General features: G+C 67.3%; 52 protein-coding genes (2 of these 52 cut by a window edge). 21 read left to right on the top strand and 31 right to left on the bottom strand.

Going from position 1 to position 57,333, the window contains the following annotated elements; translation table 11 throughout:
- From FHU13_RS06170 to FHU13_RS06160, 3 genes are all read right to left on the bottom strand, one after another.
- Window positions 1–257, bottom strand: the 5' portion of a protein-coding gene (locus FHU13_RS06170) for a DUF485 domain-containing protein (protein ID WP_183434991.1). It extends 40 nt beyond the left edge of the window; the window shows 257 of its 297 coding nt (coding positions 1–257); it begins with the start codon at window positions 255–257; the stop codon falls past the left edge of the window.
- Window positions 258–362: 105 nt separating this feature from the next.
- Window positions 363–1,469 carry a carbon-nitrogen hydrolase family protein gene (locus tag FHU13_RS06165; protein ID WP_183434990.1) on the bottom strand — a complete coding sequence of 369 codons (1,107 nt, stop codon included), beginning with the start codon at window positions 1,467–1,469 and terminating at the stop codon, window positions 363–365.
- Between the two features lie 102 nt (window positions 1,470–1,571).
- Entirely contained in the window at window positions 1,572–2,468 is an 897-nt protein-coding gene (locus FHU13_RS06160) for a LysR family transcriptional regulator (RefSeq protein WP_183435114.1), read from the bottom strand.
- 410 nt (window positions 2,469–2,878) lie between these two features.
- Here FHU13_RS06160 and FHU13_RS06155 point away from each other — a divergent pair, with 410 nt between their 5' ends.
- Both FHU13_RS06155 and FHU13_RS06150 read left to right on the top strand, forming a co-directional pair.
- Complete coding sequence (locus FHU13_RS06155) at window positions 2,879–4,675, top strand: putative bifunctional diguanylate cyclase/phosphodiesterase (protein ID WP_183434989.1); 1,797 nt, start codon at window positions 2,879–2,881, stop codon at window positions 4,673–4,675.
- 751 nt (window positions 4,676–5,426) lie between these two features.
- Window positions 5,427–7,028 carry a methyl-accepting chemotaxis protein gene (locus tag FHU13_RS06150; RefSeq protein WP_246714499.1) on the top strand — a complete coding sequence of 534 codons (1,602 nt, stop codon included), beginning with the start codon at window positions 5,427–5,429 and terminating at the stop codon, window positions 7,026–7,028.
- A gap of 205 nt (window positions 7,029–7,233) precedes the next feature.
- On the opposite strand, the gene FHU13_RS06145 is transcribed toward FHU13_RS06150, so the two are convergent.
- Window positions 7,234–8,205, bottom strand: a complete 972-nt coding sequence (locus tag FHU13_RS06145; protein ID WP_183435112.1) for a LysR family transcriptional regulator — start codon at window positions 8,203–8,205, stop codon at window positions 7,234–7,236.
- Window positions 8,206–8,311: 106 nt separating this feature from the next.
- On the opposite strand from FHU13_RS06145, the gene FHU13_RS06140 reads away from it, so the two are divergent.
- Both FHU13_RS06140 and FHU13_RS06135 read left to right on the top strand, forming a co-directional pair.
- Entirely contained in the window at window positions 8,312–9,034 is a 723-nt protein-coding gene (locus FHU13_RS06140; RefSeq protein WP_312889553.1) for an SDR family oxidoreductase, read from the top strand.
- A gap of 207 nt (window positions 9,035–9,241) precedes the next feature.
- Window positions 9,242–9,643 (top strand): nuclear transport factor 2 family protein, encoded by a 402-nt coding sequence (locus tag FHU13_RS06135; protein WP_183434987.1) that lies wholly within the window; start codon window positions 9,242–9,244, stop codon window positions 9,641–9,643.
- 383 nt (window positions 9,644–10,026) lie between these two features.
- On the opposite strand, the gene FHU13_RS06130 is transcribed toward FHU13_RS06135, so the two are convergent.
- The gene (locus tag FHU13_RS06130) at window positions 10,027–10,311 is read right to left on the bottom strand and encodes a hypothetical protein (RefSeq protein ID WP_183434986.1); all 285 of its coding nucleotides are present in this window, start codon (window positions 10,309–10,311) and stop codon (window positions 10,027–10,029) included.
- A 263-nt stretch (window positions 10,312–10,574) separates the two neighbouring features.
- On the opposite strand from FHU13_RS06130, the gene FHU13_RS06125 reads away from it, so the two are divergent.
- From FHU13_RS06125 to FHU13_RS06090, 8 genes are all read left to right on the top strand, one after another.
- On the top strand, window positions 10,575–11,102 hold the full coding sequence (locus FHU13_RS06125; RefSeq protein WP_183434985.1) for an RNA polymerase sigma factor: 528 nt from the start codon (window positions 10,575–10,577) through the stop codon (window positions 11,100–11,102).
- A complete protein-coding gene (locus tag FHU13_RS06120) occupies window positions 11,099–11,872 on the top strand; it encodes an anti-sigma factor family protein (RefSeq protein WP_183434984.1) in 774 nt (257 codons plus the stop codon). Before FHU13_RS06125 ends, FHU13_RS06120 begins: the two co-directional genes overlap by 4 nt.
- Window positions 11,873–11,879: 7 nt before the next feature.
- On the top strand, window positions 11,880–12,992 hold the full coding sequence (locus tag FHU13_RS06115; protein WP_183434983.1) for a catalase family peroxidase: 1,113 nt from the start codon (window positions 11,880–11,882) through the stop codon (window positions 12,990–12,992).
- Window positions 12,989–13,555, top strand: a complete 567-nt coding sequence (locus FHU13_RS06110; RefSeq protein ID WP_183434982.1) for a cytochrome b — start codon at window positions 12,989–12,991, stop codon at window positions 13,553–13,555. Before FHU13_RS06115 ends, FHU13_RS06110 begins: the two co-directional genes overlap by 4 nt.
- 490 nt (window positions 13,556–14,045) lie before the next feature.
- Window positions 14,046–15,380 carry a leucine-rich repeat-containing protein kinase family protein gene (locus FHU13_RS06105; protein WP_183434981.1) on the top strand — a complete coding sequence of 445 codons (1,335 nt, stop codon included), beginning with the start codon at window positions 14,046–14,048 and terminating at the stop codon, window positions 15,378–15,380.
- Between the two features lie 99 nt (window positions 15,381–15,479).
- On the top strand, window positions 15,480–17,018 hold the full coding sequence (locus FHU13_RS06100; protein WP_183434980.1) for a CYTH and CHAD domain-containing protein: 1,539 nt from the start codon (window positions 15,480–15,482) through the stop codon (window positions 17,016–17,018).
- A 211-nt stretch (window positions 17,019–17,229) separates the two neighbouring features.
- On the top strand, window positions 17,230–17,739 hold the full coding sequence (locus FHU13_RS06095) for a CYTH domain-containing protein (RefSeq protein ID WP_183434979.1): 510 nt from the start codon (window positions 17,230–17,232) through the stop codon (window positions 17,737–17,739).
- Window positions 17,740–17,826: 87 nt separating this feature from the next.
- Window positions 17,827–19,554, top strand: coding sequence for an adenylate/guanylate cyclase domain-containing protein (locus tag FHU13_RS06090; RefSeq protein WP_183434978.1), 1,728 nt, complete (start codon window positions 17,827–17,829; stop codon window positions 19,552–19,554).
- A gap of 9 nt (window positions 19,555–19,563) precedes the next feature.
- Here FHU13_RS06090 and FHU13_RS06085 read toward each other — a convergent pair whose 3' ends face one another.
- Window positions 19,564–20,754, bottom strand: a complete 1,191-nt coding sequence (locus FHU13_RS06085) for an L-dopachrome tautomerase-related protein (RefSeq protein ID WP_183434977.1) — start codon at window positions 20,752–20,754, stop codon at window positions 19,564–19,566.
- A 663-nt stretch (window positions 20,755–21,417) separates the two neighbouring features.
- On the opposite strand from FHU13_RS06085, the gene FHU13_RS06080 reads away from it, so the two are divergent.
- Window positions 21,418–21,660, top strand: a complete 243-nt coding sequence (locus tag FHU13_RS06080; RefSeq protein WP_183434976.1) for a hypothetical protein — start codon at window positions 21,418–21,420, stop codon at window positions 21,658–21,660.
- Between the two features lie 84 nt (window positions 21,661–21,744).
- On the opposite strand, the gene FHU13_RS06075 is transcribed toward FHU13_RS06080, so the two are convergent.
- The 8 genes from FHU13_RS06075 to FHU13_RS06040 form a co-directional block, all read right to left on the bottom strand.
- Window positions 21,745–23,877, bottom strand: coding sequence for a sodium-translocating pyrophosphatase (locus tag FHU13_RS06075; RefSeq protein WP_183434975.1), 2,133 nt, complete (start codon window positions 23,875–23,877; stop codon window positions 21,745–21,747).
- Between the two features lie 321 nt (window positions 23,878–24,198).
- A complete protein-coding gene (locus FHU13_RS06070; RefSeq protein WP_183434974.1) occupies window positions 24,199–24,741 on the bottom strand; it encodes a hypothetical protein in 543 nt (180 codons plus the stop codon).
- Window positions 24,728–26,326, bottom strand: a complete 1,599-nt coding sequence (locus FHU13_RS06065) for a glycosyltransferase family 2 protein (RefSeq protein WP_183434973.1) — start codon at window positions 26,324–26,326, stop codon at window positions 24,728–24,730. Before FHU13_RS06065 ends, FHU13_RS06070 begins: the two co-directional genes overlap by 14 nt.
- A gap of 2 nt (window positions 26,327–26,328) precedes the next feature.
- Entirely contained in the window at window positions 26,329–26,781 is a 453-nt protein-coding gene (locus FHU13_RS06060; RefSeq protein ID WP_183434972.1) for a hypothetical protein, read from the bottom strand.
- A gap of 890 nt (window positions 26,782–27,671) precedes the next feature.
- Entirely contained in the window at window positions 27,672–28,019 is a 348-nt protein-coding gene (locus tag FHU13_RS06055) for a hypothetical protein (RefSeq protein ID WP_183434971.1), read from the bottom strand.
- A 185-nt stretch (window positions 28,020–28,204) separates the two neighbouring features.
- On the bottom strand, window positions 28,205–28,420 hold the full coding sequence (locus FHU13_RS06050) for a hypothetical protein (protein ID WP_183434970.1): 216 nt from the start codon (window positions 28,418–28,420) through the stop codon (window positions 28,205–28,207).
- Window positions 28,421–28,610: 190 nt separating this feature from the next.
- Entirely contained in the window at window positions 28,611–29,831 is a 1,221-nt protein-coding gene (locus FHU13_RS06045) for an LL-diaminopimelate aminotransferase (RefSeq protein WP_183434969.1), read from the bottom strand.
- 139 nt (window positions 29,832–29,970) lie between these two features.
- Complete coding sequence (locus tag FHU13_RS06040) at window positions 29,971–30,336, bottom strand: hypothetical protein (protein WP_183434968.1); 366 nt, start codon at window positions 30,334–30,336, stop codon at window positions 29,971–29,973.
- A 126-nt stretch (window positions 30,337–30,462) separates the two neighbouring features.
- Between FHU13_RS06040 and FHU13_RS06035 the strand changes: the two genes are divergently transcribed.
- A complete protein-coding gene (locus FHU13_RS06035; protein ID WP_183434967.1) occupies window positions 30,463–32,280 on the top strand; it encodes a PHA/PHB synthase family protein in 1,818 nt (605 codons plus the stop codon).
- Window positions 32,281–32,386: 106 nt separating this feature from the next.
- Window positions 32,387–34,204, top strand: coding sequence for a YbaL family putative K(+) efflux transporter (gene ybaL, locus FHU13_RS06030; RefSeq protein WP_183434966.1), 1,818 nt, complete (start codon window positions 32,387–32,389; stop codon window positions 34,202–34,204).
- A 75-nt stretch (window positions 34,205–34,279) separates the two neighbouring features.
- Here the strand turns inward: ybaL and FHU13_RS06025 are convergent, their stop codons facing one another.
- From FHU13_RS06025 to FHU13_RS28185, 6 genes are all read right to left on the bottom strand, one after another.
- Entirely contained in the window at window positions 34,280–35,407 is a 1,128-nt protein-coding gene (locus FHU13_RS06025) for a helix-turn-helix transcriptional regulator (protein ID WP_183434965.1), read from the bottom strand.
- 362 nt (window positions 35,408–35,769) lie between these two features.
- Entirely contained in the window at window positions 35,770–37,860 is a 2,091-nt protein-coding gene (gene glyS / locus FHU13_RS06020) for a glycine--tRNA ligase subunit beta (RefSeq protein ID WP_183434964.1), read from the bottom strand.
- A 177-nt stretch (window positions 37,861–38,037) separates the two neighbouring features.
- Complete coding sequence (locus FHU13_RS06015) at window positions 38,038–39,924, bottom strand: PhoX family protein (RefSeq protein WP_183434963.1); 1,887 nt, start codon at window positions 39,922–39,924, stop codon at window positions 38,038–38,040.
- 92 nt (window positions 39,925–40,016) lie between these two features.
- Window positions 40,017–40,472 carry a DUF3828 domain-containing protein gene (locus FHU13_RS06010; protein WP_183434962.1) on the bottom strand — a complete coding sequence of 152 codons (456 nt, stop codon included), beginning with the start codon at window positions 40,470–40,472 and terminating at the stop codon, window positions 40,017–40,019.
- Between the two features lie 3 nt (window positions 40,473–40,475).
- Window positions 40,476–41,426, bottom strand: a complete 951-nt coding sequence (locus FHU13_RS06005) for a glycine--tRNA ligase subunit alpha (RefSeq protein WP_183434961.1) — start codon at window positions 41,424–41,426, stop codon at window positions 40,476–40,478.
- 94 nt (window positions 41,427–41,520) lie between these two features.
- Entirely contained in the window at window positions 41,521–41,643 is a 123-nt protein-coding gene (locus tag FHU13_RS28185; protein ID WP_281411589.1) for a hypothetical protein, read from the bottom strand.
- Between the two features lie 286 nt (window positions 41,644–41,929).
- Between FHU13_RS28185 and FHU13_RS06000 the strand changes: the two genes are divergently transcribed.
- Entirely contained in the window at window positions 41,930–42,172 is a 243-nt protein-coding gene (locus FHU13_RS06000) for a hypothetical protein (RefSeq protein WP_183434960.1), read from the top strand.
- Here FHU13_RS06000 and FHU13_RS05995 read toward each other — a convergent pair.
- From FHU13_RS05995 to FHU13_RS05975, 5 genes are all read right to left on the bottom strand, one after another.
- Window positions 42,142–42,747 (bottom strand): TetR/AcrR family transcriptional regulator, encoded by a 606-nt coding sequence (locus FHU13_RS05995; RefSeq protein ID WP_183434959.1) that lies wholly within the window; start codon window positions 42,745–42,747, stop codon window positions 42,142–42,144. The genes FHU13_RS06000 and FHU13_RS05995 overlap by 31 nt on opposite strands.
- Before the next feature lie 3 nt (window positions 42,748–42,750).
- Window positions 42,751–43,215, bottom strand: a complete 465-nt coding sequence (locus FHU13_RS05990) for a DUF1348 family protein (RefSeq protein ID WP_183434958.1) — start codon at window positions 43,213–43,215, stop codon at window positions 42,751–42,753.
- 215 nt (window positions 43,216–43,430) lie between these two features.
- Entirely contained in the window at window positions 43,431–44,291 is an 861-nt protein-coding gene (locus tag FHU13_RS05985) for a S49 family peptidase (protein WP_183434957.1), read from the bottom strand.
- A gap of 126 nt (window positions 44,292–44,417) precedes the next feature.
- The gene (locus tag FHU13_RS05980) at window positions 44,418–45,167 is read right to left on the bottom strand and encodes a methyltransferase (protein WP_183434956.1); all 750 of its coding nucleotides are present in this window, start codon (window positions 45,165–45,167) and stop codon (window positions 44,418–44,420) included.
- Complete coding sequence (locus FHU13_RS05975; protein ID WP_183434955.1) at window positions 45,168–45,395, bottom strand: DUF2007 domain-containing protein; 228 nt, start codon at window positions 45,393–45,395, stop codon at window positions 45,168–45,170.
- 190 nt (window positions 45,396–45,585) lie between these two features.
- Here FHU13_RS05975 and FHU13_RS05970 point away from each other — a divergent pair, with 190 nt between their 5' ends.
- Complete coding sequence (locus tag FHU13_RS05970) at window positions 45,586–46,620, top strand: polyprenyl synthetase family protein (protein WP_183434954.1); 1,035 nt, start codon at window positions 45,586–45,588, stop codon at window positions 46,618–46,620.
- 21 nt (window positions 46,621–46,641) lie between these two features.
- Here FHU13_RS05970 and FHU13_RS05965 read toward each other — a convergent pair whose 3' ends face one another.
- The 4 genes from FHU13_RS05965 to FHU13_RS05950 form a co-directional block, all read right to left on the bottom strand.
- Window positions 46,642–47,517, bottom strand: coding sequence for a 4-(cytidine 5'-diphospho)-2-C-methyl-D-erythritol kinase (locus FHU13_RS05965; protein WP_183434953.1), 876 nt, complete (start codon window positions 47,515–47,517; stop codon window positions 46,642–46,644).
- 181 nt (window positions 47,518–47,698) lie between these two features.
- Window positions 47,699–49,594, bottom strand: a complete 1,896-nt coding sequence (locus tag FHU13_RS05960) for a tetratricopeptide repeat protein (protein ID WP_183435111.1) — start codon at window positions 49,592–49,594, stop codon at window positions 47,699–47,701.
- A 145-nt stretch (window positions 49,595–49,739) separates the two neighbouring features.
- Window positions 49,740–50,036, bottom strand: a complete 297-nt coding sequence (locus FHU13_RS05955) for a hypothetical protein (protein ID WP_183434952.1) — start codon at window positions 50,034–50,036, stop codon at window positions 49,740–49,742.
- Window positions 50,037–50,045: 9 nt separating this feature from the next.
- The gene (locus tag FHU13_RS05950) at window positions 50,046–50,258 is read right to left on the bottom strand and encodes a hypothetical protein (protein ID WP_183434951.1); all 213 of its coding nucleotides are present in this window, start codon (window positions 50,256–50,258) and stop codon (window positions 50,046–50,048) included.
- A gap of 478 nt (window positions 50,259–50,736) precedes the next feature.
- On the opposite strand from FHU13_RS05950, the gene FHU13_RS05945 reads away from it, so the two are divergent.
- Window positions 50,737–50,979: a hypothetical protein gene (locus tag FHU13_RS05945; protein WP_183434950.1), complete on the top strand. Its 243-nt coding sequence runs from the start codon at window positions 50,737–50,739 to the stop codon at window positions 50,977–50,979.
- 156 nt (window positions 50,980–51,135) lie between these two features.
- Entirely contained in the window at window positions 51,136–51,459 is a 324-nt protein-coding gene (locus FHU13_RS05940; protein WP_183434949.1) for a hypothetical protein, read from the top strand.
- A 48-nt stretch (window positions 51,460–51,507) separates the two neighbouring features.
- On the opposite strand, the gene FHU13_RS05935 is transcribed toward FHU13_RS05940, so the two are convergent.
- Window positions 51,508–52,842, bottom strand: a complete 1,335-nt coding sequence (locus tag FHU13_RS05935) for an LLM class flavin-dependent oxidoreductase (protein ID WP_246714498.1) — start codon at window positions 52,840–52,842, stop codon at window positions 51,508–51,510.
- Window positions 52,843–53,010: 168 nt separating this feature from the next.
- Between FHU13_RS05935 and FHU13_RS05930 the strand changes: the two genes are divergently transcribed.
- Both FHU13_RS05930 and FHU13_RS05925 read left to right on the top strand, forming a co-directional pair.
- A complete protein-coding gene (locus tag FHU13_RS05930; RefSeq protein ID WP_183434948.1) occupies window positions 53,011–53,979 on the top strand; it encodes an SPFH domain-containing protein in 969 nt (322 codons plus the stop codon).
- A 211-nt stretch (window positions 53,980–54,190) separates the two neighbouring features.
- Window positions 54,191–55,867, top strand: coding sequence for a cyclic peptide export ABC transporter (locus tag FHU13_RS05925; protein WP_183434947.1), 1,677 nt, complete (start codon window positions 54,191–54,193; stop codon window positions 55,865–55,867).
- Window positions 55,868–55,932: 65 nt separating this feature from the next.
- On the opposite strand, the gene parE is transcribed toward FHU13_RS05925, so the two are convergent.
- Window positions 55,933–57,333, bottom strand: the 3' portion of a protein-coding gene (gene parE / locus FHU13_RS05920; RefSeq protein WP_183434946.1) for a DNA topoisomerase IV subunit B. 657 nt of this gene lie beyond the right edge of the window; 1,401 of the gene's 2,058 nt are visible here — the last part of the coding sequence; its start codon lies off the right edge, out of view — the gene reads right to left on this strand; its stop codon occupies window positions 55,933–55,935.

Genomic DNA, 57,333 nt, shown 5'->3' with positions numbered 1-57,333 from the left:
TTTGCCCAGACGACGTAGACGAGACAGAGGGCGAACGACCCGAGGATCACGCCTGCACCCAGCAGGATGCAGAGCGACAATCCGGGCGCTAGAATCGTCCCCATCATGGGCTTCGCGAACGCGAACATCGTCATGAAGCCGAAATACATTGCGATCATCACGGTGCTCAGAAGGATCGCGACGTGAGATCTCCTTCTCGAGATCTTTGCAAACTCCGCACCCTCATCGTGAAGGTCTATTCTGTTCGGTGAAAGCACGCTGCGCCTCCGTCGATTGGGGGGTGGTCTGGCGAAACATCTCCGTGAGACCGGAAGCCTCCGAAGCCGGCGCGGCGCGTGTCGGAACGTGCCGCGCTCGATCCCTCAGTGGCCGCCGCGGCGCGGCGGTTCGGCCGTCACCTCTCCGAGACCGGGATGCGCCGTGCCGGCTCCCGGGCCGAAGGCGTCGGGACCATCGCTGCGGTCGGCGGCGTACCCCGAGGGCGGGACGGCCGCGTCGAAGCTGACGGGCTCCCGCGGCGTGCGGTCGACGCTGAGGTGGAAGATGTCGAAGCGGTTGTAGTAGCCGACCACGTCGTGGAATTGCTTTGGCTCCACGCAGGTCGCGACGTCGATATCGGCGTAAAGGATCCCCTCGTCCCCCTGGTGGGGCTCCACGACATGCGAGCCCGTGGGATCGAGGACCATGGACACGCCTGCCGGGGTCCGCTCGACGATATCGGCGAGGGACGCCTCTCCACCGCAGAGGATCTCCTTCGCGGCCCCATCAAGGACAGCGGAGCAGACGATGTTGAACGCCTTGGCCTCGAAGGCATGGCCCCCGGCGCGGATCTCGATGGCCCGCTTCAGGTCATACGCCGCGCTCTCTCCCGGCGGGCGGGTCGGCCAAGCCGGCGGATAAGTCGAGATGTGGACCTGCTCGCCCTGCGCCATCAGCGCGTACCGGGCCAAGGGATTGGTGTTCTCGCCGCAGATGAGCATGCCGACCCGGCCGATTTCGGTGGGGGTCACGCGCAGGCCCCGGGCGTCGCCGTTCGCCCAGACGAGCTTCTCGTAGAAGGTGGGCACGAGTTTGCGGTGGTGGTTGAGGATGGCGCCGTTCCGCCCGATCAGGACGTTCGAGTTCCACAGGCAACCGACGCTGGCCTCGGTGCTCTCGCTGAAGCCGAGCGAGACGAACACGCCGTGTCGCCGCGCTGCGGCGCGCACTGCGCCGATCTCAGGTCCGTCGAGGCGGACGGATTGGGACGCGAGGCGCTTGAACAGATCGTGGTTGTGGATCGGGGCACGGAGAGCCACCCAGAGGGGGAAGCCCGGCATGTAGCCCTCGGGGAAAACCACGAGACCGGCCCCTGCACGAGCCGCCTCGCCGATCAGGGCCGCCGCCTTCTCGGCCGTGGCGGCGCTGTCCAGGAAGACCGGAGCAACGTGGCAGGCGGCAGCCTTGAACTGCGGATAGGGTACGGACATCGGCGCGGCTCCAAGATCGGGATACCGCATTTGCAACAGAGGCCGCCGATGCCGCGAAGGCGGAAAATCCGCAATGGCCGCTGCAATCGTGCCGCCACATGCTCAGAATTCGTTCAAGTAATCTGCCTCTTGCGTGAACAGGTCGGTCAGGAAACGGGTGACCGTGCGGACACGCCCGACATACTCAATGTCTTCGTGGACACCGAGATAGAGCTCGCGGCGTACGACGATATCCTCGGGCAGGACAGGTACGAGGGCGGGGTTCGTCTTTGCGGAGAAAAGCGGCAACAGGGCGATTCCCGCACCCGCCGCGGCCGCGGTCTGCTGGGCCGCCATGCTGGTCGAACGGAAAACCACGTTGTTCGGCTTCAGGACCTCGAGAAGCCAGTGCACCGGTTCGATGGCGACGAGATCGTCGACATAGTCCACGAAGTCGTGATCCTGCAGCTCGGCGCGCGCGCGCGGCCGGCCGCGTCGGGTTAGATAGGCTTCCGACGAGAACAGGGCCAAGCGGAACTCGCCGACCCGCCGAACCTTGAGTCGCGGTCCCTGGGGCGGCACGAACGACACCGAGATGTCGGCCTCACGCTTCGTCAGATTGATCAGGTGCCGCTCGGTGACGAGCTCGATGACGAGACCGGGGACGGTCGCGGCAAACTCGGCAAACTTGGCCGCCAGGTAGAACGCGGCGATGCCTTCCATGCTGGCGACCCGCACGCGTCCGACCGGCTGCGTGCCATCCTGCAGGCCAAGCGCCTCCGGCACGCAGAGCATCTTCTGCTCGATAGCCTCCGCTATGACGAACAGCTTGTGGCCGCACTCTGTCAGCAGGAAACCGTCGGAGCAGCGCTGGAAGAGCTTCGTGTCGAGGCTCCTCTCCAACTCGGCGATGCGGCGGCTGACCGTGGTGTTGTCGACCTTGAGCCGGCGGGCGGCCGGCATTAGCCGACCGTGCCGGGCAAGCTCAAGGAAGAAGGTGAGATCGTTCCAATCGAACATACGGTCGGTGCTCTGAGGTAAAGCACGGCGGAAGCCTAGCCGCTGCCTCCCCTCTTTGGAAGCGGTCGCATAGCAGCGGCCCAACGGCAGACCACCAAGCGCTTCCGCCGCTGGGACACAGTCCGGAGGTTTGCCGAGAGCGGGCTATCGACAGCTCGCAGGTGAAGGTCCGCTGCTAGCGCAGAGCGGTCCAAACGGCGTACGAACTCTGCATAGCAGCCGCTCCACCGTCAGCGGTGTGCGAAGGTCAGCTCCTAAAACCAGCTAAGATTACTTAACGCTGTTGAGCGGACGTTCGGATCTGATCACGGATTAGCAAGTTTTGTTCGGCCACGTGAGTGACGGCGAACGAAAATTTTGACCGGGTGGAATGCCCTACAGCTTCGCCACACGAGGCTCGCAGTCGCTTAATGTCGGAAACCTCACGCCACGAGCGCTTCGAGGAAGAGCGCCTGAGCGCACTTCAGCAGCTCAACCTCCTCGACACACCGCCGAGCGAGAGCTTCGACCGTATCACACGGATGGCCAGCCAGATCTTCAACGTGCCAATCTCCGCGGTTTCGCTGACCGATCGTGATCGGCAGTGGTTCAAATCGCGCGTCGGCGTCGACCACTGCTCTATCCCCCGAGAGAAGGCGCCGTGCGGACAGGTGGCCGAAACCGCCGATGTCCTGGTGATCTCGGATTTTGCGCGAGATGCCTGCTACGCCGACAGCCTGCTCGGTCGCAGCGGCATCCGCTTCTATGCCGGCGCGCCCCTGGTCACTCGCGAGGGTTACAGTCTCGGCGCCTTGTGCGTGTTGGGAACGGAGCCGCGCTCGGTTGCCGAGTCCGAGGTGGCTGCTCTCAAGGATCTGGCTGCCATGGTCATGGCTCAGATCGAGTTACAACACGCTTTCGGCCGGATAGACTCGCTAAGTGGCCTGCCCAACCGGAACCAGTTTTTAGATGACTTAGCGGATCTCGCCGTCGAGCGCCCGAACGAGGACAGGCTTGTCATACTCGTCGATCTCGCCCGCCCCGAACAGATCAGCGCCTATGCACGCGTCATGGGACCGGCCCGCGTCGATGATCTGGTGCGGGATGCCGCCCGGGAATTGCGACGACTCGTCGGTCAGGAGCGCACGCTCTATCACACGGCGGCCACGCAGTTCGTGTTCCTAGCGCCCCAGGACGTCCAGCAGGACGACTACGTCCGCCGCCTCATGGAGGGGCACCAGGGGGCGCGGCAACGCTCCATGACCGGCATGCTCCTGACCAGCGCCATCGGCGTCACCGTCTTCACGCCTCACGAAACGGGGCCGCAGGATGTGCTGCGCGCCCTCTACAGCGCGGTTCAGGACGCACGTACATCGCCCGATCTCGTCAGCGTCTACTCGTCCGTCGCCGATGAAGCCTATCAGCGTCGATACCGGCTGCTCCAGGACTTCGGCCCGGCGCTGCTCGCCGACGACCAGTTGCGGCTCGTGTTCCAGCCGCGCATCGATCTGCCCACGGGACGATGCATCGGCGCAGAGGCGCTGCTGCGCTGGAACCATCCGGTCCTGGGGGCCGTGTCCCCCGGCGAGTTCGTTCCCGTCATCGAGCATTCGCCCCACGCGCAAGCCATGACGGCATTCGTTCTGGAAACGGCGCTTGTGCAGGCGCGTCGCTGGCAGGAAGCAGGGCGCCGGCTCGTGGTATCGGTCAACGTCTCGGCCGCCAATCTGCACGAGACGAGCTTCGGCAACTCGGTCCAGGCCGTCCTTCAGCGACACGGCCTCGCACCGGAGCACCTGGAGCTGGAGGTGACCGAGAGTTCGGTCATGCAGGACGCCGACGAAGGGCGGCGTCAACTGGACGCGCTCGCCGCAGCCGGTATCCGCCTTGCCATAGACGATTTCGGAACCGGCTACAGCAGCCTTGCCTATCTCCAAGACCTGCCAGTTCATGTCGTCAAGATCGACCAGAGTTTTGTACGAAAACTCGCCGATGGCGAGCGGGAGCACTCACTCCTTCGCTCGATGATCGGGCTGTCGCATGATCTCGGTTACCGCGTGGTGGCGGAGGGCGTCGAGACCGGCGAGGTCGCCGAACTGCTGAAGGCCATGAATTGTGACGAGGTGCAGGGCTACTTCTTTGCACGTCCGCTGGAGGTCAGCCAGTTCGCAGCTTGGCCTCAGGAATACGAACGGAGCGATCGCTGCGAGCAGCAATCCGGAGTCTGAGACACGGTCGAGAAGCGAACGTCCGCTGCCTCAGCAGGGTGCGCTCATACTCGAGCGAAACGTTTGGCTCCAATCCGGCCGAAATATCCGGGCTTGTTGGTTCGCGAAGCGATCCATGCTGGGATCCAACCGGGCCGGCCAGCTCTGATGTGCATCTGAACGCTCAGATCGTAAGATTTACTTCAGCGTTACCGTCCAAGATGTGGGAGACGGCGGTTGATCGGACCCCGTTTGTTAGCGGGATACGTTTGCCGTGGTGCCCTTTTCGCCGAAGATCGGAACGACCCTACAGGTTCTCTTTGGGTCCATGACCGCTCTTGTCGTGGTCGCCGTGGGCACTCCGATCTACCGCGAAGCGCAGAAGCTCCGAGAAAGCGCAGCCGTTACGCAGGTGGCTGAGGCGGGCTACGAAGTCTTCACCGCCCTTCAGAATACACGTACCCAGCGTGGTCCCGTCCGGGTGGCGCTTGAGTCGAAGGCGCTCGCCTCCGACGCCTTCCGCGGCACGCTTCTGACAGCGCGTCAGAAGGCAGACCCGGCCACCGCCCGGGTCATCACACTTTGCACGATCGTAGATTGCACCAGCGGCCGACCTGAGGTCGCGGCAGGCCTACCTGCAAGTGTCGAGCGCTTCGCCGTCCTGCAGAAGGAGGCAGATGCGGCCCTCGCGCTGCCCCTGGAGCAGCGCCGGGTGGGTCTGAGCCGCGAGTACAACGCCGCCGCCACGGAGGTGATCGACAGGTTGGAGAAGATGTCGGTCGCGCTCGGCGAGGCGATCCGGATGGTCGACACCACGACGGCTGAGTTGATGGCCGTCAAGCAGGCCGCTTGGCTCGCACGCGACGGAGTCGGGCTGGAGCGCACGATCCTGGCGGAGGTACGCAGCAAAGGCGAGATCTCACCAGAAGCAGATCGCAAGATGGCTGATCTGCGTGGTCGAGCCCTCGTGAGCTGGTCCGTGCTCAATGAGCTTCTTGCACGGCCCGATGCTCCGGGCGAACTGGTGGCGCTAGCCAAGACGGCGAAGGCCGTCACCTTCGGAAGTTACGAGCGCGTCCGCGCCGCAGCCTACGAGGACGCCGTAGCCAAGCGGACTCCAACCATCGGCAATGACGAGCTCGACCGACTCGGCAACGAGGGGCTGGACGCGCTCTCAGCGATTCCGAATGCCGTGATGACCATGGCACGCACTCACGCCGAAACCCGGCAGAGCGCGGCCGTGGACCGACTGACCCGCGAAATCGGCCTGCTCACGATCGCTCTCATCCTGGCTGTGGTTGGCTTCGTCATCGTACGGTGGCGCATCACCGGCCCGATCACCGGCATGACCGGCATGATGCGCCAGCTCGCGAGCGGCAATCTTGACGTGGATGTGGTCGGTGCAAAGCGCCGGGACGAGGTCGGCGAAATGGCCAAGGCCGTGGAGGTGTTCAAGGATGGACTGATCCGAATGAAGGCGCTGGAGGCGGAAACGGCGCTCGCACGCGCTTCGGCGGAAGAGCAACGCAAGGCAACGTTGCGTGATATGGCTGGCCGCTTGGAGCAGGCGGTGGGCGGAATCGTCGGCATGGTCTCGTCCTCCGCCACCGAGCTTCAGGCCACCGCCCAGCAGATGACGGCAACCGCTTCGCAGACCGCTGCCCAGTCGGCGACGGTTGCGGCGGCCGCCGAGGAGGCGGCGAGTAACGTCAACACCGTCGCAGCGGCGGCCGAGGAGCTCGGCGCCTCGGTGCGGGAGATCAGCCGGCAGGTCGATGGCTCGACCAGCCTCGCGCATGTTGCAGTGGGCGAAGCCAGCCGGTCGGCGGCTCTGGTACAGGAACTCAGCGGTGCGGTGGCTCGGATCGGAGACGTGGTGACGTTGATCTCGACGATTGCCAGCCAAACAAACCTGCTGGCCCTGAATGCCACCATTGAGGCCGCCCGAGCCGGCGAGGCTGGCCGCGGCTTCGCGGTCGTCGCTGCCGAGGTGAAGGAGTTGGCAAACCAGACGGCACGGGCCACGGACGAGATCGGCCGACAGATCGGCCATATCCAAGGCTCGACCGAACAGGCCGTGCAGGCCATTGGCGGGATCTCGACGCGGATCCGTGAGATCGCCGAGGTCGCAACCTCCATCGCCGCGGCGGTGGAGGAGCAGGGTGCGGCCACGCAGGAGATCGTGCGTAACGTTGCCCAAGCGGCCGCAGGAACGGGCGAGGTCACGGGCAACATTGCCGGTGTGGCGAGTGCCGCCGAGGAAACGGGCGCGGCGGCTAGTCAGGTGCTGGGTGCGGCCTCCGAACTGTCGCTGCAATCGGAGCAGCTGAATGCGGAGGTTGACCGGTTTCTCTCGATGGTTCGGGCGGCTTGACGTAGGCCAGGCTGGTCCAGATGCATCCCCTCTCGTTGCCAGAGCACCATCCGAGGGCAGTTCGTGCGTGTAACGGAGGATGCGTTATGCGAACTGCTGCCCCTTCCGGTCCTCTCACATGCTGGTCCGGATATCTGCTCGGAAGGAAGAAGCAAAACTGAGGGCAGCGGCCACGACACCAGCACGGGATGCCCCGATGGGGCGGTTAGGCGCCGGATGGAGCGTCCTCCTTGCCTCCGAGCGCTGAGGTGACCAACGTGTCCCAAGGTGCCGGTGAGGGAAATACCTCACCGAGGAAAGCCAGGAATGCCTTAACGTTCGGGTTACCGCGCCGGCTCTCTGGCCACAGCGCCGTCATGACGGATCGCTCGACCGCAAACTCTTGCAGCACCGGTGCCAGCATACCTCGCTCGACATACGGCGCGGCGATGTAGGTCGGTGAGATGCCAATCCCGCCGCCAGCCACCAGCACCGCCGCGACGGCATCGCTGAAGTCCGTGACGATGCCGGCGTTCGGCGTGAGTTCGACCGTGCGGACGCCCACGCGGAATGGCCAGCGCAGGGCTTGGCCCGTGCTCTGGAAGCGGAAGTTCACGCATTCGTGGTGGATGAGGTCGTCCGGATGCCGCGGAGTGCCACGCTTCTCCAGGTAGGTCGGCGACGCGAAGGCACAGAGCCTGTGCGGCGCGAGGCGGCGGGAGATAAGGCGTGAGTCCGAGAGCTCGCCGACCCGGATCGCGACGTCGATGCCCTCTTCGATGAGGTCCGCGAAGCGGTCGCTGAGGCGCAAGTCGACCGACAGCCTCGGATAGCGCTCGCGGAACCGCGGCAGCGCCGGGGCGAGCAGGTGAACGCCGACCGGAAACGGCGCCGTGACCTTCAGGGTGCCGGCCGGCTCGGAGCGCGCTGCGACCGCGGCCTGCTCGATCGCTTCTGCCTCGTGCAGAAGGCGCAGCGCTCTTTCGTGCAGGTCGCGGCCCTCCGGAGTTAGCGTCAGTGAGCGCGTGGTGCGGGTGAACAGGCTCAGGCCCAGCCGCTCCTCCAGCCGCTGCACGCTCTTGCTCACCGCCGAGGGCGAGATGCCGAGCGAATGCGCGGCGGCCGTGTAGCTGCCGAGCGAGGCGGAACGGGCGAAGGCAATGATGCCGGTGAGGCGGTCGAGGCCGATCTGTTCCATGACGGCATGAGTGAAACGAACTACGGCCAGATTATCAAGATGCAGGACAAGAGCCATCCTCCCTCTCATCGGCGCGGCATCAGCGCCAATGAGAAGGATCATCATCGTGAGCAGCACTCTTCAGGATCGCACTGTGGTCATCTTCGGCGGCACCTCGGGCATCGGTCTCGCGGCTGCCCAGCAGGCCAAGGCCGCCGGCGCCAGGGTCATCGTGGTCGGCTTCAACGCCGAGGGCGCCGAGCGGGTCGCGGCCGAGAACCGCTTCGCTGGGTGGCGCGCTGCAGATGTCAACCGTTCCGAGACCATCGTCGCGGCGCTCGCCGACCTACCGCGGGTCGACCACCTCGTCCTGCTCGCCGGCACCTTCGTGGCCGGCAAGATCCTGGAGGCTGAGGTCGACTACCTGAAGCGCGCCTTCGACGAGCGGATCTGGGCTGCGGTGCACACGCTGCGCACCCTCGGCGACCGGCTCGCGCTGGACGGCTCCGTTACCTTCATCTCCGGCGCCTTGGCGGATCGCCCCAACGCCCAAGGCACCGCCGTGCTGGCTGCCGCTTCCGCTGCGATGGAGGCGTTCGCGCGCGGCCTCGCGCTCGAGTTGGCGCCGGTGCGGGTGAACTCGCTCTCGCCCGGCACCACCGACACTCCGCTCCTTGCACGCACTCTCGGCGCCCGCCGCGATGAGTATGTCGCCGCGCTCACTGAGAAGCTGCCGCAGCGGCGCCTCGGTACGGCCGAAGAGGCCGGCGCGGCAGTCGTCTTCCTGATGAGCAACGGATTCATGAACGGCGAGACCCTGCACGTCGATGGCGGCGCTCGCCTCATCTGATCGCCGTCATCACCCCGCTCATCGCCCTTGGCCGGATGGGTCAGAGCACGGAAATCGCAGCGCTCGTGGCCTTCCTGAGCGGACCGGAAGCCGGGTTCATCTCTCGGGGGCGGCGCTGACCGCCAATGACGGGTCCTTGGCTTGACCATTCGGTTCGGAAGGCCGCGCACCTTCCCCTACGTTCCAGTCAAACAGGGAGATACCCCGATGTCTAAGACCACAAACGTCGGTCACCTGGCGCCAGAACCCGACTATGACCGGCTGCTGCGAGCCAACCTGGAGCGCGTCTTCAACGAACGCGACGCCGGCAAACGTGCGGCAGCCCTGGACGAGCTCTTCGTGGCCGAGCCGGTCATGTACGAGCCGACCAACATCGTCGAGGGACGGTCCGACCTCGCTACGGTTGCCGGAAATCTACTAGAGCAATTCGGGCCGACGTTCCGGTTCAAGCCCGTCGGCATAGCCGTCGGACACCATGGCCTGGGTTCACTACAGTGGCAGGCTGGCCCGGAAGGCGGGCCAGTCGCGGTCACCGGCACGGACGTGGCCGAGGTCGTCGACGGCAGGATCGCACGCCTCTGGGTGCTCCTCAACCCACTTGAGGCTTGAGAGCGCTACCGTATAAAACCCACGAGTTCACTAACACGCAGGCGTTCCACGAAATATTAGATTACGTCGTCCTAAGAACAGGTCACCTAAAGCATCCGGGACGAAGGCGGACATTGTGACAGCTCCTCAACCGGGCAGAAGAGGGGTGCTGTCTGCTATACCCGCCAGATTACGTTTGACTGAGATCGCCCTGAGAGCGTCCTCTCAGAGCGCTTCCATCGGATGATTCTGCGCCATCGTTTCGGGCGAGGATCAGGTCTCTCCCTGAGGGCGATCACATCACCAAGAGGTGACCGCCCCCTTTTGGGCAAGCTCACGTTATGCGAGCGGCGCGAACGACTCGCGGCGAGGCTGATAACAGTAAGTCGCAATCACACCAGGGATCAGTTGGAGATCAGCTCTCGTGCGGGACCGCCCGTCTCCTGGCCTCGACCGCGAGCATAGGGCGGCAGAGCCGGGTTCTTGGCATTTGCATAGTCCGCATCAGTCTCGAAGTCCTCGCTACGCGGCACCACGCCCACCGGCAAAGGTGAGGACAACGAGGATATGCAGAGCGCTGAACAGGGTTGCGCAGGTGCGATGACCTTTGCGCTTGCACCTATGTCGGCTGCGGCAAGTGTACCGGCTGCGGTGAGCAGGACAACAACGCTGTGCTTGATGCTGAGCATGTCATGTTCCTCGGCTTTCCGGTCGAACACTTTGCTCGGTCCGGTTACGGCCTGACAGACGCGGCATTTCACATTTTATTCCGAACTGGGCGGAAAAACTTCTGCGATATCGCTCGGTGCACTTCTCGGCATCCGGTCGAAAAAATTCGGCGAGCTCCGGAATAAACGTCGAGAAACGGCGTCTCTGTCCCCGAAAGGCCACCAAGCGCTCCCGCCGCGAGTGGCTGAGTCAAACGAAGTCCGCGTCTGTCAGGAGACTGGCCGTGAGCGATATGATCCGCCTCATCGAGCCGCTTATCCCGGCTCTTCGCCGCTATGCCCGCGCCCTCCTGCACAACCCGACCGATGCCGACGACCTTGTCCAGGACTGTCTGGAGCGCGCCATCAGCCGGTGGCATCAGCGCCGCACCGACGGTGATGTGCGCACATGGCTTTACGCCATTCTTCACAACCTCGCCGTCAGCCAGATGCGCCAGCGCGCCCGTCGCGGCTCGTACATGCCCGTTGATGATGCGCCGGAGGCAACCCTCGCGGTTGCTCCGAGCCAGGATGATGGCCTGCTTCAGCGTGACCTGACGGCGGCCCTCGCTGCTCTGCCTGAGGAGCAGCGGAGCGTGCTCCTGCTCGTGAGCGTGGAGGGGCTCTCCTACGCCGAGACCGCGCAGGTTCTCGCCATACCGATCGGCACCGTGATGTCGCGCCTGGCGCGTGCGCGCGACCGGATGATCCATCTCATGGACGGAGAGAACGTGGCTCCCGTCAAGCGTCCGCTGCTCAGGAGGGTGAAGTGACCGTACGCCCGATCACCGAGGACGATCTCCAGGCATTCGTCGACGAGCGCTTGGAAGCAACGCGCAGGACCGAGGTCGAAGCCTACCTCGCCTGCCACCCCGATGTCAGTCGGCGCGTCGAGCGCATGCGCGCACTCGGTAACGACTTGCGAGGGGTCTTCGCGCCGGTGGCAGTCGAACCGGTCCCGGCGCAACTCAACCTCGCCCATCTCGTCGAAGCGCGACGGCGCCCGCGTCTGCCCGCTTGGCAGGCTGCGGCTGCGGCCGTGCTGCTCGCGCTCGGTGGCCTCGGCGGCTGGGGCCTTCGCGGAACGTTGTCCCCGCCGATGATCGGGGTCGATGCCTTGGCCCAGGAGGCGAGTGCGAACTACTCGGTCTATGCGCCCGATCACATGCGCCCAGTCGAGCTCGCAGCCAGCGAGAGCGACGAACTCGCGCGCTGGTTCTCCGCCCGGCTTGAGCGCCGTGTCGGTGTGCCGGACCTGAGTTCCTCCGGCTATCGCCTGATGGGCGGGCGCCTCGTGGCCACACCGCACGGTCCGGCAGGCCTGCTGATGTACGACGATCACCACGGCACGCGCCTCGTCATGCTGATGCGGCCCATGGCGCAACCGGGCGATGTGCCCATGCGCGAGCACCGGTCCGGGTCGGCCGCCGGTTACGCCTGGGCCCAGGACGGGCTGGGTTACAGCCTCGTGGGGGCGAGCGATCCGGTCGGCCTGCACACTCTCGCCAACGAGATCCGCCGCACGACCGCGACGAACACCTGAGGCATCCATGACCCTGCTGCACCATCTGACCGGGGCTCCTCCCGGAATGACGACGCGCGCCCTGATGCTGCGCCTCTCCACCATCGGAACCGTGCTCGCCGGGGCCGCCGGAAGCCTCGCCTATGCGGGCGGCTGGCTGTCGCCGGGTGCCTTGACCCCAGCCCTGGTCATCGACCGGTTCGAGCAGGTGAACGGTCCGCATCTCGGCTTTCGGCGCAACCACGCCAAGGGCCTGTGCGTGGCTGGCAGCTTCGCCAGCAACGGAACAGGAGCCCGCCTCTCGAAGGCGAGCGTGTTCTCGGCGGGGCGCGTGACGCGGGTCGCAGGACGAGTCGCACTGGCAGGCGGGCAGCCGTACGCGGCCGATGCCGGGACGACCGTGCGCAGCCTCGCCCTGCGCTTCCCGCTGCCTGATGGTGAGGAGTGGCGCACGGGCATGAACAACATTCCGGTCTTTCCGGTGCGCACACCCGAAGCGTTCTACGAGCAGTTGCTCGCCGCCAAGCCGGATCCGGCTACCGGCAAGCCCGATCCCGAGCGCATGAAGGCGTTCTTCGCGGCCCATCCGGAAAGCGTAAAGGCCACTGGCCTGATCAAGGCGCGCACGATCACCTCGGGTTTCGCCGACAGCACCTTCTGGAGCCTGAACGCCTTCCGGTTCACGGCGGCCGATGGCCATGTGACACCGGTGCGCTGGGCCTTCGTACCGGAGCTGCAGGCGACGCAAGAGACCGCCGCGCAGGCATCGCAGACGGACAAGAACTACTTGTTCGACGACTTCGTCGCGCAGCTTCAGCGGGAACCGTTGCGCTGGCATCTCATCGTGACGCTGGGTCAGACGAGTGATGCAACCGCCGACGCGACACTGCCTTGGCCCGCAGACCGCGAGCGCGTGGATGTGGGCACCCTGACCCTCACCGACGCGGCACCGGAGGAAGCCGGCAATTGCCGGGACATCAACTTCGATCCGCTCGTCCTGCCGGAGGGCATCGCACCGTCCGGCGATCCGCTGCTGAGCGCCCGCTCGGCCGCCTATTTCCGCTCCTCCACTCGCCGAGCTGGCGAGGAGAAGAGCGCCAGCGCCGTGCCTGCAACGACCACTCGAGGACCTGGCCTGTGACGGATCCCATCGGCTTCAACCCGCCGGCACGCCTGCTCCACTGGAGCATGGCGGCACTGATTCTGGCCATGCTGCTCATCGGCGTCGCGATGGTGACCTCGCTCGCCGACTACCACGCCTTGGTCGCGCTTCACCGACCACTCGGCCTCCTGATCCTGCTCCTTGCAGTCCTGCGGCTCGCGAACCGCTGGCGCTGTCCGCCGCCGCCCCTACCGTCGGATCTGCCCGCGTGGCAGCGGCGGGCCGCGCATGCTTCACACATCATGCTCTACGGGCTGATGCTGGCCATGCCGCTCGTCGGTTGGGCGATGCTGTCGGCGGCGCGCTACCCCGTTGCGCTGGCCGGGCCGCTCGTGCTGCCACCGATCCTGCCGCAGAGCCCGATGCTGTACGCTTGGCTACGCGAGCTCCACACCGTGCTGGCCTACACGCTGTTCGGCATCATCCTGACTCATCTCGGGGCGGCGCTGCTGCACGTGCTGATCCGCCAGGACGGTGTGTTCGCCAGCATGGCACCTTGGCGTTCGCGACGCCCGGCTACGACGCGCCGGGCAGACGCATGATCGGAGGCGCAAACGCCGAATGTGAGCACGGACCGGGAGGGGCTCCATGCCGTGGCATTCGTCCCAGGAAACCGGGCCGGGGTCTGCGCCAGCTTGCCACCCAGGCGCGGGAACGGCGCGTTTGACTGAGTTTGAACTGTCACTCAGAAGAGTGGAACGTCATGCCCGTACCAAGCAGCCTTCAAGACGGCTGCCTCGAACTTACGGATGACCGATCAGCCAACGATCAGATGCCTCGCACCGTTCAACAGCTGAGCGAAAACGCGAGCAACGACAAGCCCAAATAGATGTTGCAGGGACCTCTCGAGGACATCGACAAGCACACTCGTATAATCAAAGGCCGCATCAAGCCGGTCGGCGGCGAGGTCGACCTGACCGGTATTTCGAACCCGATCAAGTGAAATTCTAGTGCATGATGGTGGCCAGGTGGAGAGGCTTGATCGCTGAGCGCTAGATCGTCATCCCGGCGTGAGTGACGCACGAGATCTCGATGAACAGCCCACCGCCGCCTCCGCTGCACGCCCTCCGTCGCGGCGAACTCGCCGGGGCGCGGGAGCTGCGCCTGAGCGGACAGCTGAGCGAGTTTCCGCCCGAAATCTTCGGCCTCGCCGACACATTGGAGTTGCTCGATCTCAGCGGCTGCGGCCTCTCCGAACTTCCGGACGACATCGGCCGACTCAAGCGGCTGAGCGTCCTGTTCTGCTCCGGCAATCACTTCGAGCGGCTTCCGCCCGCGCTCGGGGATTGCCCGGCGCTGAGCCAGATCGGTTTCCGCGCCACCGGATTGCGCGAGGTTCCGGCCGAGGCCTTGCCCCCGGCCCTGCGCTGGCTCACGCTGACCGACAACCGGATCGAGCATCTGCCCGACGCCCTCGGTCGGCGCCCGCACTTGCAGAAGCTGATGCTGTCGGGAAACCGGCTGCAGGCGCTGCCGTCCTCGCTTGAGGGCGTGCAAAACCTCGAATTGATGCGCCTCTCGGCCAACCGCTTCGAGGCGTTGCCCGCTTGGCTGACGGAGATGCCGCGGCTCGCCTGGATCGCCTGGGCCGGCAATCCTCTCGACGATGAGGCAAGGCCGGCGCTTGTGCCGCGCGTACCCTGGGATGCGCTCGATCTCGGCCCGTGCCTCGGCGAAGGTGCGTCGGGACGGATTCACCAGGCACTGTGGCGTCGATCCGGCGGAGTGGAGGCGGTCGCGGTGAAGCTGTTCAAGGGCCGGATGACCAGCGACGGGCTGCCCGAGCGCGAGATGGAGGCCTGCCTCGCCGCCGGCCGGCACCCCCATCTAACCGGTGCCCTCGGCCGGATCGAGGGCCACCCAGATGGGGTGCAGGGGCTCCTGATGCCGCTGATCCCGGACGATTGGCGGGTCCTGGCCGGACCGCCGAGCCTGGAGAGCTGCAGCCGCGACGTCTACGCGGCCGACCTCGCTTTGCCGCCGCAGACGGCATTGCGCATCGCGGGCGGCGCGGCCCGGGCCGCCGCCCATCTCCACGATTGCGGCGTGCTCCACGGCGATCTCTACGCGCACAACACACTCTGGGACGGGCGCGTCGGCGAGACGGTGCTCAGCGATTTCGGGGCTGCTTCACTGCTGCCGCGCGGCGAGGCCGGCGCTTCGTGGCTGCGCATCGAGACCCGCGCCTGGGGCATCCTGCTCGGCGAACTGCTCGACCGCTGCGCTGAGGAACCCGAGGGGATCGCCGCGTTGCGCGCGCTGGAGCGAGCCTGCTGCCAGGCCGACACGCGGGCCCGCCCCTCGATAGCCGAGGTGGTGGACATCCTGTTCCCACTTCTGTCGCCGGAACGTCGCGCTCCTGCGTGATCCATGACCCGCTGAGCCGCGTTGTGTTTGTCTCGGACAATGCGGCAGGATGCAGACTCGCATCCGCCACAACCCCTACGAGGAGCAGGACGAAACCGCATGAGCGACCCGCGCGAGATCGAGCTGAAGCTGGAATGCGAGCCTTCCGACATCGCCAGCCTGCAGGATCATCCGCTCCTGCGGGATGCGGCGGTGCAAGGGGAAGCGGAACTCGCCTCCGTCTACTTCGATACGTCCGACCGGCAGCTGCTGGCAGCCAAGTTCGGGCTGCGGGTGCGCGAGAGCGGCGGTCGCTTCGTCCAGACCCTCAAGGCCGAGGGTGACGGTCTGTTCGACCGGCCGGAATGGGAGCATCCGGTCGAGCGCTCCGAACCCGACCGGGCGGTCCTCGCCGACACACCGTTCGCGCGCCACGTCGATGCCGGCGCGGCGCTGGAGCCGCTCTTCATCACCCGTGTGACTCGGCGGACCTACCTCATCGAGCAGGGCGAGTCGCGCATCGAGGTTGCCCTCGATACGGGCCGGATCGAGGCACCCGCCGCGGGTGACCGCATCCTGCCGATCTGCGAGGTCGAGCTCGAACTGAAGGATGGGACGGCGAGCGACCTGTTCGCCCTCGCGCAGGCCGTCGCGAACCTCGTACCGGTGCGCCTCGGCGTGCGCAGCAAGGCCGAGCGCGGCTATGCCCTGGCCACGGGCAAGCTCGAGAAGGTGCGCAAGGCCGAGCCCGTGCCACTGCGCGAGGACATGAGCGCGGCCGATGCCTTCCGGGCCGTGGCGCACGCCTGCCTGCGCCAGATGCGCATCAACGAGGACATCCTGCTCAAGGGCCGCGACGTCGATGCCCTGCACCAGATGCGCGTCGCGATCCGACGCCTGCGCTCGGCCTTCTCCCTGTTCGGCGACCTCGTGGACGATCCGCTCGGCGTGCGCATCCGGACTGAGTTGAAGGAAGTCACGGAGCCGTTAGGGCGGGCGCGCAACCTCGACGTTTTCCTCGCCACCATCCTGCCGGCCGAGCGCGAGCGGCATCCGGACGAGACCGGCCTGCTCGGCCTGGAGCGCCAGCTCGAGGACGAGCGCTCGAAAGCCTATCGCGACATCGCCGCGCTCCTCGGCTCGGATGCGTGGCGGATGCTGCTGCTCGACCTCGTCGGCTGGATCAATGCCGGCCCGTGGCTGCGCGACAAGAGCCCCGGACGCGCCGCCCTGCGCGAGGAGCCGGCCCGCGTCTTCGCCGCCCGCGAACTCGACCGGCGGCGGCGGCAGGTGAAGCGGCGCGGACGCCATCTCGACGAACTCGATCCCGAGGAGCGCCACCGAGTCCGCATCGCCGCGAAGAAGCTGCGCTACGGCGCCGAGTTCTTCGCCGCGCTCTTCCCCGGTAAGAAGGCCGCCAAGCGCCACTCCGCCTTCGGCAAGGCACTCTCCGACCTTCAGGACCATCTCGGCGCGCTCAACGACATCGCCACAGGCGACGAGCTGATGCGGGATCTGACGGCCGAGTCGGTCGGCGCCTCGACTCTGTTCGCCGCTGGAATGACCGCAGCCGACATCGAGGCGCGCACCCGCACGCTCTTGGAGGCTGCGGCGGAGGCGCACGAGGAACTCGTCGATACCAAACCCTTCTGGCGCTGAGGCGAATCCAGTCACGACGGGAGCCGGGCACTTGCGGAAGAAGGGTCGAAGCGAACCTGGCTCCCGTGTCAATCGATCTAAGCAGGTTCTAAGTCCGCTCAGGTTGCGGCCGTGTCCTGCGCGATGCCCGATTGCCCGCAACCAAACTCTGCCGTAACGCGGCCGGGTTGAAGGCGCGGGAACGTTTCCGCCGCCAGAGTTTTTCGCGGTAATGCGTTTCGAGGTCGAGCGAAAATTCCTCGTGGCCGATGACGGCTGGCAGGCCGGTGTCACCTCTCGCCGTCACCTCACGGATGGCTTGGTCGGGCAGTTCTCAACTGGGAACAAAGTGCGGGTGCGGCTCGACGAGGACCGGGCGTGGCTGACAGTCAAGGGCGAGCGCGTCGGCCTTGGAAGGCCAGAATTCGAGTACGAGATCCCACGCACCGACGCGGAATCGATGCTGAGCCTCGTCTGCGACACCTGCTTCATCGAGAAGACGCGCCACTGCGTGCCCCATGCCGGACTGGTCTGGGAAGTCGATGTCTACGGTGGGACGCTGACCGGTATGATCCTGGCCGAGGTGGAACTTGAGCATGAAGAACAAGCCTTCGAGCGTCCACCCTGGCTCGGCCGTGAGGTGACGGGGGATCTGCGCTTCCGCCAGTCGGCCTTGCTGCGCCGCTTCAGCGAAGCGGGGCGGGTCGTCACCGTGGAAGAGGTTCTGACCGCGCCGCCTTGATCGACCGGCGGTCGCACGGCTTCGTCGTCGCATCCGCTCGCGCTATGAAGGCTCGGGAGTAGTCTTTCGAACGAGGGAGCGGGGACGGTGGAGCAGGCGGCGCGTCCGGGCGATGGCCGCCCCTCCCGCCTGCGCCGGCTCGTCCGCCCGAGCGTGCGACGGCTTCGCCTCTGCAGCGGCCTCGTGCTGTTCGCCTACGTGCTCACGCACCTGCTCTGCCACGCACTCGGCAACATCTCCCTCGACGCGCTGGAAACCGGGCTCGTCGTGAAGGTCGCGCTCTGGCGCACGCTGCCGGCCCTGGTGCTTCTCTACGGCGCGCTGGCGATCCACCTCGTTCTCGGGCTTTACGCCTTCTACGAGCGGCGCTTCTACCGGGTGCGGCCGGCCGAGACCGCGCAGCTCCTGCTCGGCCTCGCGGTCCCGGTGCTGCTCCTCAGTCACGTCGTCGGCACCCGTCTCGCCTGGAGCCTTGAGGGGCTGGACCGAGGTTATCCCCAGGTTCTCTACGCGACCTGGGTCGCCGCTCCGGGCCAAGGCATGATGCAGGCGGTCGGTCTCGTCGTGGCGTGGCTGCACGGCTGCTTCGGCCTCGCTTTCTGGCTCCGGCTGAAGCGCGGTTTTCCCCGCGTCGCGCCCTGGCTGCTCGCGGGGTCGGTGCTCGTGCCAACCCTGGCGCTCCTCGGTATCGTCCAGGGCGGACGCAGCGTGGCGGCGCTCGCTGCCGATCCCGCCTGGCGTGCGCAGGAGCTGGGAGCAAACCATTTCGGCCTGCCGGCGCAGAGCGAGCGGCTGGGCCAGATCCGCCGCGGGTTGTTCTCGGCCTACATGGCGGCGCTCGCCCTCGTCGTGCTGGCCCGCGGCGCCCGCACCTTTGCCGAGGCACGGGGTGGCTTCGTGCGCATCGGCTATCCCGACGGGCGCACCGTCCGCGTGCCACGGGGCAGCAGCGTTCTCGAAGCGAGCCGGCGCGGCCGCATCCCGCATGCGAGCGTGTGCGGCGGGCGGGGCCGCTGCTCGACCTGCCGCATCCGTGTGGTCGACCCGGAGCGCCGCCGCCACCTACCGGAGCCGGAGCAGGCGGAGCGCCTCGTCTTGGAGCGCATCGGCGCGAGCCCCGGCATCCGGCTCGCCTGCCAGCTCCGGCCGACGGCCGACCTCACCGTCGCGCCCCTGTTCACACCGCAGACCCGCACTACGACCGGGCCCGATTCGGAACGGGCCGCGACCGGCGAGGAGCGGTTCGTCGTCGTGCTGTTCGCCGACCTGCGCGGCTCGACCCGGTTCGCCGAGGAGCACCTGCCCTACGACACTGTGTTCGTCATCGGCCGCTTCCTCGGCGCCGTCGGCCGGGCGGTGCGCGAGGCGGGCGGTTCGGTGAACCAGCATCTCGGCGACGGGCTGATGGCGATCTTCGGCCTCGATCGTGATCCGAAGCACGCGGCCCGCGACGCCCTGAAAGCGGTCGACGGCATTGCGCGCCACGTGGAGCAGCTCAATCGCATGCTTTCTGCCGATCTCGGTGAGCGCCTGCGCTACGGCATCGGCTTACATGCGGGCATGGCTATCGTCGGCGAACTCGGAGACGAGACAGAATCACGGTTCACGGTGCTCGGCGACACGGTCAACGTCGCCGCCCGGTTGGAGGGCCTGACCGGGCCGATGCGGCAGGTCGCGATCGTCTCGGAAGCCGTCTACGAGGCCGCCGGCCTCGCCCCCGGCACGCTTCAGGAGCTGACGCTGACGGGGCGAGCCCAGCCACTCCGGGCGCGCCTGATCGGTGCCGACGTTCCAGCGGCGCTTCAGGACGGATGATCGGTCCGGTCAGCGGCCCGTCGCGCGCCCACCCCCGTTCGAGCCGATGGCATCGGCCGGCGACGGCTTGATGGACCAGAGTTCCGTCGGCAGGCTGATCGGCGCGCCGGGCTTGTAATCGGCTGAATCCTGGATGTGCGAAGTGGTGACGTAGATAGTCCCGTCCGGCCCCTCGCCGAAGGTGTCCGGCCAGCGCAAGGACGGGTCCTGCACCAGCGTCGTCAGCCCATCCCTGCCGCCGGAGAGGTCGCGCACCTTCACCGCGTTGTCCTGGGGCGAGGTCACGTACATCCGCCCATCGCGGCGGGCGATCAGCAGGCCGTCCGCGACCCCGTTCTCGCCGACCTTCGCGATCTTGCCGGAAAGACTCTTGTCGGTGAGCGTGTCGGGCACCAGCGAGGCGGTCGCCCAGCCGGTCAGCGCGTCGGTCGGCAGGCTGTAGAGCGTCTTGCCCTTGATCGCCTGCCAGTAGAGTGTCTTGCCATCGTTCGCGAGGGCGATGCCGTCGGCGGCGAACTCCACACCGCGCCCGTCGGGCCGACGCAGCGGCTTGCCATCGTAGCTCACGGTCACCGACTTGTCGGGCATGGTCGAGGGATCGCCCGAGAGGATACGCTTGGCCGAGCCGCTGTCGAGATCAACGACGATCAGCGCACCCTCGGCGCCGGAATCGGTGAGGTAGGCGGTCTTGCCATCCGGCGAGATCCGCACGTCGTTGAGGTAGGAGGCCTGGAGTACAGTGCTGGTGTCGAAGGGGATCGTCTTGACCACCTTGTTGGTCTTCAAGTCGATCCCGACCAGCTTCGGCCCGTCCTTGATCACGTGGGCCATGGCGGGGGCCGCGGCGTCTACGACCCAGAGCCGGTCCTGTCCGTCGGCGACCACGCTCTGCACGCAGACGAAATGATCCTTCGGCGAGAGTTCGTCGGCTCGCGCGTTGCGCCACGCGTTCCACTGATCGTCGGGGTAGGGGACGGGCTTACCGTCCTTCAACTCGGCCACCGAGACCGGGGCATCCTCGCTCCAGCGCGGGAAGTTGACGAAGATGCGTCCGTCGCGGGCGACCGTGATGCCGGTCACCTGATGCTCGAAGCTCGCGATCTTGGTGAGCGCAGCCTTTTCCTGTGCCTGGGCGGGGAGGGGACTTGCCATCGTCCCGGTGAGCAGCACCGCGGCGAGGGCGGTGAAGGTTCTGGTCATGGTCGGGCTACCTCGGGCGAGAGGACGGAGCGCAATTGACCGTCGGAACCCCGGCCCGGCCAGCCGGGGTCCTTCACGAAACCGTTGCCCCGGGAGCGTCGTCCTGGAGGAGGACCGGACGGTGGCCAGGACGAAGTCCTGGGTCGGTGCCTCGTGGCCGGGCAGCTTGTCGCCCTCGACGCCGAGCACCTTGATTGCGATGCCGCGTTGGGCGGAAATCCGATCTTCAGGAGTTCGCCGGGGCCCTGCGCCCGTTCCGGCGGCAAATCCGGAAGGATCTCCAGCTCACCCATGGCGGCGCCGCTGATTTTGGCATGGGAGGCGCGCACCACGTGCCGGAATCGGTCCGCTGTGATCTCGCTCTCGTGGGTCATCGAGGCGATGATCCGGTCGACGGTCTCATTCTCGCCGGCGGCCGGGGTTTCGATACCGTCATGGTAGCGAATCGGTTCAGCAGGCGGGGAGAGGCTCGCGTCTCAGCGGATCTGAGAGAGCGAACTGGGAAAAACGCGTGGAAGTTCGGACCGACGCGCGGTTTGCAACTTCTCATCCTGGATCTTCGGTCGACCGGCTGGCGATGCGAAATCTGACCTGAAGTTTGCTGGAACGGTTCAGGTTCGCCCGCCGTTACAGGCGCAGATTGATCCCAATCGGAGGATTTTCATGCGCAAATCCCTTTTCGCTGCCGCCGCGGTCCTGACGCTCGCCGGGGCCTCGGGCGCCCTTGCCCAGACCACCGTGATCGAGCGCGACGCTCCGGATCGCGTCGTGGTGGATCGCGCGCCCAGCAACTCCTCGACCACCGTCGAGCGGCGGGAGCATTCGGACGGCTGCTCCAGCAAGACCGTGACGAAGGAAAACGACATGGGCGACCGTAAGACGGTCACCAAGGAGAACTGCGACTGATCCTTAGGGACCCGAGTCACAGGACGTGAAAGAGCCCGCTGCGGAGGATCGCAGCGGGCTCTTTCTTTGCGGTTGCCTCTCGGTTCAGGCGTGCGCGAGCACGGCGAGCAGGAGCAGAGCGATGATGTTGGTGATCTTGATTGCCGGGTTCACGGCGGGGCCCGCCGTGTCCTTGTAGGGGTCGCCGACGGTGTCGCCGGTCACGGCCGCCTTGTGCGCGTCCGAGCCCTTGCCGCCGTGGTGGCCGTCCTCGATGTACTTCTTGGCGTTGTCCCAGGCGCCGCCACCCGAGGTCATCGAGATCGCGACGTAGAGGCCCGTCAGGATCACGCCGAGCAGCGAGGCGCCGACGGTGGCGAAGGCCTGCGACTTGCCCGCGATCGACTGGATCACGAAGAAGATCACGATCGGCGACAGCACCGGCAGGAGCGAGGGGACGATCATCTCCTTGATCGCCGCCCGGGTCAGCATGTCCACCGCGCGGCCGTAATCCGGCCGGTCGGTACCCTGCATGATGCCGGGCTTGGCCCGGAACTGGCGCCGCACCTCCTCGACCACCGCGCCAGCCGCGCGGCCCACTGCCGTCATGGCGATGCCCGCGAACAGGAACGGGATCAGGCCGCCGAGCAGGAGGCCGACGACGACGTAGGGGTTGGAGAGCGAGAAATCGACGCTCACCCCTTGGAAGAAGCGGTACTGCGTGGGGCTGGCATTGGCGATGAAGTAGTTCAGGTCCGAGGTGTAGGCAGCGAACAGCACCAGGGCGCCGAGGCCGGCCGAGCCGATGGCGTAACCCTTGGTGACGGCCTTGGTGGTGTTACCGACCGCATCGAGCGCGTCGGTCGCCTTGCGCACATCCGGGGGCAGACCCGCCATCTCGGCGATGCCGCCCGCGTTGTCGGTGACGGGGCCGAAGGCGTCCAGCGCCACGATGAAGCCCGCAAGCGCCAGCATCGCCGTGACCGCGATAGCGATGCCGAACAGGCCGGCGAGCGCGTAGGTCGCGATGATGCCCGCCACGATGACGAGGGCCGGCAGCGCGGTCGATTCGAGCGAGATCGCGAGCCCCTGGATCACGTTGGTGCCGTGGCCGGTGACGGAGGCCGTGGCGATCGACTTCACCGGGCGGAAGTTCGTGCCGGTGTAGTACTCGGTGATGACGACGATCAGCGCGGTGATGACGAGGCCGAGCACCGCGCATCCGAACAGGGCGCCCGAGGAGAAGGTCAGGCCGGTATTCGTGGTGAAGGTGGTCGAGAAGCCGCCGAACATGGCGAGGTTCACGCCGGCGATGGCCACGATCGAGAGCACGCCGGCCGCGATCAGGCCCTTGTAGAGCGCGCCCATGATCGACTGGTTGGCGCCGAGCTTCACCGCGTAGGTGCCGATGATCGAGGTGACGATGCAGGCCGCTCCGATGGCCAGCGGATAGATCATCATCGCTTCGAGCACGGGCGCGTTGCCCGCGAAGAAGATCGCGGCGAGCACCATGGTGGCGACAACCGTCACCGCGTAGGTCTCGAACAGGTCCGCGGCCATGCCGGCGCAATCGCCGACATTGTCGCCGACGTTGTCGGCGATGGTGGCGGGATTGCGCGGATCATCCTCGGGAATGCCGGCCTCGACCTTGCCGACGAGGTCGCCGCCGACATCGGCACCCTTGGTGAAGATGCCGCCGCCGAGGCGGGCGAAGATCGAGATCAGGGAGGCGCCGAAGCCCAATGCCACGAGAGCGTCGATGACCTCTCGGCTTCCCGGCGCTAGGCCGGCACCGCGGGTGAGGAACAGATAGTAGAGAGCGACGCCGAGCAGCGCGAGGCCCGCCACCAGCATGCCGGTGACCGCGCCGGACTTGAAGGCGACCTCCAGGCCCCCACCGAGCGACTGCGTGGCGGCCTGCGCGGTGCGGACGTTGGCACGGACCGAGACGTTCATTCCGATGAAGCCGGCCGCGCCCGAGAGCACCGCGCCGATCAGGAAGCCGATGGCGACCTTGATGCCGAGGAAGTAGGCCAGAAGGACGAAGAGGACGAGGCCGACGATGCCGATGGTCGCATATTGGCGCCTCAAATAGGCCTGCGCCCCCTCGGCGATGGCGCCTGCAATCTCCTGCATACGCTGCGTGCCCGCATCCCTTCGCATCACGTCACGGATCGTCACAACACCGTAGGCAACGGCGCAGAGCCCGCCCACGATGATCAGCAAAAGTGCGGTCATGCGTGCGTCCTTGGATTTTGATTGTGGTTTACCGAGCTTGGCCGGGATGGCCATGGACGTTGCTCGGTTTGAGGCGCCCTCCCTGGAGAAGCGGAACTTGATTGCCAAACTTCGGCGTTCAGCGCAAATGCCTCGTGCCGTTGAGAACCTTTCGAAACGGCCAAGATGCAAGATAATGACAGGATTTAGATTGCTGCAGTGCAATCGCTGCGCTGCAAGATGAGGCTCTGACGGCCCATTCATCCGCACCGGACGTTTGCGGCTTGGATTGTCCCGCTAATCGTGAAGGCTTGGGAGATGCCGGACACATCCCCGAGACCGTCAGACCGCAGCCGATCTCTCGCCATCGTCTGCTTCGACGGCGACTGAGGCAGTTCGTTCCGTCAACCGGCGGCGCAAGCGCTGATTCTCTTCCTCGAGATGCTGGCGAGCATCCTCATGGTCGCGCAACGTCGACAAGAGCTGGTCGTTCAGAATCATCGTCCGCTGCTGGTCGGCGATGGCAATCGACCTTTCACCGACAGCGATCGACAGCCGGACCTCGACAGCCTCCCGTTCAGCGACGAGTTGCTCACGATCCTGAAGAAATTGACGAATGGCTCGCGCGGCCGTGCGGTTGCTGCTCCCAAGGATCGCGATCCGCTGGTCGGCCACCGCAAGTCGGCGCTGCGTCTCGATCAACAGCGTTCGGGTCGTATTGTACTCAGCCTCAGTCACGGCGAGTTGACGCTGGGCGTCGGTCAACAGCGCTTGGCTGGCGTCGTACTCGGCAGCGGGCACCATCGGGACGCTTGCGGCCTCATCCTCCGGCGGGGATCCGGTGAGGGCGATACGGAGCCGCTGAAGCAAATCATGCAGCGGCATCGGTGCCTCCTGCCGGCACTTGCGCCGTCACCGATGCACCGTCGTCCGCTCCCTCTCCAGACCTTCTCGATGGTAAGGAACCGGCGAGCCGCATCTCCAGGCGATGGAGCGGCGCAGTGTGATGGCGATACTCCGCCGATGCGCGCAGCCATGTCAGCAGCGGCTCCGCCTCCCGCTGCGCCCACGGCGCTTCGATGTCGGACAACGGCTCCTCCAGACCAAGCACTTCGTGCCGGGCAGCAACCTCAATCCAGCTCGAAGCAAGAGGGGCATCGTCGTTCATGAACAGGAGACCGGAGAGGAACAGGACCCGCTGGATCATCACGGTCGAGATCTCGATGTAGCAATCCCCGAGGATCTCCGGGTGGACGCGCCCACCGAAGCTGCCAGTCGCGACCGCCTCACCCCCGCTGCGATAGGAGCTGTGCGAGAAGACGCAACCTTGGGCCGACATGCGTGCAACCTGTGCCGCGATCTTCTCGGGGACGAAAAGATCCGGACTGATCAGGAAGGCGACGTAATCTCCGCGGGAAGCCAGCAGTCCGAGACGAAGGCGTGCTGGGAGCCGCCGCTCCGGCGTCGGTCGCAGCCTCCTCGTGCAAGCCCCATCCGGGCCAAGGGCTTCGAGGATTGCGTGGTCTCCGACGAGGATCACCTCATCCGGCCGTCGTGTCTGAGCCTCGACGCTGGCAATCGCCCGGCGGGCGGCCACCGCATCGGATCCGACATCGATGACCACCGAGACCGATGTCTCTGCCGCGCTCGTCCGCGCCATCTGGTCCGCCCGGTCGGCGACACGTCGATTTGGGCTGCGATAGCGCAGGAACTCGCCGGTCCGCCGTAGGAAGCGTTCCCGGCTTCCGTCCACCAGTGCGGCCTCCAGCACGCTCGTTTCGTCGAGCACATCGTCCCAAAAGGCACTGTTCTCAGCCAGAGCGACGCTGCGGTGAGAGCCCTGATCCGGATGGAGGCGTGAGCGCAGCAGGCAGCGCGGAACGTGGACGAAATTCGCCTCGCGCGCGAGCCTCCACCACATCCGGTAATCCTGGGTGTGCGGATAGCGCGCGTCGAAGCCGCCGACGCGCAGAAGAAGCTCGCGGGTAGTGAGAATCGTACAGCCGTTGATCAGTCCCTCGTAGAAGGCGAGGCGCGGGTTATGCGCCAGCACGGTTTGATCGAGCCGCTGCTCACCCATGATGCGGCCCGCCGCATCGATCCACGACAAATCAGAGAAGAGACAGACATCGTCCCGGTTGACCGCTTCCAGAATCTGCACCTGAATTTCGGTCTTGCCAGGCTCGAACAGGTCGTCGTGCGACAGCCACGAGAACAGGCGGCCGGATGCGTTCGCAAGGGCAGTGTTGAGCGCGACCGCCACCCCGCTCTGGGATTGGTGCAGATAGCGGATCCGATCACCGAACGCGCTCGCGATGGCGAAGGTCTCGCCGTCGTCGTCCGAGCCGTCATCGACGACGATGATTTCCGTCTCCGCGTGCCGCTGCCGGAGGGCGCTCTCGATCGCCTCGCCGAGATAGTTCGCGCCGTTATGGACCGGAATCGCGATGGTGACGCTGCGATCGCCCAAACTTATCCCTCTGTCGTCGAAGCTTGCATCGGGACTTGGATCGAGTCCTGCGCCGAGCGCGTTCGGTCGAAGGTGCTGGTGAGTTCGCCCCCGAGTTCGACCGCCTCCATAAGCAAGGCCGGGACGTCGATTACGGCACTCTCGTTGAAGCCGAAGTCGGTAAAGCTCTCAAAGGTCGGGATGTGGTATTTCCACACCGGCGTCCGACCCGTGACAAGGAAGATCGCGTGGGAGCCGGTCGGACGGACGAGGCAGGTGCCATCGTTCAATTCCGGGCCCATCATGATCGCCGGAATATCCTCGCTGAAGACGAGATCGTCCGCACCCGCGAAGAGAGCTTGATAGACGGCCGGGCTCGCGACCCTATGCCGACGGCCTCCGAACACCAGCCAGACATCGGGGCTATCCGGCGATGCCAGACGCAGACCATCCAGATCATGACGCAGCGTGTACAAAACGCACCTCGCAAGCCTCGCGCAACGCCGCTCGAATTGACGCCCGCTGCAGATGGACCAGGGCCGCGGAGCGAAGTCGGACTCGGTTTCGAGACATGGCTCGATCGGAGCGGATGGGGGTGCTCACGCTCGATCGAACGACTGGTGCGCAACTCATGGCCGAATGGGACGGAATTGAAAATCGTTTCATCGCTGCTCGAAAGGCATCACCCCATCAAAGGTGCTCACGTTCGCGTGATAGCTGAGTCAAGCTGGTGCATCAAGTTTCAGGCGCAGCAACAGAGCGCCACTGGAAGAGTTGCGTTCGAACACTCAAGCTCGAAGCGAATAAAATCTTTAAATCCAAGCGTCGGCCATCATATTGATGATTGCGCCCGTTCTACAATCCTGCCAAGCAGGACGCATGAAGAGCTTCATCATCGAGCCGCAAATACAGGACTTTTCTTTCGTGAAAACGCTCGCTGTCGGCGACCTGTGGTCGTCGTCTCGCGTAGGGAATGAGTGAGAGGAGCGTGCTGAGGCGGCCGAGGAAGGCGTAGGCTGCAAGCAACCCTCGGACACCCATTGCCGCGTTCAGAGCCCTGCAGAAGCCGATCAAGACTGCGCGGCTGTTGATGTGTATTCCAATTCGACACCGTCACGCCCTCGCGAACCGTACCGGCATCGCTTTCGGCGGAACACGCCTTCAATGATACCTCCGATTCTGCTTCGGAGGCACTGGGATCAGGCGTGCGATCGAACGGGGCTGGGGTCGGCACGTCCTGCCGAGACGGCGCGATACGTGATCGGGAGGGTGCCACGAATCGGAAACCGACTGTGATCCAGGATCAGGCGCATCGCCGTATCGCCCAGCCGATCACACCGGCCAGGCTCGTCGTCCGATGCGCGTTTCAGCGCAGCGGTGGGGATTTGTAGGCAGGAGCCAGGACGTAGCCGTCCGAGGCGCGGCGCGGTCCCTGAGGCGTCGCGATGAGCATGTTGCCGAAATAATCGTTGCCGGTCGGGCCGAAACTGCCGCCGTTCATGACGGTCGGCACCGGCACGGCACCGATGGAGCGAAGATCCTGCCCGTCGGTGCCGATCGGCGGTCCCCGGAACCGGCCGCTCTCAGGATCGACTTGATGCACCACGGGTCCGCGCGCCTCGCCGTAGGGTCGATCCTGCAGGCTCTGGGCGGTGGCCCCCTGGGCGGAGAGCCCGAGAAGCGAGGCGGCAAGGAGGAGGCGGGCACGGGCCACAGGCTTGCTCCGTCATTAGAGGCTCACATACCGAGGGCAATCCTGCCTCGAAACGAGAGCGCATCGACACTGGAAATGAGCCGATACCGCTCACAGCGCAATCGGACCGGCTCGGGCTGGCGTCTCGAAGGCGCGATCAAACCCCGGGACGTGACAAGGAAGAGTTGACGGGCGCGCCGTCAGCCTCAGCCCTTCGAACGCAGGACCGCGCGCGGCTCGCGCACCGTGGGCGTGCAATCCGACTTGTAGGCGTTCAGCGGCAGCGGTGTCGAACTACAGGAATAGGCCTCTTCCGGCGAAGGAGCAGGCACGGGATCGCGCGCCACGATCGGGTGGGGGGCGCAGGCTCCGGCGGCGGCGCCGGCGAGCGCCAGGGCGGCGAAGAGCTTCAAGCGGCGCATGCGGGTCCTCGAAACACGTCGGCCCGCCGGGACGGCCCGGCGGCGAAACGGGAGAAGACCCTGCGTACGCGGACGCCCACTGACAAGCTTTCCACCCCCGATGCGCGGGCGAACAGGGCCGATTGCCCGGCCCTGTCGCCCCACCGCAACAACCGTCAGCGGGGATGGCTCGCCGATCGCTCGCGCTGGCTCAGACCGCCTTCTGCATCGGCACGACGTTGTGGAGCGTGCGGTCGGCGTTGTCGAAGAAGCGGCGAACGTTGCGCGCCGCCTGCCGGATGCGCTGCTCGTTCTCGACGAGCGCGATCCGGACGTAATCGTCGCCGTGCTCGCCGAAGCCGATCCCCGGCGCCACCGCGACGTCGGACTTCTCCAACAGCAGCTTGGAGAATTCGAGGCTGCCGAGTTCCCGGAACTTCTCCGGGATCGGCACCCACGCAAACATCGAGGCCTCGGGCGTCGGCAGCTTCCAACCGGCCTTGCCGAAGGATTCGATCAGGGCGTCGCGACGCTTCTTGTAGGTCGCGCGCATCTCCTTGATGCAGTCGTCCGGCCCGTTAAGCGCGGCGGTGGCCGCCACCTGGATCGGCGTGAAGGCACCGTAATCGAGGTAGGACTTCACCCGCGTGAGTGCCGCGAGCAGGCGCTCGTTACCGACCGCAAAGCCCATGCGCCAGCCGGCCATCGAGAAGGTCTTCGACAGCGAGGTGAACTCCACCGTGCAATCGATGGCGCCGGGCACCTGAAGCACGGAAGGCGGCGGATTGTTCTCGTCGAAGTAGACCTCGGCATAGGCGAGATCCGAGAGCAGGATCAGCTCGTGCTTCTTCGCGAAGGCGACGAGGTCCCGGTAGAAGTCGAGGCTTGCGACGTAGGCCGTCGGGTTCGAGGGATAGCAAACGACGAGCGCCACGGGCTTGGGAATCGAGTGGACCACGGCCTTCTCGAGCGCCGGGAACATGGCCGGGGTCGGCTCGGCCGGCACGGAGCGGATGACCCCGCCCGCCATCAGGAAGCCGAAGGCGTGGATCGGGTAGCTCGGGTTGGGCACCAGCACCACGTCGCCCGGCGCCGTGATCGCCTGGGCCATGTTGGCGAATCCCTCCTTCGAGCCGAGCGTCGCCACCACCTGCGTCTCGGGATTGAGGCTCACTCCGAAGCGGCGCTGATAGTAGCCGGCCTGAGCCCGGCGCAGACCGGCAATGCCCTTGGAGGCGGAATAACGGTCGGTGCGCGGTTTGCCGGCGGTCTCAACGAGCTTCTCGATGACGTGGCGCGGGGCGTCGAGGTCAGGGTTGCCCATGCCGAGATCGATGATGTCGGCGCCACGGGCTCGGGCAGCGGCCTTGATCCGGTTCACCTGCTCGAAGACGTAAGGCGGAAGGCGCTTGATGCGGTGGAAATCGGTCATGGCGTCGTTCTGTCCGGTGTCGCGAACCCTCCTCCCGCAAGGAATCGTCGGCGGTGAGGAGTCGGTCTGTTTACCATCGACGCGCTCGCGCGCCGATACGAAATCTCGATACCCGGCTCAAAAGGTGAAGCGCCCCCCCTCACTCCACCGGGTTGGGCGTGAGCCCCTTGGCGGCATCCTTGGCCGCTCCCTCCGCCGCACGCCCCTTGGCCTCGTTGCGGTTGCGCGCGCCTTCGAGTTCCGCCTGCAGTGTGCTCTGCCCGGCCGAATTCCGGGCGCGAATGGGGCGCCGCGGCGCCGATTCGCCGACCGGCAAGTAGGTCGCATCGCCTTTGCGGGACTGCGCCACGAAGTCGGGCGTCTCCACCGGCTTGATGCCGGAGCCCGCACCGACCATCGCCGCCTTCAACGGATTCACGTCGCCCGAGCAGCCGCCGACCGAGGCTGCCGCAGCGAAGACCGGCAGGGCCAGGGCGGTGACGCGGACGGCACGGCGCACGATCATGACAACGATCTGGAAATTGAGTCTGGGGCGGGCGACATCTGCTGGGTGGAGCGTTAATTTGTCGGAAACGAGGCTCGGGCCGTCCGGAGGGGCGGAATGCGGGCGGATCCTGGGAGGACGTGTCGCGTGTCCACGGAGCGGACGGTCCCGGCAACGCCGGATTTCGAGAGGATCGCGCACAGCGCGAACCAACTTGCGGAGGCGTTCCGCCAATCGGCGACCGCCTCCCTCCAACCGTTCGAGCAGGCGGGACAGGGAACGGCGCTTCAGGGCGCCAAGCTTCAGGGCGGCGACGAGATCGATGAGATGACCCGCACGCTCACGCGGGTCGCCGAGACCTGGCTCAAGGATCCCGAGAAGGCGCTCCAGGCCCAGACCAAGCTCGGACAATCCTTCGCCGCCCTCTGGGCCTCGACCCTGACCCGGATGCAGGGTGCGCCTGCAGCGCCGGTCGCCCAGCCCGAGGCCAAGGACAAGCGCTTCGCCCATGCCGACTGGAGCGCCAACCCGGTCTTCGACCTGATCAAGCAGAGCTACCTGATCCTCGGCCGCTGGGCGGAGGAAATGGTCGAGACGGCGGACGGCATCGACGAGCACACCCGCCACAAGGCCGAGTTCTACCTGCGCCAGCTCCTCTCGGCCTACTCGCCGTCGAACTTCGTGATGACGAACCCCGAACTCCTGCGCCAGACGCTGGAGGAGGGCGGCGCCAACCTGATGCGCGGCATGAAGATGCTGCAGGAGGATCTGGAGGCCGGCGGCGGCCAGTTGCGGGTACGCCAGACCGACCTCAACGCCTTCACCTTCGGCAAGGACGTGGCGGTGACGCCCGGCGAGGTCATCTTCCGCAACGACCTGATGGAGCTGATTCAGTATGCGCCGGTAACCGAGACGGTGCTGAAGCGCCCGCTGCTGATCGTTCCGCCCTGGATCAACAAGTACTACATCCTCGACCTCAACCCGAATAAGAGCCTCATCGGTTGGATGGTCTCCCAGGGGATCACGGTCTTCGTGATCTCCTGGGTCAATCCGGACGAGCGCCATCGCGACAAAGACTTCGAGTCCTACATGCGCGAAGGTATCGAGACCGCCATCGACATGATCGGTGTCGCAACCGGTGAGAGCGACGTCGCGGCAGCGGGCTACTGCGTCGGCGGTACCCTGCTCGCCGTGACGCTGGCCTACCAGGCGGCCACCGGCAACCGGCGCATCAAGAGCGCGACCTTCCTCACCACGCAGGTCGATTTCACCCATGCGGGCGACCTCAAGGTCTTCGCCGACGAGGGGCAGATCAAGGTGATCGAGGAGCGGATGGCCGAGCGCGGCTATCTGGAGGGCGCGCGCATGGCCAACGCCTTCAACATGCTCAGGCCCAACGACCTGATCTGGTCCTACGTCGTCAACAACTACGTGCGCGGCAAGGCGCCGGCCGCTTTCGACCTGCTCTACTGGAACGCGGACGCCACTCGAATGCCCGCGGCCAATCACTCCTTCTACCTGCGCAACTGCTACCTCAACAACACGCTCTCCAAGGGGCAGATGGTGCTGGGCAACGTGCGACTCGACCTGAAGAAGGTGAAGGTGCCCGTCTTCAACCTCGCCACCCGCGAGGACCACATCGCCCCGGCGCTCTCCGTCTTCGAGGGGTCGGGCAAGTTCGGCGGCAAGGTCGATTACGTGCTGGCGGGCTCGGGTCACATCGCCGGTGTGGTCGCCCCGCCCGGCCCTAAGGCCAAGTACGGCTTCCGCACGGGCGGCCCCGCCAGGGGCAAGTTCGAGGACTGGATCGAGAAGTCGACCGAGCATCCCGGCTCGTGGTGGCCCTACTGGTTCCAGTGGCTGGAGGAGCAGGCGCCCGAGCGCGTGCCCGCCCGCATACCCGGATCGGGGGCGCTTCCCTCCCTTTGCCCAGCGCCCGGCACTTATGTGCGCATGAAAGGGTGAGGAATCGACAGGAACCGTGCACCCATCGCATCGCTGTTGCGGACACGGGACCGTGATTTGCCTTATCTGATCCTGGGGCCGTCCGCCCCAGGAGGATAGGATCGCGTTGCAGCACGCCACCGAACTCATCTCGATCATCGCGCTCGGTCTGGTCTGCGCGTTCATCGGAGGCATGCTGGCTCAGCGGATTCGGCTGCCACCCCTCGTTGGCTACCTCGTCGCGGGCATTGCCATCGGCCCATTCACGCCCGGCTTCGTCGGTAATCCGGCGCTGGCGAGTCAGCTCGCCGAACTCGGCGTCATCCTGCTGATGTTCGGCGTCGGCCTGCACTTCTCCATCGCCGACCTGCTGGCCGTCCGCACCATCGCTCTGCCCGGGGCAATCGTGCAGATCGCGGTGGCGACCGCCATGGGGGCGGGGCTCGCTTGGGGCTTCGGCTGGGGCGCGGGGGCGGGTCTGGTCTTCGGATTGGCGCTCTCGGTGGCGAGCACAGTCGTACTGCTGCGAGCGCTCGAAGGGCGCGGTTTGCTCGACTCCGACAAAGGCCGCATCGCCGTCGGCTGGCTGATCGTCGAGGATCTCGCCATGGTGGTGGCCCTGGTGCTGCTGCCGGCGCTGGCCCCCTCACTCGGCGGCGAGGCGATGCAGGCCGCCGGCCATCACGGCGCGCCGGAGCACGGTCTGTGGGTGACGCTCGGGCTGACGCTGGCCAAGGTCGGCGTGTTCGTTGCCGTGATGCTCGTCGGCGGTCGGCGCCTCATTCCCTACCTGCTGGGACTGGCCGCCCGCACCGGCTCGCGAGAGCTGTTTACCCTGGCGGTGCTGGCGAGCGCGGTCGGCATCGCCTACGCCTCCTCCGAACTGTTCGGCGTGTCCTTCGCCCTCGGTGCCTTCTTCGCAGGCATGGTGCTCGCCGAATCCGACCTCAGCCATCAAGCCGCAGCCGATTCCCTGCCGTTGCAGGACGCCTTCGCCGTGCTGTTCTTCGTGTCGGTCGGCATGTTGTTCGATCCGGGAATCGTCCTGCGCGAGCCGCTCTCGATTCTCGGCGTCGTCGGCGTCATCGTCCTGGGAAAGTCGCTCGCAGCCATCGCCATCGTGCTCGCCTTCGGTCATCCCGTCGGCACGGCACTCACCATCGCCGCGAGCCTCGCGCAGATCGGCGAGTTCTCGTTCATCCTGGCCGGTCTCGGCATCTCGCTGAAGCTGCTGCCGGAGGAGGGGCGTGACCTGATCCTCGGCGGCGCGCTGCTGTCGATCACCCTCAACCCGCTGTTCTTTGCACTCGCCGACCGGGTGTCGCGCTGGCTCGGCGAGCGGCCGGAGCTGCGCCGCCGCCTGGAGCGCCGCGCCGCCGCGCCGCTGCCGGTCAGTGCGGCCGCGCCCGGCATGAGCGGCCACGCGGTGATCATCGGCTACGGCCGTGTCGGCAGCGCTATCGGCAAGGCGCTGCAGGACTGGAACCTGCCCTTCGTGGTGGTGGAGCGTGACCGGCGCCGGGTTGAGGAGTTAAGGGCGCAGGGCGTGCCGGCGGTGTTCGGCGACGCGACCGCGCCGGGTATCCTGGACGCCGCCGATATCGGCTCCGCCCGCCTCGTCGTGGTCGCGACCCCCGACCCGCACCAGGCGCGGCGGCTGCTCGCCAAAGCCCGCACCACCAATCCGGGCATCGACAGCGTGGTGCGCACGCACAGCGACAGCGAGCGCCGCCGGCTGGAAGAAGACGGTGTCGGCCTCGTCCTCATGGCCGAGCGAGAGCTGGCGCTCGGGATGATGACCTACGCGCTGCGCAGCCTCGGCGTGCGCGAGGGCGAGGCGCGGCTGTTCGTGGACTCGAGCCGCTCGGAGGGTCAGGTTGCGCCCGTTTCCGAGCCCGAGAAACCGGTCCCGGAACTGCGCCAGCGCCGGGACGAGCCGGAATAGGGCAGGGCAGCGCATTCGGCACTCGGCTTCGAATCGCCTTTTCCCGAGAGCCGGCGGCCGCTCCTCGGGCGACGCCTAGAGACTGTCGAGGCGGGTGATGAAGACCGCGAGTTCGCTCTGGCGACGGATCGCGAGCTTGCCGTAAACGGCCTTAAGCTGGCTGCGCACCGTGCTCTCGCTGACAGTGAGCTGCTCGGCCACCTCCCGCGGCGCCGCGCCCCGGCCAACCAAGGCAGCGACCCGCGCCTCGGCCCGGGTGAGGCCAAGCTGTTCCAGCAACGGCTCGATCGGACGCGTCGCCGGCGCGAGCAGATCGCGCAGGAGCAGGATCGCCCCGCCTCCGAGGCCTGTACCAGCCGCCGGAAGCGGGTCGTCGCCGCGCAAGGGGAGCGCTTCGACATAGAGCGGGCGCCCGCCGCCCCGGCGACGTAGGAGGAGCCTGTCCTGCCGCTGCCAGGCCTGCTCGGGTAGACCATCGTTCAGGAAGCGGTCGAAGCGGGCGCTCTCGACCGGCTCCGCGGCCGCAGGCACGGCTCCGGTGCGCAGGGTGAGGTAGCCGCTCGCCAGACGCTCCGCCGCGGGGCTGACGAGCCGGATCCGGCCGCGGGCATCGAGCACGATAACCCCGGCCCGCATCCGCTCCAGGGCGGAGGTGAGCCCCTCCGCCTCCCGGCGCATGTCGCCGACAAGGGCTGTCAGCCGGAAAGCGCGGATGACGTGCGGACCGACGAGCCCCAGCCGCTCGATCTCGGCCCCCTCGAACGGCCCCTTTCGCGTGTCGCGCGGAGCGCTGAACGACAGGGTGTGACGGTCCATCGGGTCAGCGCCAACATAAGCGCAAAGATTGCCGAGGTGGTGCCGATCGATGAAGTGCTGGAAGAACGGATCGGCGCGCTTCTCTTCCGCCGTGATGTACATCTCGTCGACCGTCACGGTGCCCGGCCTCATAATGCCGCGCTCCCGGCCGAGACGGATACGGGTGTCGTGCTGCCACCAGCCGCCGACGCCGTAATCGAGGTTCACGTCGGCGATCCGTTCGGAGGCCAGCGTCAGGGCCGTGCGCGCGGGATCGTGCGAGACGATCACTGCACCGCGGGCTCCGACCGCATCGGCGATCCCGTCTAGCGCGCCGGACCATGTCTCGGGATCGAGCGCGGCCGCGTAGCACGCATTGATCAGGGTGAGAGGATCGAAATCCGACATCGTCAACACTCGATACGCCGACCTGATCGTGCTAGGTCGGCGCCTCTAGACCTTCGTTTTGACGCGCTTTCTTTCGCCGAAGCGGTATCCACTTCGTCGGAAAGCACTCAGGGCGGAACGTGTTCAGATCTGAAGCATGTTTTGATGCGGCCGACGATTACCGATCAGCCACAATTCAGCATCTTGAGGGTGCCACCCCAGCCTGTCTCACTACTAGCGGCTGAAATGTTACGGTGACACGCGCACGCCGCTGCCGGCGGGGCCGGCAAGCATCGTGCGTGACGGGCTACGGTCACGATGCCCGGATTGCCCCCTCGGCCCCAGGAGGACAGACCGAGCGGCAACCGACCGATCCGCCCCCGTCAGCCCTCGATGCGCGAGAAGTCGGCCACCTCGCGGGTGGCCGCGCGCAGGGCATTGAGGAGCAGGAGCCGGTTCTTGCGCAGAGCGGGATCGTCGGCGTTGACGGTGACCTTCTCGAAGAAGGCGTCCACCGGCGCCCGCAGGCGCGAAAGTGCCCGCATCGCTCCAGCAAAGTCCTCGGCCGTTACGGCGGCGGAAGCCTCATGTCGCGCCGCTGCCAGCGCCTCGGCGAGCACCCGCTCCTCCGGATCGCCGGACGCCGCGAGTGCGGCGTCGGGCGTCTCGTCGTAGGCGCGACCGTCCTTCTTCTCCTCGATGCGCAGGATGTTGGCCGCGCGCTTGTAGCCGGCGAGCAGGTTCCGGCCGTCATCCGTGCTCAGGAACGCGCCCAATGCCTCGACACGGCGGACGACGAGCAGGAGGTCGTCCTGCCCGGGCAGAGCGAAGACCGCGTCGATCAGGTCGTGGCGGGCGCCCTGGTCGCGGAGATAGACTTTGAGGCGATCGGCGAAGAAGGCGAGGAGATCCGCGGTGCGCTCATCGCCTCCGCCCGCGAATCGACCCTTCAGCAGGGAGGCCAGCGGCAGCCGCAGCGACCGTTCGATCACGGCGCGGATCACGCCCAAGGCCGCCCGCCGCAACGCGAACGGATCCTTGCTGCCGGTCGGCTTCTCGTCGATCGACCAGAAGCCAGCGAGCGTATCGAGCTTGTCGGCGAGTGCCACGGCGATGGAGACCGGATCGGTCGGCACGCGGTCGCTCGGCCCCACCGGCTTGTAATGCTCCTCGATCGCCGCGGCGACGCTCTCGGGCTCGCCCTGAAGCGCCGCGTATTTGCGGCCCATCAGGCCCTGCAATTCCGGAAACTCGCCGACCATCTCGGTGACGAGGTCGGCCTTGGCGAGCCGGGCTGCGCGCTCAGCCAGCGCCGGGTTGGCCCCCACCAGCGGCGCGATTTCTTTTGCGAGCGCGGCGATGCGGGCGACCCGCTCACCCTGCGTGCCGAGCTTCTCGTGGAAGACGATCGTGTCGAGTTTGGGAAGCCGATCCTCCAACTTCGTGGCCTTGTCGGTCTCCCAGAAGAATTTTGCGTCCGAGAGCCGGGCGCGCACCACGCGCTCGTTGCCGGCGGTGATCGCGGCGCCGCCGTCGGAGGCGACGAGGTTCGAGACCAGCAGGAAGGCCGGTGCCAGTTCCTCGGAGCCGGATTGGCGCAGCACGAAGCACTTCTGGTTGGCGCGGATGGTGGCCCGGATCGCTTCGGCCGGGATCTCCAAAAAACGCTCCTCGAACGACCCCATCAGCACCACGGGCCGCTCCACCAGACCGGCCACTTCCTCCAGCAGGCCCTCGTCCTCCACGAGGTCGAGGCCGCGGGCGAAGGCGAGATCCCTGGCGTCGTGCAGGATGATGTCCTTGCGCCGGTCGGCATCAAGGATCACGTCGGCGCGCTCCAGCGCCTGCACGTAGTCGTCGAAGCGGCGCACCTCGAAGGGTTCGGGCGCGAGGAAACGATGGCCGCTCGTGACTGTGCCCGCCGTGATGCCATCGACCGAGAACGGCACGACTTCCGGCGTCTCGGTCTCGGGCCCGAAGGTGGCGACGATCGATTGGAGCGGGCGCACCCAGCGCAAGGAGCCGGGCTGGGCTGAGGCCGCGCCCCAGCGCATCGATTTCGGCCAGGGGAAGCTCTTGATGATACCCGGCAGGATCTCGGCGAGCACGTCCAGCGTCTCGCGGCCGGGCCGCTCGATCACCGCGAGGTAGAACTCGCCCTTCTTCGGATCGGTGACGGTGGTGGCCTGATCGAGGCTCGACAGTCCCGCGCTCTTCAGGAAGCCCTGCACCGCCGCCTCGGGCGCGCCGACGCGGGGTCCGCGCCGCTCCTCGCGCACGGCCTCGCCGCGGGCGGGCAGCCCGGCGATGTGCAGTGCCAGCCGCCGCGGCGTCGCGAAGGCCTTGGCGCCCTCGTAGAGGAAACCGCGCTCGACCAGCGCGTCGGTGACGAGCTTCTTCAGATCCTCGGCCGCACGCCGCTGCATGCGCGCGGGGATCTCTTCGGAGCGGAGTTCGAGCAGAAGGTCAGGCATGCGCGCGGGAATAGCCGCCCGCTCGGGCCGCGTCGAGACGGGAGATGACCCCCATCTGTCACCGCTGCTCCTTCGTCAGCGCGAGCGTCAGCGAAGCGATCCAGGGACGCGACTGTTTCGGATCGGGCGGTGGCCTGGATCGCGTCGGCTTCGCCTCGCGATGACGGCGACCGACCTTCACCCGATCCGTCCGCCCCCCGTCCGCTGCACCGCCACCACGGACGGCCGCGGCGGCCTATCCGGCGAAAAATCCGGCCAGCGGGTCGAGGGCTTTTCATAGGAGCCCAGCGCGCCCTCCTCGTCAGGCTCGCCGGGATGCTGGACGGCGACGAAGAAGGTCTCGTCGTCTGGCGTGAAGCAGGGGCCGCACATCTCGGCGCCGACCGGCACCCGCAGGAAGTGGCGCGCCGTGCCCCGGCGTGGCCCCTCCGTCTCCACCGCCCAGATACCGTCGGCCCGGCCGGTCGCGCGGCGGTTGTTGCCGTCGGTGGCGATCCAGAGGCGGCCGCGCCCGTCGAAGGTGCAGTTGTCGGGCATGCCGAACCAGCCGTTCTCGGTGGTGAGCGCGGAGAAGCTCGCCCTCACCTCCGGCTTCGACGGGTGGCCGCAGCGCACCAGCACCTCCCAGCGGAAGGTCTCGGCGCCGTGGTCGGTGCCGTCGGGAGCGATCTCGATGACGTGACCGAAGGCGTTGGGGCCGCGCGGGTTGGCGGGCTCCTCCTGATCGGCGGCGCGCTTCACGTTATTGGTCAGCATCACGTAGACGCGGCCGGTGCGCGGGTTCGCCTCGATGTCCTCGGGCCGGTCCATCGGCGTGGCGCCGAGCCGTTTGGCGGCGCGGCGGGTCTCGATCAGCACATCGGCCTGGCTCGCGAAACCGTTCGCGGCGTCGAGCCCGTTCGCCCCGTGCACCAGCGGCAGCCACCGGCCGGTGCCGTCGGGCTCGAACCGGGCGACGCTGAGCGTACCGGAATCGAGGAGGTCTGCATTGGCGCCGCGCTCCGCCTGCACGCGGCCGGCGCTGACGAAGCGGTAGACGTGCTGGAAGCGCTCGTCGTCGCCGAGATAGACGACATAGCGCCCGTCGAGTGAGCGCGCGCCGGCGGCGCCCTCGTGCTTGAACCGGCCGAGTGCCGTGCGCTTCTTCGGGGTCGAGCCCGGATCGAACGGATCGATCTCAACCACCCAGCCGAACCGGTTCGGCTCGTTCGGTGTCTGCGCGAGGTCGAAGCGCGGGTGGAAGCGGCTCCAGGCGTATTGCAGGCTGCCCAGGCCCATCGCCTTGGCATTGCCGGCTTCCGGATGCCCGGTGGGAAGGGCGCCGCCGAAATAGTAGTTGATGTTCTCCTCGCCCGAGAGCCACGTGCCCCAGGGCGTGACGCCGCCCGAGCAGTTGTTGATCATGCCGAGCACGCGCCGGCCGCCGGGATCGGCCTCGGTGACGAGGCGGGGATGGCCGGCCGCCGGGCCGGTGAGATCGATTGGCGTCTGCGCGGTGATGCGTCTTGTGTAGGGCGAGCCGACGACGGGGCGCCACCCTGCCGCCTCGCGGACGATCTCGACCACCGAACCGCCATGGGCGGCCATCTCGACCGCAACCTGTGCCGGAGTCAGGGCAGCGATCACGCCCTTGCGGTCGGCAGCGTCGAGGCCGGGAAACATCAGTTCGGCATTGGTGTATTCGTGGTTGACCACGAGCAGGCCGCGCTGGCCCGACGGGTCCAGCGGGATGAAGCCGACGAAGTCGTTGTTGTAGCCGAACTGGCGCTCCTGGCCCTCGGCACTCTGCTTTCGCGGGTCGAAGGCGGGGGCATCGGCAAACAGCGGATCGCCCCAGCGCAACAGCAGTTTCACCTCGTAGCCCTCGGCCACGTGCAGGTGCTCATCGACGCCGGCGGCGAGTTCAGGGAAGTCGAAGGGGGAGGCGTCGGCGTGGGCGGCGGCGGCCTGCGGAGTGACCCCGGCGGCAAGTGCGGCGGCCAGCGACCCGCGCATCAGGTCGCGCCGGGAGAAGCGATGCGCGATCACCGCATCGAGGGTTGGGGCGTCGGGCATGTCGGACATCGTTGCGCGTCTCATCAGCCTGCGAGAGTCGGCGCGCTACGCCCGCCAGATGTCGCTTCGATGACGAAACAGCTCTGGGCGAAGGGCCTGCTCTATTGAAGCGGCGCCGACAGGAGGGCGACGAGATCCCAACGCTCGCCCTTCAGCGAGCGGACATTGGCGATCTTCCAGGCGCCGGCCTCGCGCACGAGGCTGTAGCGCAGTTCCTGCGGCCCTCCGTTGCGGAAGCTCGCCCGCACCTCAGCCCGGTCGCCGTCGTCCGAGAGCGTCGCGAGCGCCAGCGACTTCGCGAAGCCCGGCTCGGTGTCCTGGCCGTTGACGTGGAAGGCGAAGCCGAGCCGCCCGACCTCGCCCCCTGCCTCGCGCTGGTCGCGTTCGTAAAGTGCGCGCAGGCCCTTCGCGTAGAAGCGGACCGCGTTGATGTCATCGGCCGCGTAGAAGGCCCGTACCGTCTCCACGGGGTCGGTCGCGGATTGCGCGAAAGCCGGACTGGCGCGAAGCCCGAAGGCGAGGGCCAGGATTCGAGCCAGGGCGGCGCGGCGGCGCATCGCTCAGGCCGCGGCGGCTTGGTCGCTGGAATGGCCGCCGGCCTCGGTCTTGAGCCACGCGGCGCCGCAGGCCTTGGCCAGCTCGCGCACCCGCAGGATGTAGCTCTGGCGCTCGGTGACCGAGATCACGCCACGGGCGTCGAGCAGGTTGAAGACGTGGCTCGCCTTGATGCACTGGTCGTAGGCCGGCTGCACGATGCGGTGGCGCGCGCCCTCGCTCTCTGGGGCACCAGCTTCGAGGTAGAGGCGGCAGGCCTTCTCCGCGTCAGCGAAGTGGCGGAACAGCATCGCCGTGTCGGCGGCCTCGAAGTTGTGCCGCGAATATTCCTGCTCGGCCTGGAGGAAGACGTCGCCGTAGGTGACCTTCTCGTCACCCTCGCCGCCGTTGAAATTGAGGTCGTAGACGTTCTCGACGCCCTGCACGTACATCGCGAGGCGTTCGAGCCCGTAGGTCAGCTCGCCGGCCACCGGCGCGCATTCGAAACCCGCGACCTGCTGGAAGTAGGTGAACTGGCTCACCTCCATCCCGTCGCACCAGCATTCCCAACCGAGGCCCCAGGCGCCGAGCGTCGGGCTCTCCCAATCGTCCTCGACGAAACGGATGTCGTGGAGCTTGAGATCGACGCCGATCGCCTCCAGCGAGGCGAGGTAGAGCTCTTGCAGGTTCGGCGGGTTCGGCTTCAGGATCACCTGGAACTGGTAGTAGTGCTGCAGCCGGTTCGGGTTCTCGCCGTAGCGTCCGTCCTTCGGACGCCGCGAGGGCTGCACGTAGGCCGCTTTCCAGGGCTTCGGGCCGAGCGCTCGCAGCGTGGTGGCCGGATGAAAGGTGCCGGCGCCGACCTCCATGTCGTAGGGCTGGAGGATGACGCAGCCCTTGGCCGCCCAGAAGCGCTGCAGGGTGAGGATCAGGCCCTGGAACGAGCGTGTGGGCGAGAGATCGGCGTCGCTCGGCATGGAAGGTCCGACAGGAGGGAAGCTGCCGGACCGTTTAAGAGCGGGGGGCGGGGTGTCAAGCAAACTCGCTGCCGGCTCAGCCTCCTTAAACCGGCTAGGCCCGTGGTGCGGAGCGGGTGAAGTTCCGCTTGGCCGTCCGGTCCTTCGGCACGGCCTGGATCGCCGGCTTGGCCGCCAGCAACTGCTTCACGCGGTCGTTGAAGTCTGTCGCTGTCACGGGGCGTGCGCCCCCCTTATCCGAAGAATAAGCCATATCGGTCTCCGCAAGAACGCCCAAAGCACGGGATTGCGCGGAGGGTCTCTCTCATATGGGGCGCCGGCCGACATTTGCGAGGCCGAGGGCCGAACGGGGCCGGTGGCAATGCCCCGGTGCGTCCCGGCACATCATTTTACAGGCCGCGGCCGCACCGCGGGAACGGCAAAGGTTTCTGCCAAGTTAAGACGGCGAATGGACAGCCACGCTCCAGCTCTCGCGGTGAGCGGTTAACACTTTCGGACAGATCATGCGCACGGGTTTGACTGTTTTCGCCGCCCTCGTCGCGGCCTCGCTCGCCACCACGTCGCTCATGATGGGCGCCTCGAACGCTTTCGCCACGCAGGATGGCAGCGGCATCGTCGAGAAGACCGTTGCGGTGACGCCCGTCGAGATCGCGCCGGTCGCCACCATGCCGGCGACCGAGACCTGCGCCCGCAAGGTCCGGGTGGTCTATTCCGGCTACGCCGCCCCGGCCGGCTGCGCCCGCTGAGCCGGAACGTTGGCAGGGCGGGCGAGGCACCTCGCCCGCAATCCCGCCAGGATCCGCTCGAACACCTCCGGCCGATCGAGGGCACGGGCCAGCACGACCGCTCCCTGGATGCCGCCGACGGTCTCCTCGGCGAGCATGCCGGCCGACGCCGAGGGATGTCCCGCCCGGCCCAGCGCCTCGGCAAGGGCTTCGACCCAACGGACGAAGTAATCCTGGAGACGGCCCGCGAAACGGTCGCGGGCGTCGCTTAGGCTCAGGGCCCCGACAAGGCAGACCCGGCGGCCGGAGCGGAAGTAGTCGGCGACCGTCGCAAACATCGCCGCCACGGCCGCCGCCGGGTCTTCCGCCTCCCGCAGGGGGCGGAAGACGTTGGCCTCGAACCAGCCGTCGATCTCAGCGAGCACGGCACCTGCCATCTCCTCCTTCCCGCCGGGAAAGAAGTGGTAGAGGCTGCCCTTGCCGAGCCCCGTCGCCTTCGAGATCAGCGACAGGCTCGCACCCTCGTAGCCGTGCTCGCGAAACACCTCCGCGAGCAGCGGCAGCACGTCGGACCGTTCGGCGACGGTACGGGCCACGCCCTACAGCCCCAGATCGCTCAAGGACGGGTGATCGTCGGGGCGGCGGCCGAGCGGCCAGTGATACTTGCGGTCGGCTTCCGCGATCGGCAGGTCGTTGATGGAGGCGATCCGGCGGCGCATCAGGCCCGCTTCGTCGAACTCCCAGTTCTCGTTGCCGTGGGAACGGAACCACTGGCCGCTGTCGTCGCGCCACTCGTAGGCGAAGCGCACGGCGATCCGGTTACCCTGATGCGCCCAGACTTCCTTGATGAGCCGGTACTCCAGTTCACGCGCCCACTTGCGCCGCAGGAAGGCGGCGATCTCCTCGCGGCCCTTCACGAACTCGGCGCGGTTCCGCCAAACGCTGTCGGGCGTGTAGGCGAGGGCGACGCGCTCCGGGTCGCGGCTGTTCCAGGCATCTTCCGCCATGCGCGCCTTCTGCGCAGCGGTCTCGTCGGTGAAGGGCGGGAGCGGAGGACGTGACATGATGAACCTTTTTGTACCGGTCAGTACGAACAATACCGATCGGTACAGGAACCTAGGTCGAGCGACAATCCCAACCTTGAGCGCCGCCGAAGGAGATTGGCCTGAGGTTCCAAGTGACTGCCCAAGGGACTGCCTGCCGCAAACTGACCGACGTTCACACGCGAAAACGCGACGGATCGGAAGCCGCGGGCGCAAAGGCTGGGGTCGAGCTTCGCCTACAATCCCAACCTTGCCCAGGCGGCGCGCTCCTCCACCGCCGCGATCAGCGCGTCGGGGAGTCCGGCCGCGGTCTGGCCGGGGCCGGCACGGCGCAGCAGGCGGGCCAGCCAGGAACCACGAGTCTCGGCCACGAGCCGTAGATCCACCTCTTCGCCGTAGTGGGCGCGCAGCGTGCCCCGCAGGTCGCCGAGCGTATCGACGAGGCCGAGGTCGAGCGCCTGCCGCCCGGTCCAGACCGCGCCGGTGAAGAGATCACGGCTGGCATCGAGCCTTGGCCGGCGCTCGCGGACGAGTCCGGTGAACAGGGCCTGCACGTCGGCCTGGATCTCCTTCAGCCGAGCGATATCCTGCGGGTTCTCCGGGCGGAAGGGATCGAGCATCGCCTTGGCCTCGCCCTGCGTGTGGACGCGGCGCTCGACGCCGATGCGCTCGATCAGCCGGTCGAAACCGAAGCCGGCCGAGACCACCCCGATGGAGCCGACGAGCGAGGCGGGATCGGCGACGATCTCGTCGGCGGCGCAGGCGATCATATAGCCGCCCGAGGCCGCGGCATCCTCGACGAAGGCGAAGACCTTGAGCTCCTTCTCCGCCGCCAGCGCCCGGATGCGCCGGTAGATCAGGTGCGACTGCACCGGCGAGCCGCCGGGGGAGTTGATGACGAGCGCCACCGCCGAGAGGCCCGGCATGGTGAAGGCGCGTTCCAGGCTCGGCGCCACCGTACCGATGGAGAGGCCCGGCCGGATCGGCGAGACGGCGCCGATCGCCCCGCTCAGGCGCACCACGGCGACCCGCGCAGGATTCTTGCGGAAGCGGCGGGGCAGAAGGAAGCGCATCCAAGTCGGGACGGTCAGGGGCATGGCGGCCAATTTTGAGAACGCGCGGGAGCACGGCTTCCTGAGGGCAGGTCCACTCTCCGTTAGCAGGACGCTGCCGGCCGATCTATTGGGGCGGGCGGCGCCCGCGGCGACCGGGATCCGGTTTCATCACGGTGGCCAGGGATCGCCCCGATGCAGCGCTTCGGCTTCCGGGGTGAAGTGCCCGGACTCGTCCTGAAGCACCAGGGGCGGCAGAAGGCGAAACGGTGCGCGGCTGCCCTTCACGGCCGCGATCAGCACGCGGATTGCCGGACGCTCGGCCCGTCCATGAACGGGTCGAACGGCACAGTCGCCGAAGCGCCCGCGCAGGGCGTCGAGGCAGGCGGGCAGGGCGTCGGCCCGGTGGATCAGCCCGAGCCGTCCGCCGGGGCGCAGAAGGTCGGCACAGGTTCTCAGCCAGGGCTTGAGCCCGCCGACCGCGAAGGTGTGCGCCGCCGCCTTCTGCGGGATGGGGGAGGGGCGGTGCGCGCCCTCCTCGAAGAAAGGCGGGTTGGTCAGCACGATGTCGGCGCTGTCCGGCTGCAGGCCCGCTTCCCGGCGCTGCGTCCCCGGCGCCAGGATATCCGCCTCGATCACCACGACACGGGCGTCGAGCCCGTTCGCCGATGCATTCTCTCGAGCGAGGGCGACGAGGTCGGGGTCGCGCTCGACCAGCACCACGCGGCCCGCCTCGGAGAGCCGCGCCGCCGCGAGCCCCACTGCGCCGGTCGCCGCGCCGAGATCGTAGAGCGTGGAGCCCGGCGCAGGGGTGAGAAGACGAGCGAGCAGCACCGCGTCGGTGCCGGCGCGATGGGCGCCGCGGGGCGGCTGGCGCAACCTCAGGCAGCCGCCGAGGAACGCATCCGGCTCAGCGCTCACTCAGTTCTCATCGCGCAGTTCGGCTGACAGACCGGCATCGGCCAGGATGCGGCGCGCCTGTCGCGCGTGGTCGTCGGGCACCAGCAGGCGCCGGCCGAACACACCGATCGATCCTTCGAGCACGCTCATGTGCTCGTCGGCGACGAAAAGCGGGACGTCGGCCTCCTCCAGGAGCGAGCGTGCGAATCCGATCAAGACGATGTCGTTGCTGCGGATCAGTTCCGTCACGGCATCAAGCCCCTTTTGCCGACTCCCGGCGAGCCGGCCCGCGGTCTACGGCTCGTAACATTGTCCACGTCGTTGCGCAGCCGTGCGGCACGACCGCGTGTTGCCCTGCCGACGGCCCCGTGCGACAGGGGCAGCCGCGAGGCAGGGGTTCCGGCAGGGTGCCGGTCGAGAGTTTCCGGAGGCATCGCGCTTGGGCGTCGTCGTTACCCTCGATGAAGGCCGCTCCGATCCGGAGGCCAGCCTGACCGATCTCGTCCGCCTCGTCGCGGCCGGCATGGAGCGGGTGAACGCGACGATCCTGTCGCGCACGGGCTCCGATGTCGCGATGATCCCCGAGGTCGCCAACCATCTGATCGCCTCGGGCGGCAAGCGCCTGCGCCCGATTCTGACGCTCGCCTGCGCCGACCTGTGCGGTTACGGCGCCGAGAACCGCGGAGCCGACGGTGCGGTGAAGCTCGCCGCGGCGGTCGAGTTCATGCACACGGCAACGCTACTCCACGACGACGTGGTGGACGAGAGCGACATGCGCCGTGGGCGCGTGGCCGCCCGTATCAAGTGGGGCAATGAGGCGAGCGTCCTCGTCGGCGACTTCCTGCTCGGGCAAGCCTTCCGCATGATGGTCGAAGTGGGCTCCCTGCGGGCCCTCGACATCCTGTCCGCGGCGGCCACCGTGATCGCCGAGGGCGAGGTGATGCAGCTCACCGCCGCCAAGAACACCGAGACGAGCGAGGACGAATACCTCGCCGTGATCCGCGGCAAGACCGCGGAGTTGTTCGCTGCGGCCTGCGAGGTCGGCCCGGTCCTGGCCGGACGGCCCGAAGCGGAGCAGGCGGCCTGCCGCGCCTACGGCATGAATCTCGGCATCGCCTTCCAGCTCATCGACGACGTGCTCGATTACGGCGGGACCAGCGCGGCGCTCGGCAAGAACGTCGGCGACGACTTTCGCGAGGGCAAGATCACCCTGCCGATCGTGCTGGCGCTTCGCCGCGGCACGGACGAGGAGCGCGCCTTCTGGCGCCGCACCCTGGAACGGGAGGATCTGGAAGAGGGCGATCTGCAGCAGGCGCTGGCCATCCTCCGCCGCCACCGTGCCCTCGACGATACGATCGAGCGCGCCCGCCACTACGGCAATCAGGCCCGCGCGGCGCTGGACCTGTTCCCGAACGGCCTGATGAAGTCTGCCCTGCTGCAGGTGGTGGATTTCTGCATCGCCCGGGCGCACTGACGCACCGGCGGTGCGACCGCATCAGGCGAGGCGCGTCGGCTCCACCCACCAGCCCGGCTGCACTGTGCGGACTGCCTCGGCCGCCGCCTGCGCCGCCGCCTGATCTTGAAAGACGGCGAACACGGTCGCGCCCGATCCGGACATCCGCGCGAGCCGGCATCCGACTTGCGCCCGCAACAGCGTCAGCGCCTCGCCGATCACGGGGGCGACGGTGAGGGCGGGAGCCTCCAGATCGTTGCGCGCGGGCGCGATGGTGCCGAGCACCGCCTCCGCATCGAGCCCACGGCCGATCGCCGGATGCGCGGCCCCGTCGAGCTGCTGACCGACCGCGAGGCCGAGCGCCTTGAAGACCGGCGCCGTCGCGACCGGCACGCCCGGATTGACCAGCACCGCCGGCAGGGCCGCAAGGCCGAGCACCGGCCCGATCTCCTCGCCCGCGCCGCGCATCATCCGCGCCCGCGGATCGAGGCAGACCGGCACGTCGGCCCCGGTCGCCCGCGCCGCCGCGATCACGGCCGGGTGGTCGAGGGGGAGCCTGTTCAGTTCCGCCAGCAGCCGCAGGGCGGCGGCAGCGTCCGATGAGCCGCCGCCGATCCCCGCCGCGACGGGCAATCGCTTGTGCAGGCGGAACGCGCCCAACCTCAGGCCATCCACGCCGTCGGCGAAGCGGCGGGCGGCGCGCAGGACGAGGTTGTCGTCAAGCGGTCCGGCAGGACCGGCGGTCGGACCGAAGACGTCGAGAGTCAGGTCCGACCCCGGCGTGAGTTCCAGCGTGTCAGCCACCTCAGCGAAGGCGACGAGACTTTCCAGCGCGTGGTAGCCGTCCCCGGGCCGGCGGCCGAGAACGTGCAGGGTCAGGTTGATCTTGGCCGGAGCGCGGGTGGTGAGGACGGACACGAAGGCTCTCGGCCGGAGGAGCAGGGAAGGCGCCCTGCCATAGGCGGACCGTTGAGAACGAGCAAGACGACGGACCATTCGGAAGGCCGTGTCGCAGCCTCGCCTCCATCCTGAGGTTCCGCAGCGAAGCGAAGGCCTCGAAGGATGAGGGCGGCTGGGGTATCGCCTGAGCGAGGAAGCTTTACTTCCCCGGCTTCTTGTCCGCCGCGCCCGGCGGCTCGCTCGGCGCGGGCGCGCCCTTCGGCAATTCCGGGTTTTCGGGATTGTGCGGCGCCGCCACGGGGGCGGGCACCGCCTGGGCCGGATCCTGGGTCGGCGGGTTCTCGGCCGTGGCGGTCGGCTTGTCCGGCTCAGGCAGGCCGTCCTTGAGTTTGACGTTGATCTTGGCGAGATCGTCAGGCTCGGGGTTCAGGTCCTTGGCGTGCTGCCACTGGAACTTGCCCTCCAGCCGCCGGCCGGTGCGCCAGTAGGCGTCGCCGAGATGGTCGTTGATGGTGGGATCGCCCGGCTTCAGCTCGACCGCCTTCTCCAACTCGCGCACCGCGTCGTCCCAGCGGCCCAGACGGAAATAGGCCCAGCCGAGACTGTCGATGATCATGCCATCTCGGGGCGAGAGATCGACGGCCTGCTTCAGCATGGTGAAGCTCTCGTCGATGTTCATGTTCCGGTCGACCCAGGAATAGGCGAGGTAGTTGAGCACCTGCGCCTTGGCGTTCGGCTGGGTCGGCGGCACGAGACTGAGCGCCTTCTTGAGGTCGGCCTCGGCCTTCTGCCACTCGCCGGCCCGCTCGTAGGCGGTTCCGCGGAAATAGAACAGCGTCCAGTTATTGGCTTCCTTGCCCGACTCGATCAGGTTGATCGCGCGGGTATAGGTCTCGGTCGCCTCGGCGAACTTCTTCCGCGAGCGCTGCACGTTGCCCAGCGCCGAGATGACGTCGATGTTGTCGGGATGCGCCTTGAGCACGGTGTCGAGGTGCTGGAGCGCCTCGTCGCCCCGGCCCATCTGCTCGAGGTTGAGGCCGATCTGGATGTCGGCATTGAGCTTGAGCGGTGAGGAAGCCGGGATCTGCGCGTAAGCCTCGTTCGAGCGCTCGGTCTGCTTCATGCGGTCGAGCGTGTCGGCGAGCGTCAGCCGGGCCACGGCGTGCTCGGGAGCGAGGTAGAGGGCGAGCCGCAGGTAGACCACCGCCGGAAGTTCGTCGCCCTGCGTCGAGCCGGCCGAGCCGAGCCCGTAGAGCACCTCTGCCGCGCCCTCCTGGGCCGAGGCGATCAGGGGAGTCAGCGGCTTGCCGGCCTTGAGCTTGTCGAGGGCGTCCACCACGAGGGGATGGCGCGGCATCACCTTCTCGAACTCGCTGTAGGCGTCGATGGCGAGATCGGTGCGGCCGATGCCGGCCTCGAAGCGGGCATAACCGTCAACGATGCGCAGGGTGTTGCGGTCGGCCTCGTAGGCCGCCTTCAGCTTGCGTTCGGCCTCGGCCCGATCACCGATGACTGAGGCAATCAGCCCGGCATGGTAGTCGCGGAAGACGTTGAAGTAGCGCTCGCCACGTAGACGGTTCAGAGTCTCGTAGGCGCGCTTGCCGTCGCCCGCGCCGGCATAGGCCCAGGCGGTGAGCAGCGTTCCGGTGAGGTCGGCAGCCGCGCCGCGGCCGCTGCGGCCGAAGCTTTGGCGGGCCGGGCCGTACTGGCCGGCCTTGAGCTGGCGCACGCCGAGGGCGAGCTGGGCAAGGCCGTTCGAGCTCTCACGGGTGGCGAGCCGCTCGGCGGCACGGAAGGCGTCGGTCATGGCGCCATCGGCCAGCAGCGACACGAAGGCGCGCTCCAGCAGCTCGGCGTTGCGCGGATCGCCCTTCACAGCCTCGCGGTAGAAGTTCGCGGCGGCGGCCGTGTCCTTCGAGGCGCCGGCGATGTAGGCCGAGAGGAAATTGCCTTCGAGAGATTCTGCCGGCTCGTATTCGGAGATCGGTGAGGATTCCCGCGGCTGCATGGCCGCGGCCGGCAGGGTGCCGAGACCGGTCGAAGCGAGCAGCAGGGCGAGCGCGGTGGCGCTCCGGCGGGCGGCGTATCCGAACATGGGCACCAGTCACGGCTCCTTCGCGGGACCGGCGGACGGGGTTTCCGCCGGCCGGCTCCGGTTTGGCGGGGGACACTGAACTCTTCCCGCCATGACCGCAAGGCGAAAGGATGGCGCGGGGGAGCGGCCCCATTCACGCTTCGGTTCAGGCCCCGTCGCCGATTTCGGCGCGGGCATCCTCCACGAGTTGGGCTAGCCCGGCATCGACCTCCGCCCCGAGGAGCGCCCGTTCGGCTGCGGTCAAATCCTTGGCCCAGGCGCCGCTGCCGAAGCCTTCTTCGCAGCGTGCCCGCTCGGCCTCGATATAGGCTTGCGTCGCCTCGGGGCGGTCCCGCATCGCCTGCACGAAACCGAACCACGCCGCGCGCTCGACCACGGCGAGGCGGGCTCGCAGCCGCACCTCCACGGCCCGGGCGGGATCGACGGTCTCATCCTCTGCCATCGCCTGTTCCTACCGCTCTTTCCGCTGCTCGCAACGGGTCTTCACATAGGTATTGCCGTCCCCACCGTGACCGGCGCTCGCGGCGAGCACCGGCCCCTGGATCAGGCATTCCTGAAGCGTATGGGCTGGCCCGATGATCACGTCGAGGGCCGTCTCCCGCGAGCAATCGGGCATTTGAACGCTGGACGCGCAGACCAGGGCGACGACGAGGATGGAATTCATAGGGCCGGCCTCCCTGCCGGAGATGTTCTTCGACGTTCGGAGCGTGCCAATGCTCCGGCGGCCCGGTAGACTGGCGGAGGAGCGTAACCCGCGCTCGCCACGGGTTGAAACGGGAAAACATCCCGAAAGGCTGCCCTGAGCCCATGCGTCACAGCAGCCGGGCCAGGTCCACGCCGTCGCGGTCCGCACGAACAGAGCGGTCTCGTCACCGGCCTAACTCTCTGCCTTGCCGCCGGGCAGGATATCCTCGAGCCTGATCCTGATCTCGCCGGCCGCGATATCGGGCTTGCCACACCCGTCTCGACCGGTTCCAGCCGACAGGCCGGGACCGGCAGCGAGGTTGCAGGAACTTGCTAAGTCTCTGGTCAATAGAACGATTTCTGCGGCGTGACGGGGCTGCCCCAAAAAAGTCGCAAGAGAGTCCTGTCTTCGCGTAGATCGGACAAGGTCGTGACCAGCTTGTGACAGGGAGGCGGCAATGTCTTTCGAGATCGTTCTGACGCAATCCGCGCAGGAAATCGCCGAGAGAAGCGGTGTTCTTCCAGTTCTCGAAGAGCGCGCACGCGACGAAATCGCGGAACTACCCGGCGATGGCCTCGAAGAACTCGAGCGCCGGCTGTTTCATGCCTTCGCGCTCGATGACGGCACCGAGGTGATCTGCTCGCTGACCGCCGACGGCGCCGTGCGGGTCGACGCCTGCGAGGCGGAAGCCGCTGCCTGACCGTTCTCGCGGAACCGTGAGCGGCGGGTTCGGATTGCTCCTCCCGCTTGGAGTGCCTCACGATGCGCTGAGCCATCGGTCGTCGCCTCCCACGGGTGGCGACGGTGGTGCGGCATGTCGTGAGCGGCACATCCCCACGTCCGTCGAGGAGGAGACATGGCCCAGGAAACCGTCGGCGTCGAAGCCGACTTCACCAGCCGCGAGGCTGCTCACGCCGCAAAGAACCGCCTCGTGAGGGCGGGCTTCGCCCGCAACAGCATCGATATCGACCGTCACGGCGACACCTACATCGTCCATCTGCCGACCCAGGAGGCGAACCGGCAGCGGGCCGCGCGCATCCTCAGGGGCCGCACCATGATCGAGAACGCCAAGAGTACCGGGTGGGCCGCCGCCGACACCCTCGGCAGCAACCGCCTGCTCACCTTGGGCCTAGCGGCCCTGGCTGGCTTCGCGCTCTACAGCCTGACGAACCGGCGCTGACGCGCCGGTCGGCTCTCTGCGGGACCGCTGACCGGTTCGGCAGAGAGCCTATCGCGCCTCGAAGAAGCGGTTGCCGGGCCGCTTCAAGCCCAGATGGTCGCGCAAGGTGGTGCCTTCGTAATCCGTACGAAACAGGCCTCGCCGCTGGAGTTCCGGCACGACGCCGGCGCAGAAATCGTCGAGCCCCTCCGGCACGGAGGGGAACATCACGTTGAAGCCGTCGCAGGCTTGCGCCCCCAGCCACTCCCCCATCCGGTCCGCAATCTGCTGCGGCGTGCCGACGAAGGTGAGCCCGCCATAGCCGCCGACGCGGTGCGCGAGTTCCCGCACCGTCGCCCCCGTGCGGCGGGCGTAGTCGACGATCTGCGCCTGCCCGCTCTTGCTGGCATTCGTCTCCGGAATTTCGGGGAGCGGTGCGTCGAGATCGAAGCTGGAGGCGTCAGTGCCGAGGCGGACCGAGAGGTTGGCGAGCCCACTCTCAACCGGTACCAGCGCATCGAGCCGCGCCTTCTTCGCGCGGGCTTCCTCCTCCGTACCGCCGACCACGACGAAGGCACCGGGCAGGATCTTCAGGGCGTCGCGAGACCGGCCCACCGCCTCCATTCGGCCCTTCACGTCGGCATAGAACTTCTGACCCGCTTCCAGCGAGGAGGCCGAGCCGAACACCATCTCGGCGGTCTCCGCCGCGATCTGGCGTCCGGCCTCTGAGGCGCCCGCCTGCACGATCACCGGCCAGCCCTGGACCGGCCGCGCGACGTTGAGCGGCCCCTTCACCTTCAGGAACTCGCCCTTGTGGTTCAGGGTGTGAAGCTTGTCGGGATCGAAGAACAGCCCCTGCTCGACATCGCGGACGAAGGCGTCGTCGGCCCAGGAATCCCACAGACCGGTGACGACCTCGTAGAACTCGCGGGCCCGGGCGTAGCGCGTGGCGTGGTCGAGATGCGCGTCGCGGCCGAAGTTCAACGCCTCGTCGGGGTTGCCGGAAGTGACGAGGTTCCAGCCGGCACGGCCCCGCGAGATGTGGTCGAGCGAGGCAAACTTGCGGGCCACATGGTAGGGCTCGTTGTAGGTGGTGGAAGCCGTGGCGATCAGCCCGATCCGCTCCGTCACCATGGCGAGCGCCGGCAGCAGCGTCAGAGGGTCGAACGAGGTGACGGTGGCCGAGCGCTTCAGCGCCTCCATCGGCATGTTCATCACCGCCAGATGGTCGGCCATGAAGAAGGCGTCGAACTTGGCCGCTTCCAGCGTGCGGGCGAAGCGCACGAGGTGGTCGAGGTTGAAGTTCGCGTCCGGGAAACCGCCGGGATAGCGCCACCACGCGGTGTGGATGCTGATGGGGCGCATGAAGGCGCCGAGGTGGAGTTGTCTTCGAGGTTCGCTCAACAGAATCCTCCGGCCGCATCAATCCTTCGCTGCCGCCGATATGGTGCACGTCGTCCGTCCGGCAGCACCGGGCAAACGCTCCGGCCATAAGGATGCCGGCACCGCCCTAGGATTGCACGTGCCTCATCCTTAAGGTTCGGGCCGACCGACGCAACGAGGGGAGCGGGCATGGCCGGAGCAAGCATCACACAGGATGCGCCCTATCGCGCCCTGAACGGTTGGCTGGCTCTCTTCATCGCCATTCCCTGTCTCGCGCTGGCGGCGCTGACCTTCCTCGGCGGCGGCGTGCTGGTTCTCGGCCGCGGCAGTGTCGGCCCTGCCTTCCTGCTCGTCTCCGCGGTGGCGCTCGTCGCCGCGATCGTTCTGCTCGCCGGGCTGATCACGCTCAAGCCCCGTCAGGCCGCGGTGCTGACCCTGTTCGGGCGATACCACGGCACCATCGCCCGCGACGGCTTCTGGTGGCGCAACCCGCTGACTGCGGTGGCCAAGGTCTCGCTCGCCACGGAGGCGCAGGAAACCAAGATCATCACTGTCAACGACCTGATGGGCAACCCGATCACCATCGCGGTCGCCGCGATCTGGCGGGTGCAGGACGCCGCGCGCGCCACCTTCGACGTCGGCAGCTACCACGACTTCGTCTCGCTCCAGGCGGAAGCAGCGCTGCGCAACATCGCCTCGACCCGCCCCTATGACCACGACGAGGCGGAACATGTCGGCGAGGAGGCAGGCGACGCCAAGCGCCGGCTCGCCGAGAAGGCCACCCGCGTCGCCTCGCTCCGGGCCGACCGCGACGCGATCCATGCTGACCTGATCGCGGAGTTGGGCCAGCGCGTCGCCCTCGCGGGCGTGGTGGTGGAGGATGTGCGGATCACGCATCTGGCCTACGCGCCGGAGATTGCCGGCGCGATGCTCAAGCGCCAGCAGGCCGGTGCCATCATCGCGGCCCGCCGCCAGATCGTGGAGGGCGCGGTCGCCATCGTGCGCGACACGATCCGTCGCCTGGAACAGCCGGAGGACGGCCATTCCGGCATCGTCTTCGACGATCAGAGCCGCGCCAGCATGGCGCAGAACATGCTCATCATGATCGTGGGAGATCGCGAGGCGACGCCGGTGGTCAGCGTGGGGGCGAAGCCGTAGGCCGCCGCAGGTGAGTGCGACACCAGACGAGGGTCAGATCGGCGAATCGCGTGTGTCATCCAAATATCGCCGCAGCGAGGATTTGTAAAACTCACCCTAGCGAGGGGTGACCTGTGCCCGATCGGCATTTCACCTTCACCGGACCTGTCGTTAGTGCCGATGCCCTGGTCGCAGCAGCAGGCGGCGATTGTGCTCAGGAGAATCGGCGCGCATGGGGCAGGACGGCGCAATCCTTCGTCACTTCGTACACGACGCGATCCGGCTGCTCAGGCCGGTTTGGCCGCTGGTGACAGTGGCCACAGCGCTCGGGGCGGTCGGCGGCCTTGCCACCGCGGCCGCTCTGGCCAAGATCAACGAGGCCTTTTACGGCGAGGGTGTGCTCGCCAACGGCGTGTTGCTGGCCTTCGCCGGTTTTGCAGCCCTGAGCGTTCTCGGGACCTTTGCGGCCAGCCTCGGCAACGCCTACGCGGGCGGACGCATCCAGGCGGCACTCAGCCGCGACCTCACCGACAAGATCCTGACCGCGCCGATCGAGCGGATCGAGCGCCTCGGCAAGCACAAGCTGCTCGCCTCGCTCCAGGGCGACGTGGACACCATCTTCACGGCCATCGCGTTTCTCTCGCCGATCGTGGTCGCGGGCGGGACGCTGATCGGCTGCGGTGCCTACATGATCCTCCTGTCACCCGCCCTGTCGGCGGTGACGGCGACGGTCCTGATCCTCGAGAGCCTCGGCGCGAACGCTCTGCGCCGGAACATGCTTCGGTACTTCGAGGAGATCCGCAAGAATCGCGAGGCGACTCAGAAGCACTACCTCACCCTGACCGAGGCGGCGAAGGAGCTGCGGATCGGCCGCGAGCGTCGGCTACACCTCCGCGACGTCGCGCTCAAGGACTGCATCGAGCAGGCACGCCATTTGATGACGCGGATCGCCGTCATCCAGCAATGGCTGTCGATGCTGAGCCAATCGACCAACTTCCTGCTGTTCGCCGGTCTCATCGCCTACAAGGCCCTGGCCGGCATCGGCGGCGCCGAACTTTCCGGCTTCGTGCTCGTGCTGCTCTACATCCAGGCGCCGATCGCGCAGCTCATCCATTTCGTGCCGGTGATCGGCGAGGCTCAGATCGCCTACCGGCGCATCGCCGAGTTCTCGGAGGAAGGGGCGGAGGCGGAGGCCGGCCTTCTCTCGGCCACGTCGTCAGTAGCGGCCCGCCGCATCCGCGAGATCACTCTGCGCGGCGTGAGCTACGGCTTCCCAGCGGCGGACGAGGAGGCGCCCTTCACTCTTGGCCCGATCGACCTGACGATCCGGGGTGGCGAGATCCTGTTCATCGTCGGCGAGAACGGCTCGGGCAAGACGACGCTGATCAAGCTGCTGCTCGGCCTCTACCCGCCGCAATCCGGGACCATCCTGCTCGACGGCGTACCGGTAACGGCGCAGACGCGCGACGCGTACCGCCAGCACTTCTCGGCGATCTTCTTCGACTACCACCTATTCGAGGAACTGATCCCCACCGAAGGTGACAGCGCGGAGGCCGCTCGGCCGCTACTCGAACGGCTCGATCTCGCCCAGAAGGTCGATATCAGCGACGGGCGCTTCTCCACCACCGATCTCTCGACCGGCCAGCGCAAGCGCCTTGCCCTGGTGCAGGCTGCCCTTGAAGGACGACCGGTCCTCGTGCTGGACGAGTGGGCAGCGGAGCAGGATCCGACCTTTCGGCGGCGCTTCTACGAGGAGATGCTGCCGGACCTGCGCCGCAGTGGACGAACGCTCGTCGTCATCAGCCACGACGACCGCTACTTCGGCGCCGCCGACCGGGTACTGCACTTGGCAGAAGGCCGGATCGTTGAGATCACGGAGAAGGCGAGGGCGACGGCCGAACCGAACTGACCGGACGGGCCAACCAACGCCACGTGAGCACCAGCGCCGGACCGTTCACGCGGCACGGAGTCGGATCAGATATCCAGTTCCGTCCCGTCCGCGAAGGCCGCCCGCTCGGTGATGAAGGCGAAGCGCGCCTCCGGCTTGTTGCCCATCAGGCGCTCCACCGTGTCGCCGGTCGATTCCCGTGCCTCGTCGAGGATCGCGACGCGCAGGAGGGTGCGCTTGCGCGGGTCCATCGTCGTCTCCTTCAACTGCGCCGGCATCATCTCGCCGAGGCCCTTGAAGCGGCCGATCTCGACCTTGCCGTTCTTGAACACGGTCTTGATGATCCGCTCCTTGTCCGCGTCGTCGCGGGCATAGGCCGATTTCGCGCCCTGGCTGATTCGGTAGAGCGGCGGGATCGCCAGATAGAGATGACCCTTGTCGATGAGCTTGGGCATCTGCCGATAGAAGAAGGTGATCAGGAGCGAGGCGATGTGGGCGCCGTCCACGTCCGCGTCGGTCATGATGATGACCTTGTCGTAGCGAAGATCTCCCTCGCGGAAGTTGGCGCCGGTGCCGCAGCCGAGCGCCAGCGTCAGGTCCGAGATGAGCTGGTTGGCTCCGAGCTTGTCGCGGCTCGCCGAGGCGACGTTCAGGATCTTACCCCGCAGGGGGAGCACGGCTTGAGTCGCGCGGTCGCGGGCCTGCTTGGCGGAGCCACCGGCCGAGTCGCCCTCGACGATGAAGATCTCCGAGCCAGCGGTGCCGGCGGCCGAGCAGTCGGCGAGCTTGCCGGGCAGACGAAGTTTGCGCGTGGCCGACTTGCGGGCGACTTCCTTCTCCTGGCGGCGGCGCAGGCGCTCCTCCGCCCGGTCGATCACCCAGTCGAGCAGCTTGTTGGCTTGGGCGGGCGAGGCGGCAAGCCAGTGGTCGAAGGCGTCGCGCACGGCCGTCTCGACGATGCGGGAGGCCTCCACCGTCGCGAGCTTGTCCTTGGTCTGGCCCTGGAATTCCGGCTCGCGGATGAAGACCGAGAGCATGGAGGCGCAGGTCGCCATCACGTCGTCGGTGGTCACCGACGTCATGCGCTTGGCCTGATTCACCCGCTCGGCGTGCTCGCGCAGGGCCCGCAGCAGCGCGACACGCAGGCCAGATTCGTGGGTGCCGCCCTCCGGCGTCGGAATGGTGTTGCAGTAGGAATGCGAGACGCCGTCGTCGGCCACTGTCCAGGCCACCGCCCATTCGAGCGAGCCGTGCGAGCCGGGCTTGGTCACCTTGCCGGAGAAGATGGAGTCGAGGACGAGTTCCTTCCCCTCAATGTCGCGGGCGAGATAGTCGGACAGACCGCCGGGGAAGCGATGCACGGCCTCGGCCGGCACGTCCTCCAACCCTTCGAGCAGGGCAGGGGCACAGCGCCAGCGGATTTCGACGCCGCCGAACAGATAGGCCTTGGAGCGGGCCATCTTGAACAGGCGGCGCGGATCGAACTT

The organism is Methylobacterium sp. R2-1, from assembly GCF_014191355.1.
Taxonomy (GTDB): domain Bacteria; phylum Pseudomonadota; class Alphaproteobacteria; order Rhizobiales; family Beijerinckiaceae; genus Methylobacterium.
The sequence above is the reverse complement of the archived record's forward strand: the minus strand, read 5'-3'. Positions and strand labels throughout refer to the sequence as shown.

Excerpts from the sequence above, each read along its gene's own strand:
- FHU13_RS05940 (WP_183434949.1), top strand. The coding sequence starts at position 51,136 with ATGGCCCAGGAAACCGTCGGCGTCGAAGCCGACTTCACCAGCCGCGAG.
- FHU13_RS06025 (WP_183434965.1), bottom strand. The coding sequence starts at position 35,407 with ATGTCGGATTTCGATCCTCTCACCCTGATCAATGCGTGCTACGCGGCC.
- FHU13_RS05945 (WP_183434950.1), top strand. The coding sequence starts at position 50,737 with ATGTCTTTCGAGATCGTTCTGACGCAATCCGCGCAGGAAATCGCCGAG.
- FHU13_RS06135 (WP_183434987.1), top strand. The coding sequence starts at position 9,242 with ATGTCTAAGACCACAAACGTCGGTCACCTGGCGCCAGAACCCGACTAT.
- FHU13_RS06165 (WP_183434990.1), bottom strand. The coding sequence starts at position 1,469 with ATGTCCGTACCCTATCCGCAGTTCAAGGCTGCCGCCTGCCACGTTGCT.
- FHU13_RS06010 (WP_183434962.1), bottom strand. The coding sequence starts at position 40,472 with ATGCGCCGCCGCGCCGCCCTGGCTCGAATCCTGGCCCTCGCCTTCGGG.
- FHU13_RS06145 (WP_183435112.1), bottom strand. The coding sequence starts at position 8,205 with ATGGAACAGATCGGCCTCGACCGCCTCACCGGCATCATTGCCTTCGCC.
- FHU13_RS05990 (WP_183434958.1), bottom strand. The coding sequence starts at position 43,215 with ATGTCACGTCCTCCGCTCCCGCCCTTCACCGACGAGACCGCTGCGCAG.
- FHU13_RS05985 (WP_183434957.1), bottom strand. The coding sequence starts at position 44,291 with ATGCCCCTGACCGTCCCGACTTGGATGCGCTTCCTTCTGCCCCGCCGC.
- FHU13_RS06130 (WP_183434986.1), bottom strand. The coding sequence starts at position 10,311 with ATGCTCAGCATCAAGCACAGCGTTGTTGTCCTGCTCACCGCAGCCGGT.
- FHU13_RS05960 (WP_183435111.1), bottom strand. The coding sequence starts at position 49,594 with ATGTTCGGATACGCCGCCCGCCGGAGCGCCACCGCGCTCGCCCTGCTG.
- FHU13_RS06015 (WP_183434963.1), bottom strand. The coding sequence starts at position 39,924 with ATGTCCGACATGCCCGACGCCCCAACCCTCGATGCGGTGATCGCGCAT.
- FHU13_RS06095 (WP_183434979.1), top strand. The coding sequence starts at position 17,230 with ATGCGTTTCGAGGTCGAGCGAAAATTCCTCGTGGCCGATGACGGCTGG.
- FHU13_RS05950 (WP_183434951.1), bottom strand. The coding sequence starts at position 50,258 with ATGAATTCCATCCTCGTCGTCGCCCTGGTCTGCGCGTCCAGCGTTCAA.
- FHU13_RS06050 (WP_183434970.1), bottom strand. The coding sequence starts at position 28,420 with ATGCGCCGCTTGAAGCTCTTCGCCGCCCTGGCGCTCGCCGGCGCCGCC.
- FHU13_RS05930 (WP_183434948.1), top strand. The coding sequence starts at position 53,011 with ATGGCCGGAGCAAGCATCACACAGGATGCGCCCTATCGCGCCCTGAAC.
- FHU13_RS06085 (WP_183434977.1), bottom strand. The coding sequence starts at position 20,754 with ATGACCAGAACCTTCACCGCCCTCGCCGCGGTGCTGCTCACCGGGACG.
- FHU13_RS06005 (WP_183434961.1), bottom strand. The coding sequence starts at position 41,426 with ATGCCGAGCGACGCCGATCTCTCGCCCACACGCTCGTTCCAGGGCCTG.
- FHU13_RS06000 (WP_183434960.1), top strand. The coding sequence starts at position 41,930 with ATGCGCACGGGTTTGACTGTTTTCGCCGCCCTCGTCGCGGCCTCGCTC.
- FHU13_RS05955 (WP_183434952.1), bottom strand. The coding sequence starts at position 50,036 with ATGGCAGAGGATGAGACCGTCGATCCCGCCCGGGCCGTGGAGGTGCGG.
- FHU13_RS06105 (WP_183434981.1), top strand. The coding sequence starts at position 14,046 with ATGAACAGCCCACCGCCGCCTCCGCTGCACGCCCTCCGTCGCGGCGAA.
- FHU13_RS06160 (WP_183435114.1), bottom strand. The coding sequence starts at position 2,468 with ATGTTCGATTGGAACGATCTCACCTTCTTCCTTGAGCTTGCCCGGCAC.
- FHU13_RS05925 (WP_183434947.1), top strand. The coding sequence starts at position 54,191 with ATGGGGCAGGACGGCGCAATCCTTCGTCACTTCGTACACGACGCGATC.
- FHU13_RS06150 (WP_246714499.1), top strand. The coding sequence starts at position 5,427 with ATGTCGGTCGCGCTCGGCGAGGCGATCCGGATGGTCGACACCACGACG.
- FHU13_RS06115 (WP_183434983.1), top strand. The coding sequence starts at position 11,880 with ATGACCCTGCTGCACCATCTGACCGGGGCTCCTCCCGGAATGACGACG.
- FHU13_RS06045 (WP_183434969.1), bottom strand. The coding sequence starts at position 29,831 with ATGACCGATTTCCACCGCATCAAGCGCCTTCCGCCTTACGTCTTCGAG.
- FHU13_RS06155 (WP_183434989.1), top strand. The coding sequence starts at position 2,879 with ATGTCGGAAACCTCACGCCACGAGCGCTTCGAGGAAGAGCGCCTGAGC.
- FHU13_RS06070 (WP_183434974.1), bottom strand. The coding sequence starts at position 24,741 with ATGCCGCTGCATGATTTGCTTCAGCGGCTCCGTATCGCCCTCACCGGA.
- FHU13_RS06100 (WP_183434980.1), top strand. The coding sequence starts at position 15,480 with ATGAGCGACCCGCGCGAGATCGAGCTGAAGCTGGAATGCGAGCCTTCC.
- FHU13_RS06040 (WP_183434968.1), bottom strand. The coding sequence starts at position 30,336 with ATGATCGTGCGCCGTGCCGTCCGCGTCACCGCCCTGGCCCTGCCGGTC.
- FHU13_RS06075 (WP_183434975.1), bottom strand. The coding sequence starts at position 23,877 with ATGACCGCACTTTTGCTGATCATCGTGGGCGGGCTCTGCGCCGTTGCC.
- FHU13_RS06080 (WP_183434976.1), top strand. The coding sequence starts at position 21,418 with ATGCGCAAATCCCTTTTCGCTGCCGCCGCGGTCCTGACGCTCGCCGGG.
- glyS (WP_183434964.1), bottom strand. The coding sequence starts at position 37,860 with ATGCCTGACCTTCTGCTCGAACTCCGCTCCGAAGAGATCCCCGCGCGC.